Source organism: Marinobacter sp. AL4B (assembly GCF_019916045.1).
Lineage (GTDB): Bacteria > Pseudomonadota > Gammaproteobacteria > Pseudomonadales > Oleiphilaceae > Marinobacter.
The window spans coordinates 55,679-111,363 of the sequence record NZ_JAILWZ010000013.1; the positions used below are offsets into that span (position 1 = coordinate 55,679).

Below are 55,685 nucleotides of genomic sequence, written 5' to 3' on the forward strand. Positions count from 1 at the left end.
AACAGCCATATGAAGCACCCGCTCCAATAGCACCGCCCACCATCGAGCCCACAAGCTTTCCACCTTCCGAATAAGAAACAACTTGGCACGCCTGATCATCTCCCGCAGTACATGCCTCACGAATTTTCAGCGCGGACATGGAGACATCCAGAGTAATCCCGAGATACCCCACATTACGAACATACTTCGCCCCCTTAGCCACCCTGTCATAATGCGTGGCGTACCCGGGTATGTCGCCAATCCCAGCCGACTTCCAGCTATTCACAATACTTTTCGCCGACAACCCCAGCGCTCGCTTCAACTTGGCATCGTCATCCAGCGACATACCCTTTCGGGCCACGCTTCCCAAAGCAAAATCCAACTCTTTGAAGAGTGCCCGCCGTTTTTCGAAGAACTCGGGATGGTTGAGGTGGCCGTGTTTGCGGTAACTATCTTGGTGGAGCCCTTCAATGTTCTTCAACGTCTTCTCAATACTGCCAATCTGCTTAGAAACCATCACCGCGCCCGCACCCATCCCCGCCGAACCGGTTGAGGTAATCGCCTCCAACAAGTCGTAATACTTAACGAGAAACTCCGCCTCGCCCTGCTCCAGCGACCTTACCTGAGCGTTTACCCGCGCAGCCACCTCCATCAACTCCGCTTCTTTTTGAGTGCATTCCGTGCCGTCAGGGTCACCCAAAACAATCATCTCACCGGGCAGCACCTGCGCGCCAAGATCCGGATTCAGCCAGTCAAAACTGTTCGGTTTTGCTGAGGCATCGCCGTACAAGGCACTTAACAATTCTGTTTTGCTTACGGGTGTCTGCACGACATGAAAGCCTGGCTCTATCTCGGGCTTGGTCTGAACATTAGCGGGAGCGGCAGTCTGGGTTGACCCGTCCACACTGGATGCCGCCGGCCCACCTGCGACAGGTTTACCCACGCTACTCCCCGTACCATTGGCCTTTGGTGATTGAGAGATAGCACTGCCAGAGTTACTAGCAGGAGATGCAGCCAGCGAAACAGCCTTTGACGGCGTTGGGGAAACCCCTGAAAACGACGCAGGTGAATGGGTATCACCAATAACAACACTGCCACTGCCGATGGTGACACCACCACAAGAGATTGCACCACCAGTCACCGCAGCAGGCATGCCATTAACCAGTACCGTTGCTGAACCTGCAGCAACAGCACGTGGATGAGGAGGGTGTTTTGGTTTGGAATGCGGTGCGAGAGGGTCACCAACACGGGCGACAGGTTTGCCATCAATTAAGACATCTGGAGAGCCAGCAATCACCGGCGTGGGTGGAAACCCTTGGTGGTCTGATCCCAGATCACCCAATAATACAACTTGCTTGCTCATTCTCGGTTCCTTCTGTCCTTGAAGAATCATTCAGCTTTGTTTGCGTCGCCGTCACTGGCAATCGAGCAAGACATGGTAAACAAAGCCCTATGAATCCCCAATACGAACCGGACACTTAATAACAATAATGTGACCTCAATTCACCGACGCTGCGATGCACTTTACCCACAAAAGCTGTGGATAACTGTGTTGGGAAGCTAGGGTTAACCGTGCATAAGCCCCGTGTCACAGGAGCTCTGGGAAATTGATGCTAAAACAGGCAAGTCTACTTGCAATGGATTTTCGGCTATCTCACGGAGAGGGCTGAAGAATTAGCTGACCTGTCGCATTTCAGCAGTTGCCCTTCTTCGCCTGGCCTGGTGGGCAGAAATGGCCACGAGACTTCCGGTGAGACCCGCGATCGTCGTAGTCATAACGACGGCGATCATAATCACGATCGTGTTCACTGTGGTCTTTGGTGGTAATGGCTGCTCCCGTTGCCGCACCTACAGCGCCGCCGAGAATAGCGCCATCTCTGCCACTTACCTCGTTGCCGATGGCAGCCCCAATTGCTCCTCCAATACCGCCACCCAGCGCGGCATCGGCGGTGTCATCGGCAACGGCTCCCAATGAGGCCGCGCTCAGAGACAAAAAAACGAGCAGTGATTTCATGTTCATGATGTAAACCCCATGGTTCAGGTGGTCTGACACGCCCGATACGACAGGCTGGAGAACCGTTTCTCCAGCGCCTCATCAGGCACTTGTCAGTTTTTGAACCATTCGAGATTATCAAACATACACGAGAGGTCGAACTTACCTTTTGTTTATATTTCAATGGGTTACGAATATTTAACAGATGCCTTTCGATTGCAGCCACTGATTAATCTGCGCCTGATTCATGGCACCACTTTGGCGGGCGACTTCCCGGCCGTTCTGAAACAGAATCAGAGTGGGTATGCTGCGAATCGCAAACTGACCGGCCGGCCCAGGCGCTTGTTCGGTGTTCAGCTTGGCAAAGCGCACTTTGCCGTTCCAGTCTTTCGCGGCCTGCTCGAACTGGGGAGCCATCGCTTTACACGGGCCACACCAGCTGGCCCAGAAGTCCACCAGCACGGGCACATCGCTGCGTTTTGTATGGGCAGCAAAGCTCTGTTCCGCCAACTCCAGAACTTGGTCCGGCCACAGCGGTTGTTTGCAGGCTCCACAATTGCCGCCGGATGACAACTTCTCGGCCGGTACACGGTTCACTTTGTGGCAATGGGGGCATACCAAGTGTCGAACGTTCGTCATGATGCATCTGCCTCTGATGGGTTAGTTAAAGGAATAATCAGGGCATAAGAAGAGAAATCAAGCAACGCGATAAGCGGCGAACGCGAACTGGACGAACGCACTGGAATAGTTACATCGCAGCGTCCAGCTCATCGATTGCTTTACTAAGCACCTTTACAGACTCACCGTGCTTACCCTGGTTGTGCAGCGACTGCCCCCTATCCCGGAGTTCCTTGATTCGGGTTTCCGTTGCACTGTCCAGTTGAACCATCTTAAGTTGTTCATCAATCCTGTGCATCAGCGTAGGACAATGGCTGGCGAAAACGCTGCTTGCAAAAAACACCGTGAATAACAGAATCGCAAGATAACGCATCATAGCTCCCCCTTTATTCACACGCCCTTGTTGAGTATAGACGACCAAACCTAGCCGGGTGGCTTGGTAACGTCATCAATAGTTGGCCGCAGTTCGACACGATAAATTGGCCGCTCCGGTCGCAAAGCGGACATTCTAATTAGGGCATAACGAATTTTAAGCGGCGCCTGCGGAGCGCAGCTTAGTAGGGGTACGGCCACCTCTTTGATTCCACGCATACGCCGATCAGCAAGGCGGAAGCCGAGGTCTGGGCTACCGCAGCAATGGAGCTGTGGCGCTGGGTCTATGGCGGCGGAAAAGTGCTGCCGGGGCTGGTTTTCAAACGTGTTGCAGAGGCAAAACTGCTCGATCAATGAACTGCTAAATTTCTCCCGAGTCACGCAACATCTTACTGGCTCAGGCACCATAGCGCGTGTACAAATTAAATCATTTGCAGGAAATCAAGGCTGCTGTCCCTGGCAATCAATGTCGCCCGTATTTTCATCAGATCGGCTCGGAGTGAGCGCATCCCCTCGCTCCGCGTAGCGCTTGGCCATCACCGCGCACACGAACAGCTGAAGCTGGTGATAGAACATGATGGGCAGTACCAGCACGCCCATGGCGGGGTTGCCTGCAAATAGCAGCTTGGCCATGGGCACACCCGAGGCTAGCGTCTTCTTGGAGCCGCAGAACACGGCCACGATCTCGTCCTCGACCGGAAAGTTCAGGGTCTTGGCAATGCGCTTGGTCAGCCACAGGAATGGGAACAAGAACAGGCATACGCCCACGGTCGTCATCACTATCAGGCTAAGGCCATGCTGGCTCCAAAAGCCATCGGCCACCGAGTCGCTGAACGCGCTCAGCACCAGCAGCAGGATCACGGTGCGGTCGACCTTGGTCGTCCACGCTTTGATCTTCTGGAACCACGCGCCCACCACCGGGCGCAACAACTGACCCAGCACGAAGGGCAGCAGCAGCATCTGTGCCACCCTGAGCATGGTATCGCCCACGTCCATGGCTTGGCCGTCGGCCGCACCACTGAACACCAGACTGGCCAGCAGCGGGGTCAGCACCACGCCCAGCAAGGTCGACAAACTGGCGTTGAGCACGGCCGCCGCCACGTTGCCGCGCGCCAGCGCTGTCATCGCCACAGACGATGACACCGTGGATGGCAGCACCGCCAGGTAGAAGAAGCCCAGCAGCAAGTCATGCGGTATGAAGCGGCCCACCAGCGCATTGAGCAACAGCCACCACAGCGGAAAGAGCGCAAAGGTGCTGAGCTGCACCATCAGGTGCAGCTTCCAGCGCGATGCCCCATGCTTGAGGCTGTCGGTGCTCAGGCCCATGCCGTGCAGGAAGAAGATCAGGAAGATGCCGATGTTGCCCACCACGTCCAGGCGCAGCAGACCACCTGTGCGGCCTAGGTCCGGGGCGATGGAGGCCAGCGCCACCGCTCCCACCATGCCGATCAAGAACCAGTCGGCTGCGCCGCCCTGGTGCTTGCGGCTCGCCATGCGCGCGCCTGCCATTTGTTTCAACGATTTCAACACCTTCACCATCTCGATCTCATCAAATCATCCAATCAAATGGAACGGTCGCACCCGCAGTGCAGGCGCGACCGTTCACATTCACATGATGGCCCTCGGACGGGGCCCGCGCTCACCTCGATGCCAAGCGCTCCTTGGCCAGCTTCGTGCCTTCGGCCAGGGCTTGCAGCTTGCGCTCCGCCACCTCACGCGGCATGGGCGCCATGCCACAGTTCGTGCAGGGAAACAGTCGCTCTTTGGGCACGAACTGCAATGCCTGGGCGATGGCGTCAGCCACTTCCGCGGGCGTCTCGACCACATCGCTGGCCACATCGATCACGCCGACCAGGACGTCCTTGCCCTTCAGCAACTTGAGTAGCTCAAGCGGCACATGCGAATGCATGCACTCCAGGCTTACCTGGTCGATGCGGCTCTTGGCCAGCGCGGGAAACACCAGTTCGTACTGACGCCATTCTTCGCCTAAGGTGCTCTTCCAGTCAGTGTTGGCCCGGATCCCGTAGCCATAGCAGATGTGCACCGCACTCCTGCAGGTCAGGCCCTGCGCCGCACGCTCGAGCGCCTTCACACCCCAGTCGTCGGCATCCTTCATGTAGACATTGAAGGCGGGCTCGTCGAACTGGATGACGTCCACGCCATCAGCCTGCAGCGCCAGCGCCTCCTGGTTGAGCAACTCGGCAAAAGCAAATGCCAGCTTGACCTTATCCCCGTAGAAGCGGTCAGCCACCGTGTCGACGATGGTCATCGGGCCAGGCAGGGTGAACTTGAGTTTCTTCTTCGTGTGTGCGCGCGCCAGTTGCGCCTCGAAGGCGTGCACGCGGCCCTTCATGCGCAGCTTTGATACCACCTGCGGCACCATCGCGTCGTAGCGGTTGTCGCGGATGCCCATCTTCACTTTATTGTCGAAGTCGATGCCCTCGACCTGCTCCAGAAAACCGTGCACGAAGTGCTGCCGAGATTGTTCGCCGTCGCAAACGATGTCCAGACCGGCGTCTTCCTGGGCCTTGATCCACAACAGGGTCGCGTCGGCCTTGGCCTGGATGAGTGCGTCGCCTTCAGCCGCCCATTTTGGCCAGAGCTTGTTGGTTTCAGCCAGCCAGGCGGGCTTGGGCAGGCTGCCGACGATGGAAGTCTCAAACATGGAGGATTCCTTATAAGGTAAATAGTGGTCAGATCAATGCGCGGCTTCGGCGGCCCATTGCTCAAGTATGTGCTGGTGCGGCTTGATGAACTGCTCTTGCGTAAATTTGCCCTGCTTGACGGCCAACTGGCTGCGCTCCGCCCGGTCATAGACGATCTGCGTCAACGAGCAATCGTCACGATTCAGGCTTGGGTGATAAACCTGCCCTGCCACGGAGTTGGCGTTGTAGATCTCGGGACGGTAGATGCGCTGGAAAGCTTCCATCGTGCTGATGGTACCGATCAGCTCGAGATCCGTGTAATCGCTCAGCAAGTCGCCAAAGAAATAAAAGGCCAAGGGGGCCACGCTCTTGGGCGGCATGAAAAAGCGAACCTGCATCCCCATTTTCGCGAAGTATTGATCGGTCAAGGACAGCTCGTTTTGCTGGTACTCCACGCCCAGGATGGGGTGATGATTGACCGTGCGCCGGTAGGTTTTGCTGGTCGACACGCTCAGACAAACGACTGGAAGCTTGCTGAAGCGTTCTTGGTAGGCACTGGAGTTAACGAAGTGCTTGAAAAGCGTGCCATGCAGGACGCCAAAGTTGTCGGGGAGGCTGAACTCGGCCCGGTCGGCGTTGTGCTCGGGCAGCACGACGCTGAAGTCGTAATCACGCACATACGACGAGAAGTTATTGCCCACGATGCCGTCGATACGCCGGTTCAACTTCTTATCGACGATGTGGGTCTTCAAGATCTCGAAAGAGGGAAATGCCGCGTCGGTCTGCACACCAATATCCAGCTCGACGGAGATGATCTCCAGCTCAACGGCGTAGCGATCACCGGCGGGGTTGTCCCAATGCGCCAGGTCGTTGAAACGGTTGTCGATCATCTTCAGCGTTCTGCGCAGGTTTTGCTGCCGACTCTCTCCACGGGCTAGGTTGGCAAAATTAGTCGTCAGGCGAGTATTGTCCGACGGGACATAGTGCTCATCGAAACGGATGCTCTTGAGGCTATAAGTAAAATCTGTATTCATGACTATTCTCAAAACGGATTAACTGAATAAATGACGATGGATGTTTCAGACAGCCAGTGGGCGTTCAGCGTTGGAGGAAATGCTGTGTTGCGTCAGTTCTAACAGGGGCAATGCCCGTTGAACCGCCAACCTGGCTCGCGCGATCACGGACTCGTCGCTCAGGCGGCGACCCACGAAATCCTTGTCGGTGGCGTAGACGCCCAGGGGCAACGTGCGTGCTTGGAAAAAGCTGAACAGCGGCCGCAGTTGGTGGTCGATTACCAGGGCGTGGCGCTCGCTACCGCCATTGGAGGCCAGCAACACCGGCGTGTCGAACAGGGCCTCTTGCTCAATGAGGTCGAAGAAGTGTTTGAACAGGCCCGTGTACGAACCACGGAAAACCGGGCTGACGACGACCAGTACATCGGCCTGCTCGGCCGATGCCAACGCCTGTTCCACAGAGGCAGGTACCTGAGTGCGCCAGACCGAGCCGGTGAGTTGTGGCGCTATCAACCCCAAATCGACCAAGTGCGGTAGGCACGACACCTGGTCAGCAATTAAGTCAAGCAGGTGCTGGGCCAGGCCTGCCGATTTGGAGGGGCTTTGAAGTCCGCCGGAAACCGCCACGACGCGAAGTGGACGTGTCATTTTGGCGTCCAGGTCAGCCGGCCAGGTCGACGCAGCTTGGTGAGCCAGCCCCTCAGCCTCCGGTAAATTCGAGTTTTTAGACAGTGTCATAGCCGCTCCGATGCATTCAAAAAAACAATGGAGGCCATTCTTCCGACCTGAATCAATGAAGTAAAATGGTATTAATTCAGCAATCCATGAATAGGATTCATCGAATGCTTGAGCGCTTTGGGCACCATCTACGCGTTGTCTACCGTCGGCAACGACACGGCAGGTGCGTTCACGCGATTGATCGCCCAGAGCTTGAACAGTTAGTCCATCTGATCGAGTAGCCAAACTGGCCAACTTATATTTCCCATAACACGGCTGAACTCAAAGCTGCCACGAACTTTACTCACAAAAGCTGTGGATAACTGTGTTGGGAACCTAGGGTTAACCATTCATAAGCCACGTACCCCAAGGGCTCGGGAAAGTTGATGCAAAAATGGACGATGCACAGCCAAATAGAAATAAAGGCCTACCTACAGCGGCGAATTACGGCCCTATCCACAAAGCAGCACTGGACACGTAAACTGACCCATCAACTGCAGTAAAAGCCGAGGGTCACATGACAACACCAAAACGCATCTACCTCGCCGGCCCCGAAGTGTTCTTCCCCGCCGAAGAACACAAGGCCATCGTGGCCGAGAAAAAACGTATTCTTCAGGGAGCCGGGTATGAAGGCGTAGACCCGCTGGACACCGCCCTGGCGTTTTCAGAAAACGACGCCAAACCCGAACGCGGCCAACGAATCTACCAGGCCAACCGCGAACTGATGAACAGCTGCGATGCCATCATTGCCAACCTCACCCCCTTTCGGGGCATCAGCGCAGACCCGGGCACCGTGTTTGAAGTCGGCTACATGATTGGCCAGGGCAAACCCGCTTTCGGGTTTACTCTAGACAGCCGGAACTATCGCGACCGCACCGGCGCGACCGACCAAGACGAACATGGCCACGCCATTGAGGACTTCGAAATGGGCGATAACCTGATGATCGAGGGCGGCATCCGCGAATCCGGTGGCCAACTGTTCGTGGCGCAGCAGCCAAGCGAACACCGGTATTTCTCGGCGGAGCTGTTTCGCAACTGCGTGCGAGCACTGGCCCATGCCTGAACCAACTCCCCTTCAAACCCTGCTAGACACCCTCCCCCAACGCGGCCGCGTGGAGTGGATTGGCATCCGCCCCGCACGTGGAGAGCCCATGCAGGCAATCGAGCGCGTGTCGATCACCCCGGGCACGGGCCTGGAAGGTGACCGATTCGCTGGGCGCGAAACCAGCAAACGCCAAGTCACCCTGATACAGCAAGAACACCTCCACACCATTGGCTCCTTCCTACAGCGAGAAGCCATCGAACCCGGGGTGTTCCGGCGCAACATCGTAGTCTCTGGCCTGAACCTGCTGGCGCTGAAGGGCAAAACGTTCCGGATAGGCGGCGTGGTGCTGGAATACACCGGCCAATGCCACCCCTGCAGCAAGATGGAGACAACGTTTGGACCCGGTGGCTATAACGCCATGCGCGGGCACGGCGGCATTACCGCGAGAGTGGTTAAAGGGGGCAAGGTATCACTGGGCGACGAGGTGAAGGCATTGCTCTCTGCTTAACTAGCCTCAACAACGACCTAGCGAACGAGAGGGTAAGCCGCCCTCACCTGCCCCATCACAATCCTAGCATCTTCCGGTTTTAAGCCATTTTTGCGTAACTGCGGCATGACCATAGCGCCCACGTTCTGGCAGCGCGACGGATCAATTCCGTGTTTCGTGAAGATATCGGCAAGAGCCTGCGGCTTAGCATCTGGATTGGCTTTGATCAGGTTGCCGATTTCGATGGCACAGGCTTGCTCGGTGGGGTCGGTGTTTTGTTTGCTGCGCCAGATTAGGAAGGCGGTGATGGCGACGAAAATGGCGAGGATTAGGAATTTCATAGAAAATTCATTATTGGGCTTTTTTATTGGGGGGGCTCGGTCCGTAAAGGTCCTATGTCCGCTTCTCGACCTTGCGCGCTCCTAGTCGCACTTCCCCTTAATATTGCCAACGAACAAGTTGGCGCCATTGAAAGGCCCCAAACCATTCATTGACTTGGTATAAATAACCTTCCCTTTTTCTGGGTAGACAGCCCAAGTTTCAATCGTCGATGCCCCCTTATCTTCCGCGTCCACACAGAGTACTGTATATTTTCCAGTTTGAGTACAGCTCATGTTGTTCGGCGTAATACTACTTCCCCGACCGTCAATTTCTACAACAAACTTTCTCGAACTAACCCCATCATCTGAGAACTCGTACTCATAGGCTTCCCGAGTAGAAAACCCTTTTAAATCACCAACCACATAACAGTCGGAAAATGCGATGGTGGGCACGAAAAAAAAGAACAAAATGGCCAGCCCCACGTGATCTCCTCTCAGTTAACGCCGCGCTCTGCGGCAAAATTGGAGCGAAGCGGAAATTTGTCCGACAGCAGCACCTTGTTATAAGCAGCACCATCCCATTCATAGCCTCTATCTATTCTTGAATAGGATGAATCAAGCCGCGCGCTCGCCACCTATTACCATTTACCAAAGACTCGAACAACACTCCATTGGACAGCTCCAAATTATCCGCATGGTCTGTCACGACAATTTGTGGGCTAAAGCCGTTATCCAACTCAAGTTCATTACAGTAGATCGAAAGCCTGCTAAATAGGTTTTCAACAGCTTTTATATCTTCATCGATGGGTCTTTCTATCTTTGTTCGCTGTTTTTCTTCCTGACTCTTTTGCTCATCAAAGCTCTCAGCAGTATCACGGTTAAAGTTGGGAAAATACACTTGCGTCGGCTGATCTAAAAACAATATCGATGGGATGGAACATTCATCAGCGAGCTCAGCAAAATACTTATGCAATGCTAAAAACAACGTAATATGGCAGTATAGCCAATTTGCGCCGCTGCCCATTGACCTCAAATAGACTTTCTCTTCTTCCTGTAAGTGATATAAATCGAATGTTTCAAAAGAGAAACGTAGGTTAATGGGCAGGTAGCTTTTTTCAAACTCAAAGTGTTTTCCGATCTCAGCCATATATCTATTTACTTTAGCCGATGCTTCTTCTAACCCTTTTTGTACATTGTATGCTTTAAGGGATTCACTAATACCATAGAGTTGTTTGCTTGTCTCTTTGATGCTCTTCTCAAGCTCCGCATCGTCAGCCATATCGAGGGTATCAAGAAGCGCAAAAAGTTTTGCCTTCTGCATAACAATACTTTCATATAGGCTCTTTTGTTCTGTTAGGTTCTTCTCTGTTTTCTCAATCTCTGATATTTGCTGATTTAGCTCTGCAAGTGTTTTACTTAAAACCTCAGTAGAACGCTGTACATCGACTAAAGACGACTCAAACTTTGCTTTCATCGGGCGAGCTTGAGCAAGATTTCCAGATACTTTAGTGATAGCTTGGTGAAGGTTTTCAGCGCTTTGGCGCAAGCTATCTTTTTCAGTATGACAAAAAGGACAAACAGCAGCAGCGATATGCACATCCTTTGGTGATTTAAACTGCTTTACGTTAACAACGAACCGTTCTTCTTCTTGAATATGCTTTTTAATCGACGAAGCTTGCCGCTGCAGCTTCCTTAATTCTGCCGCTTGTTGATTACGCGCAAGTTTCAGCTGATCGTAGCGACGTGTCATAGCATCAGAATTATAGTCAATTTTCTCAGAAACTATGATGCCATCAAGTTGCTCTTTAGCATCTTGAGGGTGGCGAAGCACCTTATCCAATGATAAAGGGTCATCTTTAAACCCCATCAAAGCGTAGAGTTGTCTTAAAACTGGTCCGACTTTTTGTTTGTAACTTTCGGACGCACGTTTATTAGTTTCCTTTTGGCGCTCTAAGCGTCGAATTTCTGCATTAAGTCGTTCTTGATCTTGTTTTAGATGAAAAAACTTTTGATCCACAAGCCCTAAAAAAATCTTAGTATGCTCAATAGCTTGGTCTCGCTTCTCTTTCTCGTCAAACCGATAAAATAACGCATGCTTATTGGCTACAAGGTTCTGATGTTGAAGCATAAACGATGAAAAGCTACGGACAGAGGGTGTAGGTGCTTTCTGGTTAAATCTACGATTGGCTCTCGCTGCCAAAGATTCATCAACATCATCTATATCTAAGAAAAAGCCCCGTAAGTGCTTTTTAAATTCGTCCAATGGGCGAAAATAGCTGGAACTGAAGTAGTCTCGGTCAATTTCTGTCGTATTGAATGCCTCAACACGACGAAAAAAAGCTTTTGTCGCAATATCAGGATCACGAGCAATCACCATATCTTGTTCATTAACAGCGAGCGCTACATAGTAAATGGCGGCGCTGGTGGTAATAACGCCTTTAGGGATGGTGTTTTCACCACTGCCAAAGCAGTAATCAAAAATTTCAATTAAGGCACTTTTACCTGTTGATGACTTACCAGTAACAACATTAAGTCCAGCTTTAAAATTAACAGGGTGTTTGTTCCCTTTTTTATCAATCACACCAATTTCATGTATAAGTGTTTTCATCGTGGCTTCACTCCTAAAAACGCATATATTTCAACCACTGTGTGACCACCAAATAATCGACCTAATTTTTCTGCGCTTTTTTTATGGACAAAGACAGCATCAGCCCCGTCACCTTTACCAAGGGACAGCTGTTGCTCATTAATCGATACCCAGTCATTGATTAAGCAATATTGAATGCATTGCTCTGTCAAGGCTTGAAACCCGTCAATTCGCTCTTGAAGATCATAAAGTTTTGCACGGTCGTCAAAAACTGTCCATATTGAGCTTCGCTTGTTTGAGTTCAAGAGCTTTTGACTGTAAATAGGGTGACTACACAGCGGGATTACCAACTGAGCTAGCAACAAACTATTTTCAGAGTCATCCAAATGTGTGTAAAACGAGGCCAGATATGGCCCATACTCAAACGGGTTGTACTTTAATTCGTATAGGGCGTCGACAATACTGCTCATGGCTCTACCTTCCACTTCAAATCTTGCTCGTCATCGTCCATAGCGTCGTGAATCAAGCCATTTCTAAAAACAGGGTCTGGGTTTGGGTAACCTTCAATGCCGAATGGTGTTTCGCTGGTTACTTGGTCATATAAATCTTGCGCTAGCTCCACTGGGCTACCTTTTTTTCGGCAAGCGCTACGATATTTTGCGGAAAATGTTCTAATCCACCTTTCTCGATATTGCCCAACCGCTTCCCTGAATTGCGGGTAGCCATTCAATTCTTCAATTAACGCATTTCTTAACTCTAACCAGCTACCTGTTGCCTCGGGCAGCACATCTTCATACTCTATTTCAATAATTTTTTTAGCGAATAATTCAGTAATATAGGCATCAACTTCGTCTTCAGTTGCATCTCTTGCGTCAAAATCTGGAATAGTAAATAACGTAGGCCCCCATTTTGCTGTTAGGGCTTCTCGCTTTTGGTCAAATGCTGTCTTATCGATAACCCATCTTGCGTAACTTGCTTGCTCGTAGATAAAGCCTATTAAACCTTCAGCAAATGCCTGTCTATTTGTATGCGGAATATAACCACTGAGCTTATTGAGGTAGGATTTTCTCAATGCATCTAAATCTGCCGATTCAACGTGCAGTACAGTTTTCTCTAGTACAGCTATCAAATTTTCATCATCAGCATTTAACATCAAAGCTTTCTGAAGTTTTATGATTTCCGATGGTTGTTCTGCGTCAAGCTGCTTATCACTACGATCGGAAAAAATATCCTTAAGCACTGACAAACGTTGCTCGGCTGTTTGTGTATTCCAATCCTTTAGCCGGGTGGTTGCCCCAAAAGGCTGAGTTGTATGCAGCACTAAAACGCCATATTGAGTATGGTCAAACTCTTGCGCCAACCAGTTCTTGAGTGTTTTCCAAAGATTCTCATGGTGGTCGGTAAGCGGTGCGGCATAATCTTTCACTTCAGTTTGAGTCGACGCCAAAGCATCTGGCGAAATCAGACTAACGTCACCGTCTTTTTCAAACCAAACCGACTGGCCTTCGTCAAGCGAGAAGCATTTATCCAAGCCGATTAGCACCTGGTAATGAAAGGCTAAGGCAGTTGTTAGCGCGGCATTTTTGCTTTGTCCTCCGCTCATACCTTTCAGCTCCTTATATCTTTTTATGAAAACTCATGGGTGACAAAACCAACAAAATTCGCTTCGATACATATTCGTACAATAGGCTCATCGACTTATAACGCTTGGCTTTGCTGCGTGCCGGAGCGCAGCGTAGGTGCGTCCGACAACAGCCACTTGTTATATTTCGCCTAAATCGAAGGGCAGTTCAAATTTTGCATGCTCTTCTATATCGGCGATGAATTGATCCCAGTCAGCTCTGACAACACGCTTTGCCACGTAGTGCGCTGCCATTAGCGAGAATGCGCCTGCTACGGTGGCTAGGTCGGAGACAAATTGCCGTAACCTCTCCGGGTCATCCCGCCCATAAGACAAATAGATTGCGTCGCGGTAATTGGCTTTTCCCCGGTAGCGGAACGCTTGGACCAAGTAATTTACATTAGCTGGATTAAGCTTCGCATCACGTAACGCTTTAGCAGCGTTAGAACGGAAACTATTGAATCCGCCTTGTCTGTATTCGCGACTACTCTTAACCATTTCTTCAAGGCGCCACTGCTCGTACTCGGCAGTTCCTTTCAAGTAGGAGAAAAGCGCACCGCGAGCCATATCTTCATCCGTTGGTTCTGTATTTAAGTCGTGAGTATTACCAGCCCGAAGGGTGCCCATGACTTGACGAACATTATTTGGCGTAATGCCGGTGATGCTCAGATCGAAGGGTGACTTAACTAAACCTGCACTTACAATTTCGGCTTGCCACACTTTTCCGGCTGAGGCGTGAGTTTGAGGATCGGTGCCAGACGATGCCGCCAGCATGGCTTTTGCTGCGTAGTAGGTTGCGTAATACCACGCAACAATCGCTGACCTGACAATTGGGTACGGGTCTTCAATCGCCTCCATCGAATCAATGGCACTGACATTATGCATCGACATCGTGAGGCACTCGTACGCTAATGAATCTGCTTGCTCATTGGCTTGGCGCCGCTGAGTGCGCTGATAGAACTGCTGGAGTTGCTGATGGGAGAACTGACCATCTACAAGGATGGCCAAACCCCTCATCCAATTCACTGTACCCTGAAAAGCAAACCGAGGCTTCGGCTGATCAGCATGCGTGAAAAGTTTGCTCAGAAGCCACATTGTAAGCACCTGGAAATATAACAGTGATTAGATAGAGCGCTTCGTTATTGAATAAAAGTGACTTCCACTATCCGCGCCTACCCTTAGATTATTCTGTATCATTTATGCATCAGAATCAGAAGCTTGCAAGCATTTCCACTTCACCCCTGATGTAATCGCGTGACCTCCGCATTATTGCAATAACGAAGCACTGGCAATGATCTTGTCGCAGAGCATCTGCAAGGCCGCCAAAATACAAAGGCGTGCGAAAACCACCTTCAGCCAAAAGATCTGATCAAGGCACTAGGAAAAACCAGCGGTAAAAGGGGCGAGAGAGATTCAAAAAAAGCTAAAGCAGTAAACTGAAATCCATCTGTCGTCCCTAACAGCGGCAAGTTCCTTTGTGTGTAAACATACACTACCTAATTTTCAGGAAACTTCCTATATAGTCAATCTGAAATTCAGCAAATTCGCGACGAACGCACGAATTTGCTGTTGAGGTTTCGGGAGGGATTTGTGGTGCAGTTAGGTATGACGGGCCTTTTTCTGAGTTAGCAGTGGGCTCAAGCCGCCGCCAAATAAGCCCCCGCAACCGCCAGCACACCGCCAACTCCCCGGCTAAAGCGGCTGTCCGCTTTCAGCATCAGGCTACCCAGCCCACGCCCAACCAGGGTGATAGCAAGGGTGGCGATAGAGAAGCCAGCTAGGTACGCAGCCAATGTTGCGCCTTCGGGCATTTCTGCGCCATGGGCAAAGCCGTGGAACAGCATGAAGGCACCAACCAGGGTGCCACCCACAGCGGTGGGCAGTTTCGCCAGTGTGGCAATGAGGATGCCGGCTACCAGTACCGAGAAGGTGATGCCGGTTTCAACGCCGGGCACGGTTAGGCCAGCCCAGGCCAAGGCTGCGCCACCAACCATGCCGCCGATCACGAAGGCCGGGGTGGCGTTTTTCATGAGTTTGCTCTGGCGCACGCTCCAGAAGCCAATGGCGGCCATCGCCAGCAGGTGGTCTAGGCCCAGCATGGGGTGCAGAAAGCCGCTGGTGAAGCCGCCTTCGGTGTGGCCGGGGTGGGCCATCGCGGATGCAGAGGCGGTTAGCAACGCGGCGGCCGTGAGTAGTTTTGAAGTCAGTTTCATGATGTTGCTCCTGGGGGTTCTAAAATCGTTTTGGTTCGGTTGCTCAGGCCGGTTCAGCCAGTTTTTCGGGGCGCCTTTCCGGCAGCATGCCGCGCTCAAGGATGAAGCTGATGATGGTTTCCAGCCCTACCCCGTCGTACAGGTTGGTGAACACGAAGGGCCGTTCGCCGCGCATTTTTTTGCTGTCCCGTTCCATTACGTCTAGGGAGGCGTGTACCTGTTCGGCGATGTCGATTTTGTTGATGATCAGCAGGTCGGATTTGGTGATGCCGGGGCCGCCTTTACGGGGAATCTTGTCGCCAGCGGACACGTCGATCACGTACAGGGTGAGGTCGCTCAGTTCGGGGCTGAAGGTGGCGGAGAGGTTATCGCCGCCGGATTCCACCAACACCAGTTCCAGATCCGGGTGACGGCTTTGCAGATCGTCAATCGCCGCCAGGTTCATGGAGGCATCTTCGCGGATGGCGGTGTGCGGGCAACCGCCGGTTTCCACGCCGAGGATGCGGTCTGCGTCCAGCGCTTCGTGGCGCAGCAGGAAGTCGGCGTCTTCCCGGGTGTAAATGTCGTTGGTGACCACAGCGATGTTGTAGTGGTTGCGCAGGGCTTTGCACAACTGGCGCAGCAAGGCGGTTTTACCAGAGCCTACCGGGCCGCCGACTCCAATTCTCAAACAATGTGTCATGGCAATGTCTCCTCAATGGGTCTTCAGCTTCTGAAAAGCCGTGAATACTGTGTTTCGTGTAAGGCACTTCCGAGCGCCAATCCCGGCAGGATGGGCCCGAGTTCGTGATCGTTTCGTTCCAGCGCGTTGTCCACTGCGATTGCCAGTTGCGGCCGCAGCTGTTCGATGATTCGCTGGGCAGCGGTGTGGCCGAGTGGCAGCGCTTTACAGGCTACGGCGAGCTGGTTTTCCAGCCAGGCCCAGGCGAAGCCGAGCAGCGCTTGGCGCACCGGTACACACCGTTTACGGGCAACCCAGGCGAACATGGTGATGTAGCCGGGGTCTTCCGGAATCAGGTGTGGCTCGGGCAGCAGCTCTAGGTTGCGCAACAGCGTCACGAGGGCCGCGCCAAGGCGGGTGTCCTCGTCGCTCAGTTCGGCGGTTTCACGGGTGGCGTGCAACCAGTCGTTCCACTGCGCCAGTGCTTCGGCATCACTGCTGGCCCAGGCGTTTTGCAAACGCACCAGCAAAGGCAATTCGCAGCGGCTGAGGCCGTCTTCCAGTACGCCTTCAATCCACTGGGCCAGTTCGGCTTCATTGTTCACCCAGCCCAACTCAAAAGCGCTTTCCAAACCTTGAGACCACGCAAAGGCACCGATGGGCAAGGCCGGGCTGACCAGTTGCATCAGGCCCAGCAATGCCAGATCGCTCCCCTGCGGGGTGGCGGCCTCAGTGGGCATGTTCGTGGCTGTGACCATGCCCGTGGGAATACCCAGCTTGGGTGTAGGCACCGGGTTCCGGGTCGAACGGGGCGGTGTGGTGGGTCAGGGTTGCGCCCAAACGTTCCGCCAGTTCTTCCAGTACGTGGTCTGGGGTGATGCGCACGTATGCACCCTGCTCGTCCACGCCAATGGCCAGCGTAACGTGGCGGTTGCCTAGGTGGTAGCACAGGCGCGCCAATGGCTGGCCGTTTTCGATACGAGCGGTAACTACCTGTTCTTCGGCCGCGCGGATGCGGACGATCTCGCCGGTTTTGGCTTGCAATAGGTCGCCGTCCCGCAGCACCGGGCCGCGGTCCAGAAACAGGCCCACGTCCACGTTGGTTTCGGTGGTGGCCCGCAAACGGCCGCGAATGCGCAGCTCGTAGGGCAAAATCAGGTTGTCCAGAATCTCACTCTTGTCGATTCCGGCGTGGTTCACATCGCCAAAGCGTTTTGTTAGTTCCAACATAATCGGTTCTCCAATTCCCGGCTTAAAACAAGTGGTAGCGCTGGGCCAGGGGCAGTTCGGTGGCGGGCTCACAGGTGAGCAGTTCGCCGTCTGCGTGTACTTCGTAGGTTTGCGGGTCCACGGTGATGTGCGGGCACGCGTCGTTCAGTTTCATGTCTTTCTTGCGCACGCCCCGCACGCCTTTGCAGGCAGACAACGGGCTGTCCAGCCCCAACTCTTCGCCTATGTTGGCGTCCAGCGCGGCCTGGCTGACGAAGGTCAGGCGGGTGGCACTGGCGGCTTTGCCGAAGGCGCCGAACATGGGGCGGTAATGCACCGGTTGGGGCGTGGGAATAGAGGCGTTCGGGTCGCCCATGGGGGCGGCCGCAATCATGCCGCCCTTGAGGATGCAGGCGGGTTTTACGCCAAAGAAGGCCGGGCTCCAGAGCACCAAGTCCGCCAGCTTGCCCACTTCCACCGAGCCGACTTCGTGGGCGATGCCGTGGGTGATGGCAGAGTTGATGGTGTATTTGGCGATGTAGCGTTTGGCGCGGAAGTTGTCGGCACCCCGCTCTTGGTCTTCCGGCAGCAGGCCGCGCTGCACTTTCATTTTGTGGGCGGTTTGCCAGGTGCGGCACACCACTTCGCCTACCCGGCCCATGGCCTGGGAGTCGGAGGAGATCATGGAGATCACACCGATATCGTGCAGGATGTCTTCGGCGGCGATGGTTTCCCGGCGAATGCGGGAGTCGGCGAAGGCCACGTCTTCGGGGATGTTCGGGTCCAGGTGGTGGCACACCATCAGCATGTCGAGGTGTTCGTCCACGGTGTTCACAGTGTAGGGCCGGGTCGGGTTGGTGGACGACGGCAGTACGTAATCCTTGGAGCAAGCGGTGATGATGTCCGGCGCGTGGCCGCCGCCCGCGCCTTCGGTATGGAAGGTGTGGATGCAGCGGCCTTTGAATGCTGCGAGGGTATCTTCCACAAAACCGGATTCGTTCAGGGTGTCGGTGTGGATGGCCACCTGGATGTCGTATTGGTCTGCCACGGTCAGGCAGTTGTCGATGCTGGCCGGGCTGGTGCCCCAGTCTTCGTGCAGTTTGAGGCCGATGGCCCCGGCTTTGATTTGCACTTCGAGCCCTTCGGGCAGGCTGGCGTTGCCTTTGCCCAAAAAGCCGATGTTCATGGGCAGGCTATCAACGGCTTGCAGCATTTTACCCATGTGCCAGGCACCAGGTGTGCAGGTGGTGGCGTTGGTGCCGGTGGCCGGGCCGGTGCCGCCGCCAAGCATGGTCGTGATGCCGCTCATCAGGGCTTCTTCTACCTGCTGGGGGCAGATGAAGTGGATGTGGGGGTCGATGCCACCGGCAGTGAGGATTTTGCCTTCGCCGGCGATGATTTCGGTGCCGGGGCCAATGACGATGGTGACGTCTGGCTGGGTGTCCGGGTTGCCTGCTTTGCCGATGGCGGCAATGCGGCCTTTTTGAATGCCTACATCGGCTTTGACGATGCCCCACCAGTCCAGTATCAGGGCGTTGGTGATGACGGTATCCATCACGGCATCATCGACCCGCTGGCTTTGGCCCATGCCGTCTCGGATGACTTTGCCGCCACCGAATTTTACTTCGTCGCCGTAGTGGGTGTGGTCTTGTTCGACTTCGATCCACAGTTCTGTATCACCGAGGCGCACGCGGTCCCCTACGGTGGGGCCGTACATGTCGGCGTAGGCTTGTCTGCTTATTTTCATTTCGTATCCTCCAGCGGGCCCATCACTTCACCTCGGAACCCGTAGATTTCCCGCTTGCCGACGAAGGGGATCAGGGTGACGGAGCGGGTTTGGCCGGGTTCGAAGCGGATGGCGGTGCCGGCGGCGACGTCGAGCCGAAATCCGCGGGCTTTGGCTCGGTCGAAGTTGAGTGCAGGATTGGCTTCGGCGAAGTGATAGTGGGAGCCGATTTGTACCGGGCGGTCGCCGGTGTTGGCGACGTCTAGCGTAATGCGTTCGCGGCCGGCGCAGAGTTCGATGTCGCCGTCTCGGATTTGGTATTCACCGGGGGTCATATCGAGCTCCTTACACGATCGGATTGTGAACGGTGACCAGCTTGGTGCCGTCCGGGAAGGTGGCCTCTACCTGCACTTCGTGGATCATGTCGGCGATGCCGTCCATGACGTCTTCACGGGTGAGGATTTCGGTGCCGGCGCTCATGAGTTCGGCCACGGTGCGGCCTTCGCGGGCGCCTTCCATAATTTCGGCGCTGATCAAAGCGATGGCTTCGGGGTAGTTCAGTTTCAGGCCTTTGGCTTTGCGCCGTTCGGCCAGTAAAGCGGCGGTGAACAGCAGCAGTTTGTCTTTGTCTCTGGGGGTCAGTTCCATAACGTGTTCCGTTGTTATTTATTGGGCTTCAAGTGAGCCAGATTCTGGGTGTATGAGCAGGCAAGCCGGTGAGCATTGGCCGCAGCAGGTGCCAGGCTTGTTCGCACAGGGCCCAGGCTTCGTTACGCTCGGTGCCGAGGTAGCGCAGCAACAGCACGCCCCGGCGGCGGGTAACGGCCCAGCGGTGGTTGTCTGGGAGTTGTTCTCTGAGGGCTTCGATGGCGGCCGCTTCGTCGCTCAGGCCCACGGCCCAGAGTGTTGCTTGCACGGTGGCACCGCCCTGACCCCAGTGGCCGGTAAACCGGCGATGGGTGGGGTCCAGTAGCTGGCGTTCCAGCCATAGAGGTTTGCCATCAAGGCTGAGGTGAAAGCGTTGCTCCAGCGCGCCGGTGGCGAAGGGCAGTTCGCTGGCCGGGCGACCTAGGGCGAGCACCTCCCAGCCGAGGGTTTTGGCCCCGCTTTCCAGTTCAATGGTGGTGGTTTGTTCGCCCCGGGAGCCGTCAAAGGCGATGGTTTCTTGGGGCAGGTATTCCAGCGTTGCGTCTTTGGCCACTTGCAATCGGGTGTGCTGCGCCCAGGCCACGCCGTGACTGTCGGCTTTGTAGAGTTTGGCGGCGGCCGGGGTGGTCAGCAGGGTGTGACCGCCTTCAGCCACGGTGGCTTCGATGCGCAGTTCGTCGCCGCTCACCAAGCCACCAGGCGGGTGCAGCAGGTACACGTGGCAGCAGCCGTGTTTGCCTTCCGGATAGAACGGGCGCTGAACCCGCAATGGGCCCGTGTGACTACGGCGCACCATGCGGGTGATCGGTTCTGCTCCGCCCTCGCTTCGGGATTCGAAGCCGAGGGACAGTGAGGCCGCCCAGCGCCGTTCGGTGTCAAATCGATGGCCGGAGCTATGGGTCGCGATCGGTTGGTACGCGGTCATACGCTCAGGTGCTTTCCGCCAGCACGCTGCCTTGGTGCAGCACGGTGACTTTGCGAGCTCATGGTGCACGTCCTTTTCGTTGGGTATTGGGTCGTTTAGCGGCCCCAACCTTTGCACCGAACGTTCCAACTCACACAAAAACCCCTAAAAAACATAATGTTAAACAAAAAATGGCTCGCACACTCGGCATTTAAGCCCTGCTATTTCGGATTCGAAGCCTGATTTTGGTGCTCGTACCGGTAGCGCGCGCCACTCTGGTGCGCGCCAAACAATGAATATTGATTCACCGCGAAACGCACGCGCTTGTGAGAGATATCGCACACGACAGAGGGATTCTGTCTGATTCTTAATATACCGACCCTGCGTAGACTGATTTTTGTCAGGGATGACAAGCCAGCACGGATGTTGGCTCAGGGACGGAAACTCAAGGATTTGAGAGTTGCCCGAAGGAATAGGGCGTACAGGGATGAACCAAGGATGATGTGCTCAGGATGGTGCACAGCCTGATGGATCAGGCAGGGGTCAGCCACGGAATCTCAGGGGGCACACGGATTGTGTCCTCTTCCGTGCATTAGCCCGTCTGCTTTTCTCGCTTTCTGATTCCACGAAATGCCAGCCGCTTTGCAGTTCCAGCAACCTGTGGGTTGTCTCACCTGATTGATCGATAAAAATAACCTCTATAATCAGGAATCACCCATGAAACACACCTCTTTTTTTGCTGCCCTTGTTCTGCTGTTCAGCCTGGCAACCGGCTTTGTTCACGCCAATGAGCCAAGCGAGATCAACATCAATGCGGCGGATGTGGCTACGCTATCTGCCTTAAGCGGGATTGGCCAAAGCAAAGCCGAAGCCATTGTGGCGTACCGTGAAGCCAACGGCCCGTTTGCGTCCGTTGAGGATCTGGCCAATGTAAAAGGTATTGGTGCCCGCACCGTTGAGAAGAACGTTCCGCGTCTTGCTGTAAAATAGCCTTCCTGGGGGGCGTTCTGCCCCCTTCTATCCGCCTATGGCGAAGTCCTTCTGCCACTGTTAGTCTGCTCGGTTAACTCTCCGTGGCTTGGCAAGCTTTATGATTCAAGGCGTTCTGTTAATTGCACTGGCAGCCCTGCTTTGGGCGACTACCAGCATTGTTGCGAAGTTTCTGTTCGGCGGCTCTGATCTCGCGCCCATTACCCTTGCCTTCTTGCGCTTGGCTGTAGCGCTGCCGTTCTTCTGGATTTTAATGTACCGGGAGCAGCGCCAGCTTCGCCGAGACAATCCTGACGGGAATGCGGTGGGCAGTTCGTTACGCTCGCTCAACTGGAAAGCGCTTTTGCCGTTAACGGCGCTTGGGTTGTTTCAAGCCCTTTATCAAGGCAGCTATCTGGTTGCCGTCGATTTGTCCGGAGCGGGCATTGCCACGTTAATTTCACTCTGTCTGCCACCCGTCTTTGTCGCCATTCTGGCCGCCCCCATGTTGGGTGAACGGCCAACCCTCACGACCTGGATTGCGGCATTGGGCGCGGTTATCGGCACCGGCATGCTGGTGCTGGGCGACATCGATACAACCGGCACTCTTCGGCTTGCCGGCATTTTAATGTCGCTGTTGGCGGCTGCGGTGTACACCGGGTTCACGCTGACCAGCCGTTATAACTCGGTGGGCACGCCCGCTTTCACTACAGCCTTTATCTGTTTTTTCACCGCCGCTCTTTTGCTGTTGCCCGTTGTGTTTCTTTCCGGTGGATTCGCTGCTCTGGAATCCATGGCTCTGAAGCATTGGTTGATGGTGTGTTACATCGGGGTGGTGCCCACGGGCATCGGCTACCTGATGTTTTTTACCGGCATAAAAAGCACTCCGGCAACCCTGTCTAGCATTGTCGTTACGCTGGAACCTTTGTTTGTGGCACTGTTGGCGTGGCTTATTCTGGGGGAAATGCTAGGGACAGTGGGCGTGGCAGGAGCCATTGTGTTGGTGGTGGCGGTGATTGTTGCGTCGCGCAGCAACACCGCGGCCGGAGCCAACCAGAACGGTTGATTCCGGCACTGGACGCGAGGTGAGGCTTAGCTGTCCTTACGCTGCTTTTCCAGCATGTTTGGCTGCAGGATCTCAATCCAGTAGCCATCCGGGTCTTTGACAAACGCCAAGCCCTTCATTTTGCCGTCGTCCGGGCGCTTCACAAACTCGACACCGAGTTGCTCGAAGCGTTCACAAGCACTGTAAACATCCGGTACGGCAACGCCGATGTGGCCAAAGCCCTGCGGCTGGTCGTTACCGTTGTGGTAGCTGAAGTCGGGGTCGTCTTCGGTGCCCCAGTTGTGGGTCAGTTCCAACATGGCTTCGCGACCAAAGGTGTATGTCGTCCGGTGACCATTGTCCGCCGGCACTCGCTCGGCTTCGGCATCGTCCAGATACGCCAGAAAATACAGCGTGAACTTCATTTCGGGAAAGTCCAGTTTACGCACCAAGCGCATGCCCATCACTCGGGAATAAAAATCCAGAGAACGCTCTGGGTCTTTAATCCGCAGCATGGTTTGGTTGAACACGTAACCTTCGGTTTCAGGAACCGGCGCGTCATGCAGGCCAACGGCCTGTTCGAAATGCTTTGGCATAATAGGTCATCCCAATCTGGTTCAGACTTGAACCATGGTATATGCGTGCAACCGGCACTCTTTTCAAGCCCCGCGTACAGTTACGCAGCCTATGTTAGACTGTAGGGTCGTTAGCCACAGCAGGCTTAGCTACCCGATTCAAAGAGTTATCAACCATGGATTTTCAAGCGCCAAACACTCTGGCCGAACAAATTGCCAGCTATCTGGCCGAGCGCATCATGACGGGGCAGATTCAGCCGGGCCAGCGTATTCAGGAAGCCAACCTGGCAACCGAACTCAAGGTAAGCCGTGCCTCGGTGAAGGAAGCGTTGTATACCCTCGAACGCTGGCACCTGGTAGAAATTACGCCTCGAAAGGGCGCGTCTGCCACTCAGATCAACGCGGAATATGCAGCCGAGCTTTACGATGTCTACATGCACTTGCTGATCATGCTTGCCACCCGTTTGTGCGAACGCTGGCAAGAAGAAGACAAGCCCGTTGTGATGGAGGCTGTGAGTAAGGTTGTTGCCCAGATCCAAAACAATCGAGCCGACCTCACGGCGATTGTTGAGACCAGTTTTGGCGTCATGGAAGCCTGCTGCGAGGTGGTCGGCAACCCCTACCTCACCGAATCTCTGTCCAACTTCAAACCGGCGGTCAGCCGAGCTTATTACCTCAGCGCCAAACGGTATCAGCAGGGGCTCGCCGAAACTCGCCGCTTCTTCAGTGAATTGCAGCCCGCCGTGTTGGCCCGTGACACCGTTAAGGTTCGCAAGCTGATCGAAATGTTCGTAGAGCACCAGAAACAGCTGATCCAACAGGCGTTGGCTTAACGCCTTCTGCCACATTGGGACAAGCGTCACGGTTTGATGGCGCTACTCGCCCTACAGTATGACTGTTCAAATAACGTTCACCGCAGCTTTGGTCTCGTTGTCCCTGCGGGCAATCAGTTGGCGTTTTCGCCGCTGTTATAACAAAAACAATCTGTCTGAGTCGGGGCCAACATGTTCACTCGTATCCGTCTTTGTAAATCGTTTGCCAGCTTATGCTTTGCGGGGGGAGCCGCGCTCGCGCTTCCTGCCTTCGCTGATTTCACACCATTAACGGACTCCACCTTGTCCTCCGTTACCGGGCAAGCGGGCGTGACCATTGAGCTGGAAACCAAACTCAACATCGATAGCATCACCTGGACCGACGAAGGCTCGCTCAGCGTTAACGGGTTTCGTTTATCGGGTCACAACGATACCACCCTGGACAACTTAAAGCTGACGGTTGATATCGCTGGCGACGGCGAAGTGCTGGAACATGGCTTTTCGGAGATAGCCCGTCGTGCCGCCGCTGGCCAGCTGGATACATCTAACCCCGATGTTGCCGACGCTCTTGCCAAATACTCGGTGGGTGGCCGTTACGGAAAAGCCTTCAACAGCGGAGACATGGTGATTCATCTGGGTGCCACCGACTACGGTGACCCAACCAACCTGAACGATTATCTGAGAGCGGTCGATTTTGAATTGGGTATAGACAGCCTGACCACATCCGGCTCGGAAGGCAGCGCCAACCTGTTTTCAAACATTTTGCTTCAAGGCTACGTTGGCCCTACCGATCTGATCATTCGAAATGGCGGCACCTCTACCCGAACGCTGGGCAATGGCAATACGGTATCGGGCTCTGAGTTGCAATTGGATACGCACTTTGAAATCACCAACGGAAGCCTGGATTGGGATGCCGCTGACCTGATCTTCATTTTCAACTTTGCCGCGGTGGGCATAGAAGGTTTGCAGATTCATAACCGCCGGGGTAACGACACCCTCGGCCACTTCGGCATGGCCAGCGCCACCGCGAAGCTGTCGCAGGGAACCAGTGCCGGCTCCGGCAAAAGCGGCTTATCCATCCACGATGTTGAGTTCCGTGCCGACATTGATATGCCCGTTTTCAAAGTCGGTGGAACCAGCATCGGCTCTGTTCAGTTCACGGACTTTGCTATAAAAAACACAACGATGATGGTTTACGGCCACTAACCGCTGGCAGTTCTTATTGATCGGTTTACACTGTAATGACGTACTTTCTACGCCCGTTTCTTCGGCGCAGCATAAGGAGCATTCAGTGACTCATATTCCCGTTGGCATAAGCACTTGCCTGCTCGGCAAGGAAGTTCGCTACGATGGCGGCCATAAACATTCCCGTTATTGCACCCAGGTACTCGCGCAGCACTTTGATTTCCGCTCGATCTGCCCTGAGCTGGAAGCCGGTCTGGGCGTGCCCCGCCCCGCTATTCATTTACGCGAACAAGACGGCGAATTGCGCCTGACAGACAACAAGGGTACCGCAGACCATACCGACGCTATGGCGGACTTCATTCAACAGGTTATGCCATCACTGAGAGATCTACGTGGCTACATTCTGATGGCTAAGTCGCCCAGTTGCGGTATGGAGCGCATTAAAATTCACGACGCCGATGGCAACGTCATGAATCGGGATGGCCGGGGCCTGTTCGCCGAGGCGCTGATGAAGGCTTACCCGTTGATGCCGGTTGAAGAAGAGGGCCGTTTAAACGACAACGTGCTGCGGGAAAACTTCATCGAGCGGGTGTTTGCTTACGATGATTGGATGCTGAACGTCGCCGGTGACAATCTCACCAAACAATCCTTGCAGGATTTCCACAGGCGCTACAAGTTTGCGCTGCTGGCCCATTCCGAGAAAATCTACCGCCAGCTTGGCCCCATGCTGGCCGATATGAAATCCGAACCGTTGGAAGACATCGCCGACCGCTATATCCGCGGCTTTATGGAAGCCATGACTCAGCGCGTCAGTAGGGGCGCTCATGTAAACGCCATGAACCATCTACTGGGTTACCTGAAAAATGATATGAGTGCGGCAGACAAAACCGTACTGTTAGAGCAGATTGACGCGTATCACCGCGGCGAAGTGCCGTTGGTGGTGCCGATGACGCTGTTGCGGCTGGCGCAACGCCGGGAGCCTGTGGATTATTTGAGCACCCAGAAGTACCTCACACCCTACCCGGACGAGCTGGGTTTGAGAAACAACGTATAACAGCAGCGCTGAAAGCAAAAAGGGGCAGATGGTTAAAACCACCTGCCCCTTTTTTATGCTCGAATCGGATTACTTAGAACCCATAAAGCAATGACACGGCCAGTTCGGTGTCTGTTTTTTCAGAATCTTCCGGTGCATCCGATACGTGTTTGACCCGGTAAGCAACCTTCATCGACAAGTTGTTCATGATGGAGCTTTGCAACGAGGTTTCTGATTTGGAGATTGTATTGTTGTCATCCAGACCAATCTCAGTGCTCAGCTTCTGACGGAACAGGGAGTTTTCAGACAACCCGTAGTCGAACTGCGCGGCGAGGCGGGCAATCGCGTCTTCTTCCACATCTCGCCCGGTATCCGGGTCAACGTCCATACGCTTGTTGTAGCGATAACCAGTACCCGCCGAAAGATCCAGGAACGAACGCTCACCGGCTCGCCATACACGGTTTCCATAACCCGTGGTGACAGACGATTCGAACTCGTAACCCGAGAAGCGATCGTCTTCCCAGTTTCCGCGCAAGAACCAGTACTGCTGTTCGTCGAACTTGTAGTTGGTTTCCAGCGCAGCTCTGTACTCTTCGGCGGTGGTTTCGTCTTCAGCCTCGGTGTACTTCGTGCTGAACTCGCCGCTGTTGCGCCAAGCTTCCCGGTCGTTGATCAGGCCCAGGCGGCCGTTCACTTTTGTTTCGTCGGTGTTGCCTGACGTCATCAACACGCCCAGCTCTGCCTCGCCTTCCCAGTTTTCACTTTCTTGAGCGTGCACAATGGGTGCTACAGCCAAGCAAGCGATAACGAGTGGCTTCCTGATCAACATAACGTCTCCTTAGTTCGGTTTGGTCTTACGATGACGCCGGCTTACGGGCGCGCTCGCCTTCCAGACTTTTCTGCGCCTGACGTTCACGCTCAGCCTGTTTGCGTGCTTTCCGTTCGGCAATCATTCGGGCTGCTTCGCCACCTACGTGAGCTTCACCACGCTGCTCGGCCAAGCGCATTTGGTGTTCCCGCTCTTTGAAGCGGGCTTTCTGTTCTTCCGTCAATGACTCGATGCACTGATGGCAGCTCACCCCTTGTTCATACTCCGGGCGCAGCTTGTCGTCTTCGGTAATCGGACGACGGCACGCGTGGCACTGGTCATAATCTCCGCGCTCAAGATTGTGATTAACTGTGACCCGATCATCAAATACAAAACATTCACCTTTCCACAAGCTTTGCTCTTGGGGCACTTCTTCCAGGTACTTCAGGATGCCGCCTTTGAGGTGGTAAACCTCGTCGAAGCCTTGCTCTTTGAGGTAGGCGGTGGACTTTTCACAGCGGATGCCACCGGTGCAGAACATGGCGACTTTTTTGTGTTTGGCTGGGTCCAGGTTTTGTTTCACGTAGTCCGGAAACTCCCGGAAGGTGTCTGTGGCGGGGTTCAGCGCGTTTTGGAAGGTGCCGATCTCGACTTCGTATTGGTTGCGAGTATCAACCAACAGGACTTCAGGATCGGAAATCAGGTCGTTCCATTCTTTGGGATCAACGTAGGTGCCCACCACTCGTTTGGGGTCGATGCCTTCTACACCCATGGTGACAATTTCTTTCTTAAGTTTAACCTTGGTGCGTTTGAAGGGCTGAAATTCTACGAAGGATTCTTTGTAATCGATGCCGTCGAATCGGTCGTCGCTGCCAATCCAGGCTTTGACGGCGTCGATGCCTTCACGGCTGCCGGCGATGGTGCCGTTGATACCTTCACGGGCCAACAGCAGTGTGCCGTGCACGTCTTTTTCCAGCATCAGGTTTAGCAGTGGGTCGCGTAGGTCTTTGTAATCATTTACGACTGCGAACTTATAGAGTGCGCAGACAACTACGTTGTTGCTCATATTTTTCTCCTGCGGGCCGGATCGTAAATCCGGAGCATGATTGATGGTTATCGCGGGCTTTGTGCCAGCTTGGGCGCGATTTTAACGCACTCCGGGGTGGGTGCAAGTTGGGGGTTACCGTGAACGCTCGGCTCCGCCATCCATGGCTGCGCACGATTTTGGAAAGGATTCCCTCGCACAGGGCTATTTAGGTGCGGGGTTCAAGAAGCCTTTAATCTTCGGCTTTATTTATTTAGTTCGCGCTCGACGACTGCGGATAACTGGCCCCAGCCGGGACGGGTCAGCTGGATGTTATCGACTAGAACCGTTGGCGTGCTGGCTACGCGCAGTTGCATGGCAATTTGCAGACTTTGCTCGACGGCTTCTTTGTGCAGCTCGGTGGTCATGCAGCGGCGGAAGCGGCGTTCTTCAAGGCCAAGATCGTTTGCGTAGCGGGTAAAGGTCGAGACCGGATCGTTTGAGCCGCTCCAAGAGGATTGCGAGCCGTAAAGTTTGTCGTGCATGGCCCAATATTCTCCCTGGTCACCGGCACAACGTGCCGCTTGGGCGGCAGGCATAGCGTTGGCGTGTTGACGCAGCGGCAGGTCAAAGTAAACGAAACGCACTTTGCCGGATTCAACGTATTCTTTTTTCAGACGCTGGCTGGCTTCTGAGAAGCGGGCGCAGGCCGGGCACTGGTAGTCAGCGAACTCGCGCACCACCACCGGGGCATCTTCTGCGCCGACTGAAGTGCCGTATTGATCGAAAATAGCCGGAAACTCATCTGCGTTCTCAGCGGCCACCGGCAGATTGCTGGAGGTAGGCGCCGGAGGCGTTGTCATGAAGTAGACTGCAGCAATCACGGCGACTACGACCACCGCGGCTATTGCGATATAGGCCGGTTTTTTGTTGCCTTGGTTACGCGGCGCAGGGGCGCCTGTTTGTTTGCGTCGCTTTGCTTCACCCATCTTGGGCTCCTTGTCAGGTGTCCGGATACTGGCGGGCGAAGGTTTGGAGTTCCGGAAAGAACTTCAAGAAATTCGCCTCTAACTCGCCTTCATTCTCCCGAATTTCATCAATTATTCCAGTAAATTGATTAGGGAAACGGATGCGCTCGGCTACCCGATCCAGGGCGAATCCGATGTTGTCCAGTTCCAGATAGGCACTGAACCAGTCGTGTTCCACCATACGTCGGGTAACCTTGATCATTGCGGGTGGCATGACCGGCTCATGGGCGCTAAGTTCCCGATATACGGTGTGAATGAACGCGGTTTGTTCGAAATCGCTATAACGATGCCAATGCCGCAGTAGGAAATGGTCGTAGAGGATGTCCAGTGCGACACCGGCGAACCGACGGCGTTGTTTGGAAAAGAGCTGTTTACTGGCCAGAACCTGTGGGTGCTGATCGGTGAAGGTATCTACCGCCAAATGGTGCCGCACTCCCTCCAATACCGGTGCAGGCAACGCAGACCAATCAACACCCCGGGAGAAGTCCCCGAGGATGCTGCCCACCCGTGCCTCGGCGGAATCCGGTGCGAGGAAGGTATGGGCAAGATGGTTCATACGTTAACCTGCGTTGAGACTTGGATGCGACAACTTTACCCTAATCATCGCACTCAATTTCCAATACCTGAAATACGCCTCCAACCTGCCGGTATTCAACACTCACACTATCGCAATCGCGCCATTCATCATCACTGGCGGTCTCGTCATACAACATAGATACGCCTAGTACCGTCAACTCACCCACAAGAGGGTAGGTTTTAGCCGGTAGCCGGCCGGTCAACTCGTACTCACCGGTATCATCGGATTCAATTTCGATGTTGAGCGCTTCCAGATAGATTTTTCCATTCTCATCTTCGAGTTCGTTTCCTTCCACTTCAAGAAACTCTGCATCGTAAACGGATGTTTGGGCGTCATCGTCCTGGTCAATCAGAGTTTTGTTGCTAATTAAAACCCGAACGCCACCCACGTTTAGTTCGTTCTCTGAGGCACCTTCAAAAGGAGTTAAGACCTCTGCCTCCACTTCAGCGTTGCCCTCAAACAACTCAATTTCTTCCGCATAGAGCCGACCCGACCTTATTTCACCCTCGACCTGAACCAGCAGGCCGTCGGCAATGCGGGAGCGCGCAACGTCATCGAACTCGGTTTCGTCGTCATAAACCACCGGAACTCCGTTCAGTGCAAACGACGAATCGGCAACATTCAAAAACTGCACCGGGCCCGTCAGCTCTATATCGCCGCCCTCCTCACCGAGGAATCGACGATCGTCTGAAAAACGAATTTCAGCGGCGGTGACATCGCCTCCCGGAGAGAGGAAGCGCCCTTCCACTTCAACCAAAGCACCTTCCACGATGTCATTAATCGTGAGTTCGCCGGGATAACTTACATTCTGGCCACCACGAACCCACTGGTCACCCATTCGGAACGCGTCCAACTTAACTTCGTCGATACGGCCTTCCAGCTCCAATGGAAAATCAGTTTCTGTCGTGACACTTCCAATATAGCTGGCGCGGTATCCGTCACCAGTCCGCCATGCGCTGACTCGAACCTCCATGCCCTCAGTAAGCTGGTCATTATCAACACGCAACACCGTGCGGCGGTCGTAGCTGATCGTTTGCCCCAAAACCCGGAAGCTACCAGGTTCACCAGTGCTTTCGTCAAGCAACACAAGATCAGTCACCGGCCCGCGGAATGTGTCGTCATAGCTCAGCGCATTGGCGGTGCCGGAGCCGTCCGAACTCCACTCCCCCTCTACCCGGAGAATCATGCCCTTTTCGAGGTCACCTTCGGTCGTAATGTCATCATTGCTCTGAACACGCTGATTAACGATACCGCGCGTCTCAAACTTCACCCCGTTCACAAACACACTGCCAAATCCGGACACCGGCCCAACACTTGACCCCGTGCCGCGAATTCCGCCGTCGGCAATGCTCGTGCCGCCACCGCTACCGCCACAGGCGGCCAGAATGCCGAGAGCGATCGGAGTGAGTACTAGCGTCAGGCGTTTCTTAATGGATTCCGGGGGCATTATGGTCTCCTGTCAGCGGTTCAAGCTGGTCATGATCGTCAGATGAGGTGGGAACGACAGCGCTGGCCGTCTGAATCGGATCTTCAAAATAAAAAACACTCACGCCGGTGCGTACCCGCTCCCCTGTATTCTTGATGGGGTTTTGAGACAGGTCTTGATCGTAGGGCGCCAGCCATTGGTCCAGCTCTTCCAGCAATCGCTGTGACTGCTCTGCGGCGTACTGCCGCCAACGCTCGATCACTTCCGGGGGAATGTTGTCGTAGGTCAGGGTTCTCTGAAACAGCGGTGATCGGCCGGGTTTACGGTCGGTCAGGTTATGGTCAATCGTTGCCAACAGATCCGACACATCTTCACCGAAGATCTGAAGCATTTCTTCGTTGTCACCTGCGGGCACATAAGCGCGTTTCTGAAGGTACAGCTTGCCGGTTTGCTCATCCGCTGAAACCACACCCACGCGAAACAATTCATCCAAGACGGCTCGTGGCGGCATATCGCCACTGTGCTTGCGCACCAGTTCGGTGAAGCTGCCAGCCCCCTCAAAAGGCAGCATGGCGGGCTGGCCATCGGCCGCCTGAAACGCGACATCCCGGACCCAACCAGAGACCACACGGGAAGCGCGGTTAGCGTGAGAACGGCCTTCACGGCCCGAGTGCTCACCGGCCAAAAGATCTCGCTGGCGCTTCACCTCTTTGCGCGTGAGCCCTGTCATGACAGCGGCTCTGGAATCGGTCGGTTTGCGTCGTCCATCGGCAAAATCTTCGAAGGCGGCCTCCACATAGGCACGCTTCACCAGATCAGAAAATTCACTGAACGGGATACCGTTGCGCAACAGCAATCGGGCCAGAGGCCGGAGTATGCGGTACAGCGCTTTATGCAGAGGGTTCGTCTTGGTTGTCGTCATGTTTGGGATTGTATTCCCATAGCCATCCTGAAAGCCAGAAGGGCTGCACTGAGGCAGCCCTTCCGATGACCGTGCTTAGTCACTTACATTACTGGTAAGCACAAACTCACCACCGGCGTTCTGCGTGTATTCCACTTCCACTTCATCACCGGTACGCACTCCAGCCGCGCTGTAGCCGTTGAACAGGATTTCCAGGTTCATAATGGTCAGAGAGCCTGACCCTATCGCATCCACTCGCCCTTCAATCTCGGCAATACCGTTGTCGTCATCATCTTCACGTTCGATGACGAAGGCTTCCAGATAACCGCCATCGGTGTTGCGCTGACGACCTTCCACCTCCAGATAATCACCAACCTGTAGAGCGTTCAGATCGTCTTCCCGACTTCGGCGCTGGTCTGAATCCGTCTCAATAAGTGTGTTGTCGGTCAACCAGACCTTCACACCACCGACAGTCAGAATTTCGTTAGCACGATCAAAATCCTGAATCTCACCGCTCAGCTCGGCATCGCCTTCCTGGCCTTCAATCTCCTCGGCGATAAGGACGCCGTTACGAAACTCGCCTTCTACCTTCACGTAAGTGCCGTCCTGAAGGTTACCGCTGTCCATGTCGTCGAATTCGGTGCCGCCAGAATACTGTACCTGCACGCCGTTGATCGTAAAGGTGCGGGCAGATTCATCGAACGCGAAGATATCACCCGAGATTTCGACTTCGTCATCGTCTTCGAACAGATCGTCTTCTTGGTCGATCTCTTTGGCCATCAAAACGTCACCCTGCAGGTAACCTTCGACTTCTACCGCCATGCCGTTTTCAAGATCGGCCAGATCAAAATCGTCATCGCCGATGGCCAGCTCGTAGTTCACGCTGTAACCAGCGATGGTGAAGGTGCGAGCTGTCGCATCCAGATCCGCCACGATGCCTTCAAGTTCTGCTTCATTACCATCGTCGTCAAATTGAACCCCGATTTTCTTCGCGCCTACGTAACTGGCACGGAACTCACCTTGAGCTGTGCGCCAGCCACTGATTCGTACCCGGTAACCCATCGGATTCGCGACTAGATCATCTGCCGAAGCTCCCCGAAACACGGTTTTACCATCGAGCGTCACTTTTTGGCCCAGCAAGGTCAGCTCGCCCGTGTTGGCAGCGTTGTCCCAGCTTGCGGCGGTCAACGGGCCGCGGAGCGTATCATCGTAGGCAACTTCACTGGCCTGCCCTTCGCCTTGACCATTCCAGCTGCCACTAACCTTGAGAACCATGCCTTTGTGCAACTGATTTTCCCGCTCGAGGCCATCGTTGCTGGCGACACTGCCATCTGTTTTGAATCGCGTACCGTTGACATAAACACTGCCAAAGCCAGTGACAGCGCCCACGCTGCGCCCATCCTGGCCAGTGCTCGCAGTAGAGCTGTCGCCGTCGCTGGAGCCAGAGCCACCACACGCGATCAACGAGCCGGCCAAGGCACCCATCACGACCATCTTCACTGCTACGGAAAGTCCATTACGCTTCATCTCGATTCCCCTGATTGCTCAGTTTTTGTCCAACCCCACTTAATTGGGATTATTTTCCCAAACTCATGAATGGGAATTTAATCCCAAATTGAAAATTTATCAAGTTCCTTCAGCTTACGTTTTGTAAATGTATTGAGCGCACGCTATTGATGCAGCAATGACTATGCGGAAAAACCGTGGTAACACGCATAACTAAAAGCAATTATCATTAGCAATCAAACTATTGCTCACGCTCATCCGGGCTCCTTTGAATCGGCCCATAAGCTGGCTCGCTAAGGCCACCGATTTGCCCTTGATTGTAAAAATTGCATATTTGCTAAACACCAACCTTTCCAGGAGGTCAGATTGCGTTCCCCAGCCCATACCCCACCATCCGGTTTTTCTACCTTCTTGATCGTTTTTGCGCTGGCAATGGGTGGGTTTGGTATTGGTACCGGAGAATTCGCCATCATGGGCCTGATGCCCAACGTAGCGGCAGATCTTGGCATCTCAGAACCGCAGGTGGGGCACCTGATCTCCATCTATGCGTTAGGGGTTGTCGTGGGTGCACCCATACTGGCGATCCTTGGAGCCCGACTATTCCGGCGCCAACTGTTGATTCTTCTGATGATCTTCTACGCCTTGGGCAATGTTGCCAGTGCACTGGCCAGCAATTACCAGTCGCTCCTGTTCTTCCGTTTCATCGCCGGACTTCCTCATGGTGCCTATTTTGGGGTTGCCGCCCTGGTGGCTGCGTCATTGGTATCACCAGACCAGCGGGCAAAAGCCGTCAGCCAAGTGATGATGGGCCTCACCCTGGCGTTGCTGATAGGTAACCCCCTGGCAACGGTTCTGGGACAATCCATGGACTGGCGCTATGCGTTCGGGTTCGTTGGTGCCGTTTCACTGTTGACGGTCGCTCTGATCGCCTTACTACTACCTAAAGACCCAAGCGAGCAACGGCACAGCGCTTTGAGCGAACTTCGTGCCTTCAACAAGCCAGACATCTGGCTGGCGCTTGCCATTGGCGCAATCGGATTCGCAGGCATGTTCGCCGTATTCAGTTACCTGGCGCCCACGTTGTTGGAGGTAACCCGGGTTGATCAAGGCTGGATACCGGTTGCCCTGGTGGTGTTCGGGCTGGGCGGTTTTGTTGGCAATCTGCTCGGAGGCTGGTTATTCGATCGCCTGCAATTCCGCGCCGTGGGCGTGATACTGATTTTCAGCGCCTCTATCCTGGGTCTGTTTCCATCAACCACAAGTTATCTGCCGGCATTATTGATTGCCTGTTTTCTGACGGCGTTGATGGTTGCGCTGGGGCCTGCGTTACAGACTCACCTAATGGATGTCGCCACCGGCGCTCAGACACTGGCCGCGGCTTCTCATCATGCAGCTTTCAATCTGGCCAATGCCTTGGGCCCCTGGCTGGCAGGGCTGGCCATCACAGCAGGATTCGGCTGGCAATCCACCGGATACGTCGGCGTTGCCACCGCGCTGACCGGGTTGTGTATCTTTCTCGTAGCCTGGCGCCGATCGACGCCGGAGTCCGTAGCTGAACCACAAGCCGATGCGGCTCGTTAGATCACCAAAAGCATCAGTTTGCGCGCCGAAACTGGAATCCAGCTCAAGCAGGTGGTCAAAAAACCACTGTTTTCTCTCGTTTCAGTCATTATGATTCCGTCAGGTTAGGCAGTAGAATGTCGAGCGTTAATCAATATTCGTTCGTTATCTATCCGATACCCTGACCCGGTGCGCCACCCATGAACCCAATGGCCTCTGTACAATCCGGCAGTACTCAGGCCCAGCTGCTGCAGCTTCTGGCCACCGGCGATGCACCTCAAAAACCTGGCAACCTCCCCTGCTTCGCCGAGCGTCTGAGCCGTTTATTCGGGCTTGGGGACACCCTGTCGCTGGATGCGGCGACCGCGTTTCGAAGCCGCCAGCCCGGCATGGACCAAGGGCCAGTTTTCGAGCAACTGACCAAAGAGTTGAGCAATACCCGCCGGGCATTGCGGCGGAAGGTCAGCCGCTACGGTGAAGAAGTGGAGCCCGGCGGCGACCCCACAGCCGAGCCCTATCTAAATGCATGGCTGGTGCTTCAGCGCAAAGTCGCCGCCTCCAGCCGTCAGCTCCGGGACAAAGTGCGCAAGGCAATGAAAGAGCACAACCAAAACCTTGCTCGTCTGTCTGAATTGGATGCCGTTTTCGACCACACCATGGCCAGCTTCACCAGCCAGTGTTTCTCTCATACTTCAAAGGTTCTGGAACAACGATTCCACAGCCTGCAAACACCCTCTGATTCATCCCCGGACACCGGCCCTACGCCGGACGACTGGCTCCACCGTTACTGCGAAGACGCGCAGAATCTTTTACTCGCTGAACTGGATGTTCGGCTGGAGCCGGTGCTGGGGTTGCTGGAGGCCTGCCACAACGAGGTAAATGACTCTCCATGAGCAGACTTTTCTTTTTTCTCACATTTGTTTTAGGTTTGGCGGTAACGGGCTGGATTGGCCAGCGTTTCATCGATTCAGACCTGCTGGCACTCTCCGTCACGGTCATCATTGCCGTGGTGTATTCCCTGGGTTTTGTGGAATTGATGGGGTTTCGCAGCACAACCCGAGAGCTGTCCGACAAGCTCAACACCACTCCGGAAACCCGCGAGCAACTGTCAGGCTGGCTAGCAGGCCTACCGGAGCAAGTGCAGTTTGCCGTGCAACGGCGCATTGACGGTCATTTTGCCGCCCTGCCCAGCCCACAATTCACACCTTATCTGGTTGGTCTTTTGGTTATGCTCGGCCTGCTGGGCACATTTGCTGGCATGATTGTGACCCTGAGCGGTGCAGCCTCTGCACTGGATGGCAGCACCGAACTCAGCGCCATTCGCAGCGCATTGGCTGCGCCCATCGCCGGGCTGAGTCTGGCCTTTGGCACGTCCATTGCCGGTGTTGCGGCTTCCGCCATGCTGGGACTGGCCTCTACGCTGAGCCGACGCGAACGGTTACAGGTTTCCCGCCAACTGGACAAAATACTGCGCCAGCGGTTGTACCACCTGTCCGCAGATCACCAACGGCAACAAGCATTCAACGCGCTGGAATCGCAAGCGGAAGCCTTACCGCAAATGGCCTCTGCCATGGAGAGCATGACCGCCCGTATGGAGCAGTTGGGCCAGCAATTGGAGCAATCTCTGACCCAGAATCAGCAGGAATTCCACAGTACGGTGGGCAACCACTATCAAACTTTGGCCGACTCCGTGGCTGAATCGCTGGAAAAAGCCCTGGAATCCAGCACTCGCCTCACAGCGGAACGGATTGAACCGATTGTCAGCAATGCAATGACCAACCTGCAGTCCAGCGCTGGCAAGCTCCATGAAAACTGGGCGAGCACCACGCAGCAGCAACTGGCCGATCTGACCGACGCTTTCCAGAAAACCACCAGAGAGGCAAGCGAGTACTGGCAGCAGAATCTTCAGGCGCAACAGCAAGCCTCCGCTGAACATCAGCAAGCCTTGCAACAGAGCTCGGAGCAAGCGCAGAAGCAGCTGTTGGATCAAGTTCAAAATGCTACAGAACAAACTGCCCAGCACTGGCAAACCGGTGTTGCACAACAACAGCGAACCGCCGAAAAGTTGGTAACCGATCTGCAGAACACCCTGCAGGAATACCAAACCCAGTTCCGAAACGAGACTGCCGGGATTGCAAGCCAACAGCAGCAAGGTTTGGATGCACTGATTACCCGCATCAGCGAGCAGCTTACAACGCTGCATGAACAAGAAGTGGCCCGCGGCGAAGCCGCTAACAAACAGTTGGCGCAGCTGGAAGCAACCGTGACCAATCACCTGACAGAGCTCGGCGCTGGGCTGGAAGTGCCCATGACCCGCCTGATCGAAACTGCCTCGGAAACACCGAAAGCAGCGGCGCAGGTGATTTCACAGCTGCAATCCGAGATGGCCCGCAACAGCGAGCGTGAAAACCAGTTACTGGAAGAACGCCAGCGCTTGGTTCAGGAGTTGGACAGCCTTCTAGAATCTCAGCGCAACAACGCCGATAGCCAACGCCAAGCGGTGGATTCTCTGATCAGCGGCGCCGGCGAGACCCTGACCGGCATCAGCGAACGCTTCAACGTACTCATACAAGAGCAGAGCCAGCAGCTTGGTAAATTGGGGGCAGATCTCACCGGCAGCAGCCAGGAAGTGGGTGCGCTCAGCGAAGCTTTCCTCAAGGCGGTCGAACTGTTCAGCGCATCCAATGCGCAACTTCAGGACAGCCTTTCTAACATCCAGAAAGCTCTGGACACCGCCGGCAACCGCCACGACGAGCAGTTGGCCTACTATGTTGCGCAAGCCCGTGAAGTGATCGACCTGTCTGTCAGCTCCCAGAAGGATGTTATTGATGCTGCGGCGGCACTGCGCTGCGGCGAGCTTGAGGCCAGCGGAGCGAATTGATGGAATATTTGGAGGACAGCGAACAGCAGTCCACGCCGATCTGGGCGATTTTCTCTGACTTGATGGCCGCTTTGGTGGGCATTCTGGTGTTGATACTGGTGTGGGTGATCGGTGTTCAGCTGGAACTCAGCCAGTCTCTGGCCGATGAAAAAGCCAAACGGGAAGCCGAACAAGAACGACGTATTGCGCTGGAACAAGCACTGGAAGACCCGCTGACCAAAGGCTTGGTGACCTTCAGCAATGGTCGCATTGGCATCAGCGGCAACGTGCTGTTCCAGTTGAATTCGGATCAACTACAAGCGGATGGCGTCGAGGTGTTGGAATCGCTGGTGACCCCGTTGAGAACCTATCTGACCCAGCACGATGAATTGTTGATGGTCAGCGGCTTCACCGATGATCTGCCGATGCACCGGGGCAACCGGTATCAGGACAACTGGGGACTGTCTGCGCAGCGAGCGCTCACCGTCACGCGCACTTTGATGGAACTAGGCTTGCCAAACGATCGGGTTTTCGCAGCCGCGTTTGGCCCGCATCACCCTGCTGTTCCCAATGTGGATGCGGAATCTCGCGCCCAGAACCGGCGTGTGGAGATCAGCACCGTGCCGCGTGCACCCAGCGATACCGCTGCCGACACTCACGCGGACGCCGGAAGCTGATGTCTGATCTGGCGGAATCGTCTATGCTTGCTTCGCTGCAAGCGGTCGGCGCGGACCAAAGGGATCCAGTGCGCTTTCACTATTTGGCGACGCTGGAGCGTCGCCTGCGTACGAAGGGGCTCAAGGGCACTACTCATTGGCACAAACTGGAGCGGGCCGTCGCCGAGTTACAGGCCAGAGAGCCTGAAAATGCCAAGCAGCCTTCGACGACTGAGCCCTGTCGTCGTTCCCCTCTGATCGAGTTGATCGAAACACTCAATCAGGCTCCAGGCAGCGCTCCGGCACAAGCACCCCGCTCTGAAATCGAGCAATTGATTTTCGGGGTAACGGACGATGAAGAGATTGGGCGCTCACAAACCACATCAAACAGCCCACAGCCTTTGAAAGCCATGGCTCGTGCAACGGCGGACCACGGTGTTCAAGCCCTTCAAGACCGCATTCGGCACGCCATCGTCGATATCCCCGAAGATGCCGGCCCGATGAATGCCCATCGGCTGGTCAGCCGGGCCATTGCCGAGATGCAGCGGCTGTCACCGGAGTATCTCAACCGGATGGCGAATTACACCGACACGCTGATGGCGCTCGAGAAGCTGGGTCGAAAAATCGAAATTACCAAGCCGAAATAAAATCCGTTCAAATGTGTTCTACACTATCTCGGTGTTCAAGCCGATAAGGAGAGCCATAGTGAACGTGTTCGAAGCCTTGAGACAAGATCACGACGTACAACGGGAACTGCTGGAGCAACTGGCCGATACTTCTGGCGATGAGCAAGTTCGCCGACAAGGATTTTCGAAGCTGAAAACCGAATTGACCGAACACGCAGCAGCGGAAGAAAAGCATTTCTACGCCCACCTGATGCAACATGAGCAAACCCAGGACAAAGCCCGCCACAGCGTTGCTGAACATCACGACATTGATGAATGCATAGAGCAGCTTGAGAAAACCGACTATTCCAGCCCCCAATGGCTTCAAGTGTTCAAAGAGCTCCAGCACCTCGTCAGCCATCATCTGGAAGAAGAAGAGCAGGAAGTTTTCCAGATGGGCGGCAAAGTACTGACCGATAAGCAAAAAGAAGATCTGGGCAGTCAGTACCACAACGAGATGGAAAAGCGCAGAAGTGCTTGAGCGTTACCAAGCACTTCAAAGCACACAGCCAGACACCACCCCTGAGCGTCAGCGATCGCCTTGCCCGTGAGGGTCTGAAAGCTACGCTCAGCTCTCGTTCATTGCTCGCTCAATGCGCTTATCCGGCACCAACCACAACAATGCCAGCCTGAAGATGAAAATCATGGTCAGTGCGAACATCGAAAAGGCCGGGTACAAAATTGCTTTCGACTTCATGCACTCACCGGCTCGCGCTTCGCGTGCTGAATCAGCTCTTCCAGTGACCACTGGTCATCCGCATGGACGCCGTATTTCAGGGCGATAATTTTCCCGTTTTCGTCAATCAGGAAATCCGCCGGTAGCCCCAGTTCCGCTTCCAGGCTTTCCGGTTTTTTCATACCGAACTTCCTTACACCTTTCAGAGCACCTCTCATCATCTTAAAGTTGAGAATGGCTTTCCAGGAACTCTCTACCCCAAAATCCCTATAGAGCTTCCTTGTTGGATCAGCGATCAGATCAAACGGCACATCAACCACGTTTTCCAGCATTCGCTCTTTGCTGGCATGGAACACCACGACCTCGTGGATGCCGTTTTCCTGCAGGGCGCTCGAATTCTTGAAGAAGGACTGCAAATGGAGGTTACAGATCGGACAACCGGCAAAGCGTCTGAACTGCAGATGAACCAGTTTTCCTGGTTGGGGAACCTGTACCGGCAGACCTTTAATGTTGCTTAAGTCTGCCAATGCGACCGTATCGCCTATGGTTTTGCGTTTCACTCGTTCTCTCCGGTGATTGTTGGATTGTTTTGGCACCTTTCACAACCGCGGCCGTGCGATGGCCCAATCCAACACCTGCTTGCTGATGTCTTCATGACCGGAGTCTAACCCACTTTTCTCGACTCCCGCCGTTCAATGCCGCTTATAGCCACCGTTTGGCCTCATCAACCACCGTTTTCATTCTCCTCTGGAGCGGACGGTAAAGACTGGCGTTTGTTTTGGGGGATCAGTCTTGGCATCGGGATGGTTGGTTCGCTCATAGCCAACAGGTTCTGGAAATGAGGGCTTACGCCTGAAAAGCTCAGTATTCCTGATGCGCTTCGTTTTTTCCTAATCACTACCCCATCCAAAGACTGGTTTCCTAACCGACGCGACGATGTGAAGCTGATCCGCAACTACCTATTACCAATGAGCTACAAGACTATGCCCACTCATACACGTATCCGCATGTTCAACACCAAAGACACCTACCCCAACCAGTCTCTGGATAATGATCTTTGCCAAGCTGTCCGTGCCGGCAATACCGTTTATGTTCGCGGTCAGGTCGGCACCGACTTTGAGGGCAATCTGGTGGGCCTCGGCGACCCTCGCGCGCAGACCGAGCAGGCAATGAAGAACCTCAAGCAACTGCTGGAAGAGGCCGGCTCCGATCTATCCCACATTGTCAAAACTACCACCTATCTCACCGACGCCCGCTTTCGCGAACCGGTTTACAAAGAGGTCGGTAAATGGCTCAAGGGCGTGTTCCCGATCTCGACCGGGCTCGTGGTATCAGCCCTGGGCCAGCCGCATTGGTTGATGGAAATCGACGTGATCGCCGTAATCCCTGATGACGAATCCACCGTTTAACAATACCGGAGCTACCATGTCCACTGCACAGGCACACGACTTCGCGACTGCGGCTACGCCATTGTCCGAACCACGCCCCGAAATTGCCGTCCGACTGGATGGCGTACTGAAACGTTTTGGTGATTCCATTGCTCTGCAAAAGGTCTCTCTGAAAATTCATGAGGGCGAATTCATCACATTACTGGGGCCATCCGGCTGCGGCAAAACCACGCTGCTTAACCTGATTGCAGGCTTTGCTGAAGCTGATACCGGCGAAATTTTTATCGACAACCAGCTGGTCACTGATACACCGCCCTATCAGCGCGAGATCGGCATAGTGTTTCAGAATTATGCGTTGTTCCCACATATGAGCGTCACCAAGAACGTGGGATATGGACTGCGCATGCGCGGCGTGCCTAAAGCCGAGATCAACGAGCGGGTAGCCCAGGCCCTGGAACTGGTCAAACTCCATGGATATGGCGAACGCAAACCCAGCGAGCTATCCGGTGGCCAGCAGCAACGGGTGGCTCTGGCCCGAGCTCTGGTGATCCGGCCCAAGGTGCTGCTGCTTGACGAGCCCTTCTCAGCTCTGGACAAAAATCTGCGGCTATCGATGCAGATCGAGCTGAAGGAGATACAACGAAAGCTCGGCGTAACCACCGTATTCGTGACCCACGACCAGAGTGAAGCCCTGAGCATGAGCGACCGGGTTGTGGTCATGTCTGCCGGGCATATTCGCCAGATCGGCGACCCCGATACCATCTACCGTCGCCCAGAGGATCCGTTCGTGGCCAGCTTCGTTGGCGACGTCAATATCTTGCCCGGGCGTTACATGAGCCATGACGATCAGGCCACTCTGGAAATCAGCGGCAACTCTCTGCGTCTTCCGAAGGAAAGGGTACAGGCCAAGGTGGGTGACCGTCTCGACATCCATGTACGTCCGGAAAACATCCAGCTAGACAACCTCGGCCCTCACTCTCTCTTGAGCGCAACGGTAGTGGCCCATGCTTTTCAGGGTGACCATGTGGATATCCATCTGCATGTGCCCTCGCTGGGGGACTCTCGTCTGTTTGTACGTCAGTCTGGCCTTAACTCGCTACGCCGCTGGCCGGTCGGAGCTGTCGCCGGATTAACTTTTGATGACGAAGGCGTCTGCGCCTTCACCGCCGCCGATCAAACCTGAAACGGAACCGTCCCATGCGACCTAGCTTAAAAATGCAAACCGGATCCAACACGGAGCCTTATCAGCCATGAGCCAACGCCCCGCAACCATGAATGCTGTCATTGCCCGTGAGCCCGGCGGGCCAGAGGTTCTGCATTCGGTTGAACGCCCTCTACCAAAACCGCTGGCTGATGAAGTGCTGATTCAGGTCGCCAGTGCCGGAGTCAATCGTCCGGACCTGATGCAACGCGCAGGCATGCCGACGCCCCCCGGCGTGACCGATATTCTTGGTCTGGAAGCAGCCGGTATCGTCGCCGCAGTCGGTGCGGATGTCACTGACTTCGAACCGGGCGATGCGGTAATGGCACTTCTCAGCGGTGGCGGCTACGCCGACTTTTGCATCGCCAAAGCGGCACATTGCCTGCCAGTACCGAAAAATCTTCCACTAGAGGTCGCAGCTGGCGTACCGGAAGCCGCGTTCACCGTCTGGCACAACCTGTTTGAGCTTGGCCGTCTTAACGCCGGCGAGACGCTGCTGATCCACGGCGCCGCGAGCGGTGTTGGCAGCTTCGCAATTCAGTGTGCGCACGCCGCCGGCGCCAGGGTGATTGCCAGCGCTGGTGGTGATCAGAAGATCGCCGCGCTTAAGGAGCTGGGCGTCTGGCGAACGGTTGACCGCTATCAGGAAGACTTCGTCGCAGCGGTGGCTGAATGTACCGAAGGCCGCGGTGTCAATGTGGTGCTGGATAACGTTGGCGGCAGCTACGTAGCCCGTAACCTCGCCTCGATGGCAGCAGGCGGTCGCCACGTCAGCCTGTCCTTTCTGCTGGGCGCTAATGTCGAGGTAGACCTGTTGCAGGTAATGCAAAAGGGGCTGACGCTCACGTCCTCAACATTGCGCCCCAAAAGCGATCAGGAAAAAGCCCGGCTGGCCGCCGCTATTCGTGAGCAGCTTCTGCCTTGGCTGGCATCGGGTCAGGTCAGCCCGCTGATTCATGCTCAACTGCCACTGAATCAGGCCGCCGAAGCCCACCAGATACTGGAAGACAACGCCAATATCGGCAAAGTGCTACTGACAATGTAACCTCACTAGCACACCCACAGACCGCCCGTAATGGAGTTTTCATGTTTCAATTGTATTACGCATCGACATCCCCGTATGTTCGCAAAGTGATGGCTACAGCCCATTATCTGGGACTTACCGATCAGATCGAAAAACTCGAATCTGCGGCCCATCCGGTCAATCGTGATGACCGTATCGCCCGTTTCAATCCGCTGGCCAAAGTGCCCGCCATGCGCACGGACGATGGCATCCTACTCTACGACAGCCGCGTAATCTGTGAATATCTCGATGCTCAGGGTGGTCACAAACTGATCCCGGCCGATGGAAATGCTCGCTGGATTTGTCTGGCCCAACAGGCGCTGGGCGATGGCCTTCTGGATGCAGCAATTCTGGCCCGCTATGAGCTGATCGTGCGCCCGGAGGAAAAGCAGTGGGAAGTCTGGCGTCAGGCTCAGTTCTCCAAGATCGATGCAGCGCTGACCGAGATCAACACCCAGGCACCGCAACTCAGCCGTACACCCGATGATCTAGGACTGGTCACGCTCGGCTGTGCTTTGGGCTACCTGGACTTCCGCTTTCCCGAATTGGACTGGCGCGCCCTCCATCCGCAAGCGGCTGACTGGTTCGCCGAATTTGATGAGCATCCTGCCATGCTCGAAACCCGTCCATTTACCTGATTGATGGAGCCTCAATGAGCCCTACCGTATTCTTTCTCAATGGCCCCAATGCCAACCTCTATGGTCTGGACAAGAATGGTACTTATGGCAGCGAAAGCTTTGCCAGCATCGAAACCGGATGCCAGCACCATGCCGAGAATCTTGGTCTGGAGCTGAAGTTTCGCCAGAGCAATCACGAGGGCGTGCTGGTGGACTGGATTCAGGAAGCGCGACAGTCGGCAGATGCCATCATCATCAATGCGGCCGGCCTGACCTACAGCTCGGTCCCCATACTGGATGCCCTGCTTGCGTTTGAAGGCCCCATTATCGAGGTCCACATGAGTAATATCTGGAAACGCGAGAGCTTTCGCCACCACTCCTATATATCCAAAGCGGCCACCGGCGTGATCGCCGGGCTGGGAGCACGCGGTTACCGTATGGCTTTGAGTGCTGTCGCCGAGCTACTGGACGAGGCTTCGTCATGACTCCGACACTGGTATTCTACAGTCAGGTTGATAGTTTCGATGACTGGAAAGCGCTGCTGGAACCGCGGTTACCGCAGTTGCGCATCTGCCGCCCGGAGCAAGTAGAAGATCCAGACAGCGTGCATTATGTCTTGGCCTGGAAGCCGCCACACGGCTTCTTTGTCCAGTACCCGAACCTGAAACTGCTAATCAATCTCGGCGCCGGTGTTGACTCCCTGGTCAACCGCGACGACTTGCCAGCCGTACCAATCACACGCATATCCGATCCCGACATGAGTCGAATGATGGCCAGCTATGTGCTGTTTGCCGTGCTGCGCCATGCTCGCGACATACCCGCCTTCGAGCGCGCGCAGCGCGAATGCCGCTGGCACTACCTGCATCCACGCCTTCCGGAAAGCGTGCGTGTTGGCGTACTGGGGCTTGGCGAGCTCGGCACCTTCGCAGCGAAAGAACTGTGCCGTCAGGGGTTTGATGTACGCGGGTGGTCACGCTCACCCAAACAACTGGAGAATGTCACCTGCGTAAACGGAATGGAGCGTCTGGACGAGTTTCTCGCCAACAGCGACATTCTGGTGGTGATGCTACCGCTGACCGCACAAACCCGAGGGCTACTCAACGCAGACCGGCTGGCGCTCCTTCCAAGGGGTTGCTGCTTTATCAACGTCGCGCGCGGCGCACTGGTCGATCAACAGGCGTTGACCTCGGCACTCGCCAGCGGTCAGATCGGCGAAGCCACACTGGACGTCTTCGATCGTGAGCCGCTTCCACCGAAAGATCCGCTTTGGGCCATGGAGAATGTGCTGATCACGCCGCACCTCGCATCCGTTGCCATTCCGGCTTCAGCGGCACAACAGATCGCTGACAATATTCAGCGACTGGATCGTGGTGAATCCGTGTTGCACCAGATCGATCCAGCCCGCGGTTATTAATCGAATCAGGCCACGCCCTTCAGCGATCGCACCGTATGTGGATCAAAGAAACTGGACGCGGCCATTCCGGGAATATACTGCTCAGAAACAAACATACGGCAGCGTTCGGCAAAGGCATTCACCACCCGTGAGTGCTGCACATTTTTCAACGTTACATAGCCCAATCGCAGTGACTGATAATCACCAGCCAGACGCAGGCGGATCAGCCGTTTGCCATCCAGGGACAGGTTGGCCTTGGGGCGAACATTGGCAATGCTGTAGCCCACACCGTTGGCTACCATCGAGCGAATCACCTCCAGGTTGCTCGATCTCATGACGATATTCGGCGTCACGCCAGCCGGGCGAAACAGACTGAGGAAATAGTCCCGGCTGCTGGGAATATCCAGCAGTACCATCGGGTGCGTCTCAAGATCGTTTATCGTCACCGCCGACAGGTTTGCCAGTGGATGATTCTCTCCGACCATGACATACGGCGGTAGTCGGGCCAATGGATGGAACTCAGTATCGTCACTGGAGACAAGGTCATAGGTCAGAACGATGTCCACCTCTGCATTACGCAATTTTGATAACAGCTCCTCGTGATCACCTTCAGCCTGGCTGATACGAACGCCAGGGAACGCACGTCCGAAACCGACTACCAACTCCGGCGTCAACATGGGTGCCAGTGATGCCATACAGCCAACTCGTAGCGGACCGCGCACCGTGTTCAGCGACTCCGACGCAATGGTGTAGAGACTGCTCATCTGATCAAGAATCGTCTTGGCTTCTTTCACGATCTCCCTTCCGATCGGCGTCAGTGAAATGCCTTGGGCATGGTGACGGACGAACAACTGCACACCCAGCTCTGATTCGATATGGGTGATGGCTGCCGAAATAGACGGCGAAGAAACATGGATGCGTTCAGACGCACCCTGAATACTTCCCGCTTCACCTGAAGCGACAAAGTATTCGAGCTGTCTCTGAGTTATTCGACTGAGCATAGCGGAACTCCAGAAATAGGCGATGTAATACATACACACGAGCATATATTTTCAAAAGTCTTAAGCAAGGATCGAGCCATTACTTAAGCCTTCTGACCACCACCCGCTCGTTGCCTATAAGGATTAACAGAAACACCGTCAAACAGCAGTAAATGGCTACATCAGGAATTCTGACGCAGAAGAACGGCAAAGCCTGTTTTACCCATCGCCCCCGCCATTACATTATTGATCCGCATCAAGACACTTTGAACCATGCCCCATAACAGGGCAACGAACATCAGTAGAGAGCATGAACTGCCCAGACAAACAGTCTTCTCTTTGCAGCAGACCTAAACGCTAAACGTTGTACCACCCATTAGGAGTAACAACATGCTACGTAAAACCATTGCACTGTCACTGTTGAGCGCCAGCCTGATAGCAACAAACGCCAATGCAGCCGACAAGCTCGTCGTCAGCACATGGGGAGGAAGCTTCAAGGAGCTGATCGACAAAGCCATTGGTCAGGAATTCACAAAGCAGACCGGTGTTGAAGTCGAATATGTGACCGGCGGCACCATCGACCGATTGAACAAAGCTAAGCTGGCAGGCACCGCCGAGAGCGATGTTACATTCACCACCTCCCATGTGGGCTGGCTCTACACCAATGACGGCCTGTTTGAAGAACTCGATATGAGCAAGATCCCCAACGCCAGCCACCTGGTGGATCAGGCTAAGCTCAGCCCGAGCCACGTCGGTGTCTGGGGTTACGTCTACACCATCGGCTACCGCCCGGACATGATGCCTGAAGGCATCACCTTCGACAGCTGGAACGACCTGTGGAGCCCGGAACTGGAAGGTATGATCGCCTTCCCGGACTGGGATCCAAGCCACATCATTGCCGTATCCGCCAAGCTGTCAGGTACAGATGCCGAGCATTGGGAACAGGGGCAGGACAAGCTCAAGGCACTGGTTCCCAATATCAAAGCTTTCTACACCAATGATGCCAACAGCCAGCAATTGATCGCCACCGGCGAAACTTCTGTCCAGCTACTGCTGACGATGAACGCCTACCACATGATGGACGAAGGAGTGAACATCAAGCTGGCAATACCCAAGGAAGGCGCGGTACTTGGTGTCGATGCCATGGGCATCAACAAGGGCACAGAACAGGCCGACCTCGCCTATCAGTTCATGAACATCGCACTGTCCCCGGAAGTTCAGGCCAACATTGCCAGAATTAACCGCGGCAGCCCGGTTGTTGACAATGCACAAGTGGATCCTGAGATCGCCAAACTACCGGGCATGCTGACCACCCCAGACCAGTGGGCAGCCACCCTGGACACCGATGCCAGACTGCGAGCCGAAAAAACCGCCGAATGGCGCAAGTGGTTTTCAGAAAACATTATGGCGCACTAAGCACCGGACTCGGCGCGGGGCCTGGCCTCGCGCTCTTTCCACAGTATACCCATACACCAGCAGCCATACCTGATGGCCTTTGTTCTTACGGAAGCCCCCATGACTCAAAGACCCGCTTTTGTCCCCTGGTTCGTGCTACCTTCGGTTCTGACAGCACTCGGCCTGATGGTCGCGATGCTGACCGTGTTTCAGTTCAGCATACGCGCACATATCCCCGGTTCACTCGACGTTGGTGGCTACACCCTCGACAATTTTCAGGATCTGCACAAAAGCATCTATATCAACGCCTTTGTCACTACGGTCTGGCTCAGTATCAAAACCGCATTTTTCGGGCTTCTGCTCAGTTACCCACTGGCCTATGCCCTGGTACGGACACGCTCCGGCTGGATGAAATCCGCTATCCTGATTATCGCCATCACCCCGCTATTTCTGGGTGAGGTAGTACGCACATACTCCTGGATCATCGTGCTGGGCAATAGCGGATTCATCAATAGCGCTTTGCTTGCCATTGGCCTGATCGATAAACCTCTACAACTTATGTTTACCCAGACCGGCGTGGTATTGGCCCTGGTTCACGTCACCATGCCCATAATGGTGCTGATGCTGGCGACCGGACTTTCCCACATAGATCCAGCCTACCGGCGGGCTGCCACCAGTCTGGGAGCCGGCCCCGTTCGCGCCTTTCTGACCATCACCCTGCCGCTGTCACTCCCCGGCATTGTCGCCAGTCTTACCACTGCCTTCGCCTGGACCTTCAGCGCCTTTGCCACACCACAGCTGATCGGTGGCGGAAAAGTCAGCACCGTTGCCACACTGGTGTACCAGCTCGGCTTTTCATCTCTGAATTTCCCGTTTGCCGCTGCACTGAGCATCGTCGGCCTGATACTAACGGTTCTGTTGCTGGCCGTATTCAAATGGATGACCCACTCACTGCAACGTGTAGGAGCCCAATGATATGACCGGTTCACAATACGAAAAATGGCTGGGAGTTTCTGGCCGCGTGCTCGTGGCACTGATTCTGGTGTTCGTGTTACTTCCCACGGTGGTCGTAACACTCTCCTCGTTCAGCAGCACATCCGTACTCTTCTTCCCGCCCAAGGGTTGGTCTCTGCGCTGGTTCGAGCGGGCAGTGAATTACAACGACTTCAAACAGGGATTTTACGCGGGACTGATCGTCACCGCCTGGGCATCGACTCTTGCGGTGGTGATAGGCACCACCCTGGCCATTGCCATTACCCGCTATGAATTCCGATTCAAACGCACGCTCGAAGCAGTACTGCTGTCACCGCTGTTCATACCTCATTTCACTATTGGTCTGGGACTACTGATGCTGGTCGCTCAGCTCGATCTGGGACGCGGATACCCACTAGTGATCTTCTGTCATATCGTGCTGGTACTGCCGTTTGTACTGCGCAGCCTGTTTGTGTCGCTACACAATCTGGAGCTACGCCTTGAGCATGCCGCAGCCAGCCTGGGCGCATCGCCGTTGCGAGTGGTATGGACGGTGACCCTACCACTAATGATTCCCGGACTCTTCGGTGGCTGGCTCTTTGCTGCAATCCTGTCATTCAACGAATTCACCGCGTCGATGTTCGTAACGACACAGGCAACACAGACCCTGCCGGTAGCCATGTACAACTACGTGCGCGAATTTGCCGACCCGACCCTGGCCGCGATTTCAGTTATCTACATTGCCGTTACTGCCACCCTGTTAATCCTGGCCAATCGCTTTTTGGGCCTGGGACGGGTGCTGAATGTGGAGGCATCACGCTGAGGCAGAGGAGCAGCTGCACTTAGGTCAATTGTTTTAATCCACCCCGCGCCATAGCCATACCCGTGGCGCTCAAACGAAATAGAAAAGGATAGACAGATATGACTTTTTCAATCGTCGGGCGATGCGCACAGACAGGTCAAATCGGCATTGCTATCAGCTCATCCAGCATTGCCGTGGGTGCTCGGTGCCCCTGGCTCAGCTCCGGAGTCGGTGCCGTTTCCACACAGAATATCACTCTGCCGTCGCTGGGTACGGATGTGCTCAAGCTGCTGGAACAAGGTCTGTCGCCCGAACAAGCTCTGAGTAAAGCAATTTCCGGCGATGCATACAGCGCCTATCGGCAGGTGACGGTACTTGATCATCAAGGTAATACCGCTCACTTCAGCGGCAGCGAAACACTGGGATGCCACGCTGCGCTTGAAGGGACTCAATGCGTTGGTGCCGGCAACATACTGGCGAACGAAAACGTCATCCCTACGCTGGTAGAAACCTTTGAGAACAGCGAAGGTGACCTGGCCGACCGACTGATCGCGGCCATGCAGGCAGCGGCTTCAGCCGGGGGCGAAGCCGGTCCCGTGCACTCCGCCGCAATGATGATCGTCGACAAGGTCGAATGGCCTGTGGTCAATCTGCGTGTGGATTGGGCAGACGAGAACCCAATTGATGTGCTGGCCCAGCTCTGGGACAACTACAAACCGCAGATGCAAGACTATATCACTCGTGCTCTGGATCCCACCGAGGCCCCCGGCTACGGTGTTCCAGGAGCGGTATAAATGAACAGCAAAGATATTTTGTCGAAGCTTATCGCATTCGATACCACCAGCCGCGAGTCCAATCTGAAACTGATCGAGTTTGTCCAGGACTACCTTGATCAGCTCGGCGTATCCTGCGAGCTGATCTTCAACGAAGAGCGAAGCAAGGCAAACCTGTTTGCGACGCTGGGGCCGGACGACCGACCGGGAATCGTGCTATCCGGTCACACCGATGTGGTGCCGGTAGATGGGCAAAACTGGTCTTTCGAACCCTTCAGGCTCAGAGAACACGAAGGCAGGCTTTACGGCCGTGGCACAGCCGACATGAAAAGCTATATTGCATGCGTGCTCGCCGCCGTCCCCAGAATGCTTGATGAAGGCCCGCTCAAAGTGCCCGTACATATCGCTTTATCCTACGACGAAGAAGTGGGATGTCTGGGGGTCCGAAGTTTGCTGGAGACACTTGAGCAGCGCACCCATCGACCGAAACTGTGCATTATCGGCGAACCCACCGAACTAAAACCGGTACTCGGCCATAAGGGCAAGTTGGCAATGCGTTGTGACGTCCATGGTGCGGCCTGTCACTCGGCCTACGCACCCGAAGGCGTCAATGCGATTGAGAATGCTGCCGACCTCATCGGCGAGCTAAAACGCATTGGCACTGAACTTCGTAATCCAGAGCTGTGCGATTCCCGCTTTGATCCGCCATTCACGACAGTACAGACCGGAGTCATCAACGGTGGTAAAGCACTGAACATCGTCCCCGACAATTGTCGTTTCGACTTCGAGATACGCGCTCTGCCTGCGCAAAACCCCAAAGAGGTTGCGCAAAAGTTAGAGCAATACGCCCTTGAACAGGTGTTGCCGAAAATGCAGGCCGTGGATGCCAGCACCGATATTCAGTTTTCGGAACTGTCATCCTATCCAGGACTGGTCACCAGTGCCGAAAGCGATGCGGCCAGCCTGGTTGCCGAACTCTGTGAATCCGAAGAGTTTTCCACCGTTGCCTTCGGTACCGAGGGTGGACTCTATGATGCGATCGGCATCCCCACGGTAATTTGCGGCCCGGGTAGTATGGATCAAGGGCATAAACCAAACGAATTCATCACCATTGAACAACTTGAAGCCTGTGACGCGATGCTGGCACGCCTGACCAAACTGCTGCGTGCCTGATCTGTCCCAATCAAATATTCACCCTCCGCTGAACGGACAAAATGAACGGCGCCTTTAAGGCTGTCGACCTTTCGGACCGCCACAGAAACCGGGAAAACACGGTTTGTTTTTTCCTAAGCTCTGGCTTCGAATTGCATGATGTTCAACAGCGGCGGCTTTGCTCAAACTTTACCTGTCGATGCGAGATGTACTCTGACTGTCCAGGCCTTTCCGAACGGCTGGCGATACAGAGCACATCGGCCAAATAGTCAGGAGCAACCACCTTTAGGATATTCACATGTCAGTGGAAAAAATTAATACCTTAGTGATCGGTGCGGGACAAGCGGGAATTGCCATGAGCGAACACCTGTCCCAGATGGACGTTCCCCACGTGGTACTTGAGCGCAGCCGGATCGCGGAACGCTGGCGCTCAGAGCGTTGGGATTCACTGGTAGCTAATGGCCCCGCCTGGCATGACCGTTTTCCCGGCCTGAAATTTGAAGGAGTGGATCCGGAGGCATTTCCCCCGAAAGAGCGTGTAGCGGATTACTTTGAAGACTATGCGAAAATGCTGAACGCTCCTGTTCGCACCGGCGTAAATGTCACAAAGGTTGTGCACAACGAGGGTCGCCCCGGCTTCACCGTAACCACCTCAGAGGGCATCTTCGAAGCCGACAATGTCGTGGCCGCTACCGGCCCGTTCCAGCGCCCCAGATATCCGAACATCATTCCCGAGAGCAGCGGCATCCATCAGCTGCACTCCTCCAGCTACAAAAACCCGGGACAACTGCCCGAAGGTGCTGTGCTGGTTGTGGGAGCGGGTGCCTCCGGCACTCAGATCGCTGAAGAGTTGCGGCAGTCCGGCAAGAAAGTTTACCTCTCGGTCGGTGAGCATTACCGCCCGCCCCGCTCTTACCGCGGCCGTGACTATGTCTGGTGGCTCGGAGCTCTGGGCCTGTGGGATGAAGTCAAGATCACACCGAAAAAACAGCATGTGGCGTTTGCAGTCAGTGGCTACGAAGGTGGTCGTACCGTGGACTTCCGCCGACTGGCTCATATGGGTGTCAATCTTGTAGGAATCACCAAATCCTGGAACGAGGGCGTGCTCGAATTCCGAGAGGGTCTGACTAAAAATATCGCCGACGGTGACGAGGCTTATTTTGATGTTCTGCGTGAGGCCGACGCCTACATCGAACAGAACGGGCTGTCCTTCCCGACAGAACCTGAAGCCTGGGAACTGCTGCCAGACCCAGACTGTCTCAAACAGCCGATCCTTAGCCTGAACGCCGAAGAAGCTGGTATCACCACCGTTTTGTGGGCAACAGGCTTCGAGCTTGATTACAGCTGGCTGCAGGTGAATGCGTTCGATGAAAACGGTCAGCCATTCCACAAACGAGGCATCAGCGCCGAAAGTGGCATCTACTTTCTCGGCCTGCCGAACCTGGTCAACCGTGCTTCCTCATTTATTTACGGGGTCTGGCATGACGCAAAATACATCGCCGACCACATCGTCATTCAAAACGGTTACATGAATTACAAGAAGCCTTGAACTCCCACTAAAGGCGATTGCACCAGCCCGTCAAACACAAGCCGCTGTATCCGCATGATTTAGCGGCTTGTTTTTATCCACGCTTCAAAAGGTAGCGCCAATCTATGGCTGAGATCACCTGCATTGAAGACCTGCGAGTGCTGGCGAAAAAGCGCGTGCCACGCATGTTCTACGACTATGTCGATGGTGGCTCCTGGACCGAATCCACTTACCGTGCCAACGAGACGGATTTTCAACACATCAGATTTCGGCAACGCGTAGCCTGCGACATCACCCGGCGCACGACCGAAACCACTATGCTTGGCCAGCCAGTCTCCATGCCGGTTGCCATTGCACCAACCGGCCTGACCGGAATGCAGCATGCCGACGGCGAAATCCTCGCTGCACGGGCAGCAAAGTCATTCGGTATCCCCTTCACCCTCTCGACCATGAGCATCTGCTCCATCGAAGCAGTGGCAGCAGCAACGGGGCAACACCCCTTCTGGTTTCAGGTATACGTCACCCGGGATCGCAGCTTTACCGCCGACCTGATTGAACGCGCACGCCGCGCCAAGTGCTCGGCACTGGTTATCACCATGGACTTGCAGGTGTTCGGGCAACGGCACAAGGATACAAAAAACGGGCTGTCCATCCCGCCAAAACCGACCCTGAGCAACATCCTGAACATTGCCTCCAAACCCAGTTGGTGCATGGGCATGCTCACGACCAAAAACCGGCAGTTCGGCAACATCGTTGGTCATGCCAAGGGGGTCGACAATATCGCATCACTGGTGGAGTGGACTGAAGAGCAATTTGATCCAACCTTGTCCTGGAAAGATGTCGAATGGATCAAAAAACGTTGGGGCGGCAAGCTGATCGTCAAAGGCATTCTCGACCCAGAAGATGCCCGGCGTGCAGTTGAAGCCGGTGCGGATGCCATCGTTGTCTCTAACCATGGCGGCCGACAACTGGACGGCGCCCCCTCTTCCATCTCCGCGCTACCCGCCATTGTCGACGCCGTTGGTCAGCAAGTTGAGATCCACCTCGACGGTGGCATTCGCTCCGGCCAAGATATTCTCAAAGCAACGGCACTAGGCGCAAAAGGAACCTACATCGGCCGCGCCATGCTCTATGGATTGGGAGCCCTTGGCGAAAAAGGAGTGACGACAGCACTGCAGATCATCAGAAACGAACTCGACCTTTCGATGGCGTTTTGCGGTAAAACCGATATACAAAACGTCGATCAAACAATTCTTTTCAAGGATAATCGGATATCCAATTGTTAAGCGTACCGCTGCAACTTGTCGCGGGCACTGGAATTGAAAATGCGTTTCGGAGAGGGTATTCAAGGCGGGAAATCACAGCCCCGGACAAAACACCCGGGGCTGTTGTACAGCAGGCTTACTTAACCTTAGGGTCCAGTTCGCCAGCCTCATAACGCTCGAACATTTGTTCAAGGTTAAACGGCTTGATTTTGCTGGCCTGGCCGGCACAGCCGAAAGCTTCGTAGCGAGCAACGCAGATGTCGGTCATCGCTACCATAGTGGCCTTCAGGAATTTACGCGGGTCAAACTCGGCCGGGTTCTGCGCCATGAAGCGACGAACCGCACCGGTGCTTGCCAAGCGCAAGTCAGTGTCGATGTTTACTTTCCGTACGCCGTGCTTGATGCCTTCAACGATTTCTTCAACCGGTACACCGTAGGTTTCCGGAATCTCACCACCGAACTCGTTGATCACTTTCAGCCATTCCTGGGGTACGGAGCTGGAGCCGTGCATGACCAGGTGGGTGTCCGGGATGCGCTTGTGGATCGCTTTGATCTGCTCGATCGCCAGAATGTCGCCCGTCGGCGGACGGGTGAACTTGTAAGCACCGTGGCTGGTACCGATGGCGATGGCCAGCGCGTCTACGTGGGTTTTCGCCACGAAGTCTGCGGCTTCTTCCGGGTCGGTCAGCATCTGCTCCATGTCCAGAGTGCCTTCGGCGCCAATGCCGTCTTCTTCACCGGCCTGGCCGGTTTCGAGAGAACCCAGGCAACCCAGTTCGCCTTCTACAGAAACACCACAAGCGTGCGCCATTTCTACAGTACGGCGAGTCACGTCTACGTTGTATTCGTAACTGGTCGGGGTCTTGCCATCTTCACCCAGTGAGCCGTCCATCATGACGGAGCTGAAGCCTAGCTGGATGGAGCGCTGGCATACGGCCGGGCTGGTGCCGTGGTCCTGGTGCATAACGACCGGGATGTGCGGCCATTCTTCGATGGCGGCCAGGATCAGGTGACGCAGGAAAGGCGCACCGGCGTATTTACGAGCACCAGCGGAAGCCTGAACAATAACCGGGGAATCGGTTTTGTCGGCGG

The 55,685-nt window shown here is 54.8% G+C and carries 61 protein-coding genes (2 of these 61 running past the window's edge); 27 read left to right on the top strand and 34 right to left on the bottom strand.

The genetic code is table 11. The features are described 5' to 3' along the window. The 4 genes from K5L82_RS10545 to K5L82_RS10560 form a co-directional block, all read right to left on the bottom strand. A protein-coding gene (locus K5L82_RS10545; protein ID WP_223134121.1) for a type VI secretion system PAAR protein crosses the window boundary here: on the bottom strand, window positions 1-1,342 show its 5' portion. 146 nt of this gene lie to the left of the window's left edge; the window shows 1,342 of its 1,488 coding nt (coding positions 1-1,342); it begins with the start codon at window positions 1,340-1,342; the stop codon falls past the left edge of the window. Window positions 1,343-1,672: 330 nt separating this feature from the next. Beyond that, entirely contained in the window at window positions 1,673-1,999 is a 327-nt protein-coding gene (locus K5L82_RS10550) for a hypothetical protein (protein ID WP_223134122.1), read from the bottom strand. A 171-nt stretch (window positions 2,000-2,170) separates the two neighbouring features. Continuing rightward, window positions 2,171-2,611 (bottom strand): thioredoxin TrxC, encoded by a 441-nt coding sequence (gene trxC, locus K5L82_RS10555; RefSeq protein WP_223134123.1) that lies wholly within the window; start codon window positions 2,609-2,611, stop codon window positions 2,171-2,173. Window positions 2,612-2,720: 109 nt separating this feature from the next. Continuing rightward, window positions 2,721-2,966 (bottom strand): hypothetical protein, encoded by a 246-nt coding sequence (locus tag K5L82_RS10560; RefSeq protein ID WP_223134124.1) that lies wholly within the window; start codon window positions 2,964-2,966, stop codon window positions 2,721-2,723. A 221-nt stretch (window positions 2,967-3,187) separates the two neighbouring features. On the opposite strand from K5L82_RS10560, the gene K5L82_RS16810 reads away from it, so the two are divergent. Further along, entirely contained in the window at window positions 3,188-3,319 is a 132-nt protein-coding gene (locus tag K5L82_RS16810) for a glycoside hydrolase family protein (RefSeq protein ID WP_410505864.1), read from the top strand. An 84-nt stretch (window positions 3,320-3,403) separates the two neighbouring features. Here K5L82_RS16810 and K5L82_RS10565 read toward each other — a convergent pair whose 3' ends face one another. The 4 genes from K5L82_RS10565 to msuE form a co-directional block, all read right to left on the bottom strand. Then, window positions 3,404-4,498 (bottom strand): bile acid:sodium symporter family protein, encoded by a 1,095-nt coding sequence (locus K5L82_RS10565; protein WP_410505865.1) that lies wholly within the window; start codon window positions 4,496-4,498, stop codon window positions 3,404-3,406. A 103-nt stretch (window positions 4,499-4,601) separates the two neighbouring features. Beyond that, window positions 4,602-5,627 carry a methionine synthase gene (locus K5L82_RS10570; RefSeq protein ID WP_223134126.1) on the bottom strand — a complete coding sequence of 342 codons (1,026 nt, stop codon included), beginning with the start codon at window positions 5,625-5,627 and terminating at the stop codon, window positions 4,602-4,604. 33 nt (window positions 5,628-5,660) lie between these two features. Continuing rightward, window positions 5,661-6,641 (bottom strand): DUF1852 domain-containing protein, encoded by a 981-nt coding sequence (locus K5L82_RS10575; RefSeq protein WP_223134127.1) that lies wholly within the window; start codon window positions 6,639-6,641, stop codon window positions 5,661-5,663. Between the two features lie 45 nt (window positions 6,642-6,686). Then, complete coding sequence (gene msuE, locus K5L82_RS10580; RefSeq protein ID WP_262492687.1) at window positions 6,687-7,268, bottom strand: FMN reductase; 582 nt, start codon at window positions 7,266-7,268, stop codon at window positions 6,687-6,689. Window positions 7,269-7,854: 586 nt separating this feature from the next. Here msuE and K5L82_RS10585 point away from each other — a divergent pair. Both K5L82_RS10585 and K5L82_RS10590 read left to right on the top strand, forming a co-directional pair. Then, complete coding sequence (locus tag K5L82_RS10585; RefSeq protein ID WP_223134129.1) at window positions 7,855-8,400, top strand: nucleoside 2-deoxyribosyltransferase; 546 nt, start codon at window positions 7,855-7,857, stop codon at window positions 8,398-8,400. Beyond that, on the top strand, window positions 8,393-8,890 hold the full coding sequence (locus K5L82_RS10590; RefSeq protein ID WP_223134130.1) for an MOSC domain-containing protein: 498 nt from the start codon (window positions 8,393-8,395) through the stop codon (window positions 8,888-8,890). The genes K5L82_RS10585 and K5L82_RS10590 overlap by 8 nt, the downstream gene beginning before the upstream one ends. A 17-nt stretch (window positions 8,891-8,907) precedes the next feature. Here the strand turns inward: K5L82_RS10590 and K5L82_RS10595 are convergent, their stop codons facing one another. From K5L82_RS10595 to K5L82_RS10660, 14 genes are all read right to left on the bottom strand, one after another. Then, window positions 8,908-9,210 (bottom strand): hypothetical protein, encoded by a 303-nt coding sequence (locus tag K5L82_RS10595; RefSeq protein ID WP_223134131.1) that lies wholly within the window; start codon window positions 9,208-9,210, stop codon window positions 8,908-8,910. Window positions 9,211-9,291: 81 nt separating this feature from the next. Then, window positions 9,292-9,672 carry a hypothetical protein gene (locus K5L82_RS10600; protein ID WP_223134132.1) on the bottom strand — a complete coding sequence of 127 codons (381 nt, stop codon included), beginning with the start codon at window positions 9,670-9,672 and terminating at the stop codon, window positions 9,292-9,294. A 112-nt stretch (window positions 9,673-9,784) separates the two neighbouring features. Further along, the gene (locus K5L82_RS10605; protein WP_223134133.1) at window positions 9,785-11,797 is read right to left on the bottom strand and encodes a DUF3732 domain-containing protein; all 2,013 of its coding nucleotides are present in this window, start codon (window positions 11,795-11,797) and stop codon (window positions 9,785-9,787) included. Beyond that, window positions 11,794-12,246: a three component ABC system middle component gene (locus tag K5L82_RS10610; protein WP_223134134.1), complete on the bottom strand. Its 453-nt coding sequence runs from the start codon at window positions 12,244-12,246 to the stop codon at window positions 11,794-11,796. The genes K5L82_RS10605 and K5L82_RS10610 overlap by 4 nt, the downstream gene beginning before the upstream one ends. Then, a complete protein-coding gene (locus tag K5L82_RS10615; RefSeq protein WP_223134135.1) occupies window positions 12,243-13,379 on the bottom strand; it encodes an adenylate cyclase in 1,137 nt (378 codons plus the stop codon). The genes K5L82_RS10610 and K5L82_RS10615 overlap by 4 nt, the downstream gene beginning before the upstream one ends. A gap of 159 nt (window positions 13,380-13,538) precedes the next feature. Then, entirely contained in the window at window positions 13,539-14,492 is a 954-nt protein-coding gene (locus tag K5L82_RS10620) for a hypothetical protein (RefSeq protein ID WP_223134136.1), read from the bottom strand. A 542-nt stretch (window positions 14,493-15,034) separates the two neighbouring features. Then, window positions 15,035-15,610 (bottom strand): HupE/UreJ family protein, encoded by a 576-nt coding sequence (locus K5L82_RS10625; protein WP_223134137.1) that lies wholly within the window; start codon window positions 15,608-15,610, stop codon window positions 15,035-15,037. Window positions 15,611-15,653: 43 nt separating this feature from the next. After that, window positions 15,654-16,292 carry an urease accessory protein UreG gene (gene ureG, locus K5L82_RS10630; RefSeq protein WP_223134138.1) on the bottom strand — a complete coding sequence of 213 codons (639 nt, stop codon included), beginning with the start codon at window positions 16,290-16,292 and terminating at the stop codon, window positions 15,654-15,656. Between the two features lie 23 nt (window positions 16,293-16,315). Next, a complete protein-coding gene (locus K5L82_RS10635; protein WP_410505866.1) occupies window positions 16,316-17,029 on the bottom strand; it encodes an urease accessory protein UreF in 714 nt (237 codons plus the stop codon). Then, complete coding sequence (gene ureE / locus K5L82_RS10640; RefSeq protein ID WP_223134139.1) at window positions 17,001-17,501, bottom strand: urease accessory protein UreE; 501 nt, start codon at window positions 17,499-17,501, stop codon at window positions 17,001-17,003. Before ureE ends, K5L82_RS10635 begins: the two co-directional genes overlap by 29 nt. Before the next feature lie 22 nt (window positions 17,502-17,523). Next, window positions 17,524-19,227 carry an urease subunit alpha gene (ureC, locus tag K5L82_RS10645; protein ID WP_223134140.1) on the bottom strand — a complete coding sequence of 568 codons (1,704 nt, stop codon included), beginning with the start codon at window positions 19,225-19,227 and terminating at the stop codon, window positions 17,524-17,526. After that, entirely contained in the window at window positions 19,224-19,541 is a 318-nt protein-coding gene (locus K5L82_RS10650; RefSeq protein ID WP_223134141.1) for an urease subunit beta, read from the bottom strand. Before K5L82_RS10650 ends, ureC begins: the two co-directional genes overlap by 4 nt. Before the next feature lie 10 nt (window positions 19,542-19,551). Then, window positions 19,552-19,854 (bottom strand): urease subunit gamma, encoded by a 303-nt coding sequence (gene ureA, locus K5L82_RS10655; protein WP_114334330.1) that lies wholly within the window; start codon window positions 19,852-19,854, stop codon window positions 19,552-19,554. A gap of 28 nt (window positions 19,855-19,882) precedes the next feature. After that, window positions 19,883-20,779, bottom strand: coding sequence for an urease accessory protein UreD (locus K5L82_RS10660; protein WP_223134142.1), 897 nt, complete (start codon window positions 20,777-20,779; stop codon window positions 19,883-19,885). Window positions 20,780-21,475: 696 nt separating this feature from the next. Here K5L82_RS10660 and K5L82_RS10665 point away from each other — a divergent pair. Together K5L82_RS10665 and K5L82_RS10670 are read left to right on the top strand one after the other, a co-directional pair. Then, window positions 21,476-21,748, top strand: coding sequence for a ComEA family DNA-binding protein (locus K5L82_RS10665; RefSeq protein WP_223134143.1), 273 nt, complete (start codon window positions 21,476-21,478; stop codon window positions 21,746-21,748). A 100-nt stretch (window positions 21,749-21,848) separates the two neighbouring features. After that, window positions 21,849-22,793, top strand: coding sequence for a DMT family transporter (locus tag K5L82_RS10670; protein ID WP_223134144.1), 945 nt, complete (start codon window positions 21,849-21,851; stop codon window positions 22,791-22,793). Between the two features lie 26 nt (window positions 22,794-22,819). Here K5L82_RS10670 and gloA read toward each other — a convergent pair whose 3' ends face one another. Beyond that, complete coding sequence (gloA, locus tag K5L82_RS10675) at window positions 22,820-23,368, bottom strand: lactoylglutathione lyase (protein ID WP_223134145.1); 549 nt, start codon at window positions 23,366-23,368, stop codon at window positions 22,820-22,822. A gap of 155 nt (window positions 23,369-23,523) precedes the next feature. Here gloA and K5L82_RS10680 point away from each other — a divergent pair, with 155 nt between their 5' ends. From K5L82_RS10680 to K5L82_RS10690, 3 genes are all read left to right on the top strand, one after another. Then, entirely contained in the window at window positions 23,524-24,180 is a 657-nt protein-coding gene (locus tag K5L82_RS10680; protein WP_223134146.1) for a GntR family transcriptional regulator, read from the top strand. Window positions 24,181-24,351: 171 nt separating this feature from the next. Next, window positions 24,352-25,365: a DUF6160 family protein gene (locus tag K5L82_RS10685; RefSeq protein WP_223134147.1), complete on the top strand. Its 1,014-nt coding sequence runs from the start codon at window positions 24,352-24,354 to the stop codon at window positions 25,363-25,365. 85 nt (window positions 25,366-25,450) lie between these two features. Next, window positions 25,451-26,398 (top strand): YbgA family protein, encoded by a 948-nt coding sequence (locus K5L82_RS10690; protein ID WP_223134148.1) that lies wholly within the window; start codon window positions 25,451-25,453, stop codon window positions 26,396-26,398. A 73-nt stretch (window positions 26,399-26,471) separates the two neighbouring features. On the opposite strand, the gene K5L82_RS10695 is transcribed toward K5L82_RS10690, so the two are convergent. From K5L82_RS10695 to K5L82_RS10725, 7 genes are all read right to left on the bottom strand, one after another. Further along, window positions 26,472-27,206, bottom strand: a complete 735-nt coding sequence (locus K5L82_RS10695) for a YdiY family protein (RefSeq protein ID WP_223134149.1) — start codon at window positions 27,204-27,206, stop codon at window positions 26,472-26,474. A 25-nt stretch (window positions 27,207-27,231) separates the two neighbouring features. Beyond that, window positions 27,232-28,251, bottom strand: a complete 1,020-nt coding sequence (locus K5L82_RS10700) for a rhodanese-related sulfurtransferase (RefSeq protein ID WP_223134150.1) — start codon at window positions 28,249-28,251, stop codon at window positions 27,232-27,234. 224 nt (window positions 28,252-28,475) lie between these two features. Then, window positions 28,476-29,198: a DsbA family protein gene (locus tag K5L82_RS10705; RefSeq protein WP_223134151.1), complete on the bottom strand. Its 723-nt coding sequence runs from the start codon at window positions 29,196-29,198 to the stop codon at window positions 28,476-28,478. Window positions 29,199-29,211: 13 nt separating this feature from the next. Next, window positions 29,212-29,793 (bottom strand): ACP phosphodiesterase, encoded by a 582-nt coding sequence (locus tag K5L82_RS10710; RefSeq protein WP_223134152.1) that lies wholly within the window; start codon window positions 29,791-29,793, stop codon window positions 29,212-29,214. A gap of 40 nt (window positions 29,794-29,833) precedes the next feature. Then, entirely contained in the window at window positions 29,834-31,261 is a 1,428-nt protein-coding gene (locus K5L82_RS10715; RefSeq protein ID WP_223134153.1) for a DUF5666 domain-containing protein, read from the bottom strand. Continuing rightward, complete coding sequence (locus K5L82_RS10720) at window positions 31,242-32,162, bottom strand: DUF6502 family protein (RefSeq protein ID WP_223134154.1); 921 nt, start codon at window positions 32,160-32,162, stop codon at window positions 31,242-31,244. Before K5L82_RS10720 ends, K5L82_RS10715 begins: the two co-directional genes overlap by 20 nt. A gap of 75 nt (window positions 32,163-32,237) precedes the next feature. After that, window positions 32,238-33,668 carry a DUF5666 domain-containing protein gene (locus K5L82_RS10725; RefSeq protein ID WP_223134155.1) on the bottom strand — a complete coding sequence of 477 codons (1,431 nt, stop codon included), beginning with the start codon at window positions 33,666-33,668 and terminating at the stop codon, window positions 32,238-32,240. A gap of 411 nt (window positions 33,669-34,079) precedes the next feature. On the opposite strand from K5L82_RS10725, the gene K5L82_RS10730 reads away from it, so the two are divergent. The 6 genes from K5L82_RS10730 to K5L82_RS10755 all read left to right on the top strand — a co-directional run bounded on the left by K5L82_RS10730 (window position 34,080) and on the right by K5L82_RS10755 (window position 39,869). Further along, window positions 34,080-35,228, top strand: a complete 1,149-nt coding sequence (locus K5L82_RS10730; protein ID WP_410505867.1) for an MFS transporter — start codon at window positions 34,080-34,082, stop codon at window positions 35,226-35,228. Window positions 35,229-35,407: 179 nt separating this feature from the next. Further along, the gene (locus K5L82_RS10735) at window positions 35,408-36,100 is read left to right on the top strand and encodes a DUF3348 domain-containing protein (RefSeq protein WP_262492639.1); all 693 of its coding nucleotides are present in this window, start codon (window positions 35,408-35,410) and stop codon (window positions 36,098-36,100) included. After that, a complete protein-coding gene (locus tag K5L82_RS10740) occupies window positions 36,097-38,088 on the top strand; it encodes a DUF802 domain-containing protein (RefSeq protein ID WP_223134157.1) in 1,992 nt (663 codons plus the stop codon). Before K5L82_RS10735 ends, K5L82_RS10740 begins: the two co-directional genes overlap by 4 nt. After that, window positions 38,088-38,744 carry an OmpA family protein gene (locus K5L82_RS10745; protein ID WP_133004677.1) on the top strand — a complete coding sequence of 219 codons (657 nt, stop codon included), beginning with the start codon at window positions 38,088-38,090 and terminating at the stop codon, window positions 38,742-38,744. The genes K5L82_RS10740 and K5L82_RS10745 overlap by 1 nt, the downstream gene beginning before the upstream one ends. After that, complete coding sequence (locus K5L82_RS10750) at window positions 38,744-39,370, top strand: DUF2894 domain-containing protein (protein ID WP_223134158.1); 627 nt, start codon at window positions 38,744-38,746, stop codon at window positions 39,368-39,370. The genes K5L82_RS10745 and K5L82_RS10750 overlap by 1 nt, the downstream gene beginning before the upstream one ends. A gap of 58 nt (window positions 39,371-39,428) precedes the next feature. Further along, the gene (locus K5L82_RS10755; RefSeq protein ID WP_223134159.1) at window positions 39,429-39,869 is read left to right on the top strand and encodes a hemerythrin domain-containing protein; all 441 of its coding nucleotides are present in this window, start codon (window positions 39,429-39,431) and stop codon (window positions 39,867-39,869) included. An 87-nt stretch (window positions 39,870-39,956) separates the two neighbouring features. Here the strand turns inward: K5L82_RS10755 and K5L82_RS16650 are convergent, their stop codons facing one another. Beyond that, on the bottom strand, window positions 39,957-40,085 hold the full coding sequence (locus K5L82_RS16650; protein ID WP_262492640.1) for a hypothetical protein: 129 nt from the start codon (window positions 40,083-40,085) through the stop codon (window positions 39,957-39,959). Then, window positions 40,082-40,624 (bottom strand): peroxiredoxin-like family protein, encoded by a 543-nt coding sequence (locus K5L82_RS10760; protein ID WP_223134160.1) that lies wholly within the window; start codon window positions 40,622-40,624, stop codon window positions 40,082-40,084. Before K5L82_RS10760 ends, K5L82_RS16650 begins: the two co-directional genes overlap by 4 nt. Window positions 40,625-41,047: 423 nt before the next feature. Between K5L82_RS10760 and K5L82_RS10765 the strand changes: the two genes are divergently transcribed. The 6 genes from K5L82_RS10765 (at window position 41,048) to K5L82_RS10790 (ending at window position 45,747) form a co-directional block, all read left to right on the top strand. Further along, a complete protein-coding gene (locus tag K5L82_RS10765; RefSeq protein ID WP_223134908.1) occupies window positions 41,048-41,473 on the top strand; it encodes a RidA family protein in 426 nt (141 codons plus the stop codon). A gap of 16 nt (window positions 41,474-41,489) precedes the next feature. Continuing rightward, on the top strand, window positions 41,490-42,635 hold the full coding sequence (locus K5L82_RS10770; protein ID WP_223134161.1) for an ABC transporter ATP-binding protein: 1,146 nt from the start codon (window positions 41,490-41,492) through the stop codon (window positions 42,633-42,635). Between the two features lie 67 nt (window positions 42,636-42,702). Continuing rightward, window positions 42,703-43,698: an NAD(P)H-quinone oxidoreductase gene (locus tag K5L82_RS10775; RefSeq protein WP_223134162.1), complete on the top strand. Its 996-nt coding sequence runs from the start codon at window positions 42,703-42,705 to the stop codon at window positions 43,696-43,698. A gap of 41 nt (window positions 43,699-43,739) precedes the next feature. Beyond that, on the top strand, window positions 43,740-44,354 hold the full coding sequence (locus tag K5L82_RS10780) for a glutathione S-transferase (RefSeq protein WP_223134163.1): 615 nt from the start codon (window positions 43,740-43,742) through the stop codon (window positions 44,352-44,354). A 14-nt stretch (window positions 44,355-44,368) separates the two neighbouring features. Next, the gene (locus tag K5L82_RS10785) at window positions 44,369-44,818 is read left to right on the top strand and encodes a type II 3-dehydroquinate dehydratase (RefSeq protein ID WP_223134164.1); all 450 of its coding nucleotides are present in this window, start codon (window positions 44,369-44,371) and stop codon (window positions 44,816-44,818) included. Beyond that, window positions 44,815-45,747 (top strand): 2-hydroxyacid dehydrogenase, encoded by a 933-nt coding sequence (locus tag K5L82_RS10790; RefSeq protein ID WP_223134165.1) that lies wholly within the window; start codon window positions 44,815-44,817, stop codon window positions 45,745-45,747. The genes K5L82_RS10785 and K5L82_RS10790 overlap by 4 nt, the downstream gene beginning before the upstream one ends. Before the next feature lie 5 nt (window positions 45,748-45,752). Here the strand turns inward: K5L82_RS10790 and K5L82_RS10795 are convergent, their stop codons facing one another. After that, window positions 45,753-46,727, bottom strand: a complete 975-nt coding sequence (locus K5L82_RS10795) for a LysR substrate-binding domain-containing protein (protein ID WP_223134166.1) — start codon at window positions 46,725-46,727, stop codon at window positions 45,753-45,755. 369 nt (window positions 46,728-47,096) lie between these two features. On the opposite strand from K5L82_RS10795, the gene K5L82_RS10800 reads away from it, so the two are divergent. From K5L82_RS10800 to K5L82_RS10830, 7 genes are all read left to right on the top strand, one after another. Next, complete coding sequence (locus tag K5L82_RS10800) at window positions 47,097-48,122, top strand: PotD/PotF family extracellular solute-binding protein (RefSeq protein WP_223134167.1); 1,026 nt, start codon at window positions 47,097-47,099, stop codon at window positions 48,120-48,122. A 99-nt stretch (window positions 48,123-48,221) separates the two neighbouring features. Then, window positions 48,222-49,076: an ABC transporter permease gene (locus tag K5L82_RS10805; RefSeq protein WP_223134168.1), complete on the top strand. Its 855-nt coding sequence runs from the start codon at window positions 48,222-48,224 to the stop codon at window positions 49,074-49,076. Window position 49,077: 1 nt separating this feature from the next. After that, a complete protein-coding gene (locus K5L82_RS10810) occupies window positions 49,078-49,896 on the top strand; it encodes an ABC transporter permease (RefSeq protein ID WP_223134169.1) in 819 nt (272 codons plus the stop codon). Window positions 49,897-49,994: 98 nt separating this feature from the next. Next, entirely contained in the window at window positions 49,995-50,669 is a 675-nt protein-coding gene (locus tag K5L82_RS10815; RefSeq protein WP_223134170.1) for a DUF1028 domain-containing protein, read from the top strand. Next, a complete protein-coding gene (gene argE / locus K5L82_RS10820) occupies window positions 50,670-51,821 on the top strand; it encodes an acetylornithine deacetylase (RefSeq protein ID WP_223134171.1) in 1,152 nt (383 codons plus the stop codon). Window positions 51,822-52,098: 277 nt separating this feature from the next. Beyond that, complete coding sequence (locus tag K5L82_RS10825; protein WP_223134172.1) at window positions 52,099-53,349, top strand: flavin-containing monooxygenase; 1,251 nt, start codon at window positions 52,099-52,101, stop codon at window positions 53,347-53,349. 104 nt (window positions 53,350-53,453) lie between these two features. Then, window positions 53,454-54,614, top strand: a complete 1,161-nt coding sequence (locus K5L82_RS10830) for an alpha-hydroxy acid oxidase (RefSeq protein ID WP_223134173.1) — start codon at window positions 53,454-53,456, stop codon at window positions 54,612-54,614. Window positions 54,615-54,729: 115 nt separating this feature from the next. On the opposite strand, the gene fba is transcribed toward K5L82_RS10830, so the two are convergent. Continuing rightward, window positions 54,730-55,685 carry the 3' portion of a class II fructose-bisphosphate aldolase gene (gene fba, locus K5L82_RS10835; protein ID WP_133004668.1) on the bottom strand. Its footprint extends 109 nt past the window's final position, so only the last 956 of its 1,065 coding nucleotides appear in the window; its start codon lies off the right edge, out of view — the gene reads right to left on this strand; the stop codon is at window positions 54,730-54,732.

Excerpts from the sequence above, each read along its gene's own strand:
- K5L82_RS10550 (WP_223134122.1), bottom strand. The coding sequence starts at position 1,999 with ATGAACATGAAATCACTGCTCGTTTTTTTGTCTCTGAGCGCGGCCTCA.
- trxC (WP_223134123.1), bottom strand. The coding sequence starts at position 2,611 with ATGACGAACGTTCGACACTTGGTATGCCCCCATTGCCACAAAGTGAAC.
- K5L82_RS10560 (WP_223134124.1), bottom strand. The coding sequence starts at position 2,966 with ATGATGCGTTATCTTGCGATTCTGTTATTCACGGTGTTTTTTGCAAGC.
- K5L82_RS10570 (WP_223134126.1), bottom strand. The coding sequence starts at position 5,627 with ATGTTTGAGACTTCCATCGTCGGCAGCCTGCCCAAGCCCGCCTGGCTG.
- K5L82_RS10575 (WP_223134127.1), bottom strand. The coding sequence starts at position 6,641 with ATGAATACAGATTTTACTTATAGCCTCAAGAGCATCCGTTTCGATGAG.
- msuE (WP_262492687.1), bottom strand. The coding sequence starts at position 7,268 with ATGACACGTCCACTTCGCGTCGTGGCGGTTTCCGGCGGACTTCAAAGC.
- K5L82_RS10585 (WP_223134129.1), top strand. The coding sequence starts at position 7,855 with ATGACAACACCAAAACGCATCTACCTCGCCGGCCCCGAAGTGTTCTTC.
- K5L82_RS10590 (WP_223134130.1), top strand. The coding sequence starts at position 8,393 with ATGCCTGAACCAACTCCCCTTCAAACCCTGCTAGACACCCTCCCCCAA.
- K5L82_RS10595 (WP_223134131.1), bottom strand. The coding sequence starts at position 9,210 with ATGAAATTCCTAATCCTCGCCATTTTCGTCGCCATCACCGCCTTCCTA.
- K5L82_RS10605 (WP_223134133.1), bottom strand. The coding sequence starts at position 11,797 with ATGAAAACACTTATACATGAAATTGGTGTGATTGATAAAAAAGGGAAC.
- K5L82_RS10610 (WP_223134134.1), bottom strand. The coding sequence starts at position 12,246 with ATGAGCAGTATTGTCGACGCCCTATACGAATTAAAGTACAACCCGTTT.
- K5L82_RS10615 (WP_223134135.1), bottom strand. The coding sequence starts at position 13,379 with ATGAGCGGAGGACAAAGCAAAAATGCCGCGCTAACAACTGCCTTAGCC.
- K5L82_RS10620 (WP_223134136.1), bottom strand. The coding sequence starts at position 14,492 with ATGTGGCTTCTGAGCAAACTTTTCACGCATGCTGATCAGCCGAAGCCT.
- K5L82_RS10625 (WP_223134137.1), bottom strand. The coding sequence starts at position 15,610 with ATGAAACTGACTTCAAAACTACTCACGGCCGCCGCGTTGCTAACCGCC.
- ureG (WP_223134138.1), bottom strand. The coding sequence starts at position 16,292 with ATGACACATTGTTTGAGAATTGGAGTCGGCGGCCCGGTAGGCTCTGGT.
- K5L82_RS10635 (WP_410505866.1), bottom strand. The coding sequence starts at position 17,029 with ATGGTCACAGCCACGAACATGCCCACTGAGGCCGCCACCCCGCAGGGG.
- ureE (WP_223134139.1), bottom strand. The coding sequence starts at position 17,501 with ATGTTGGAACTAACAAAACGCTTTGGCGATGTGAACCACGCCGGAATC.
- ureC (WP_223134140.1), bottom strand. The coding sequence starts at position 19,227 with ATGAAAATAAGCAGACAAGCCTACGCCGACATGTACGGCCCCACCGTA.
- K5L82_RS10650 (WP_223134141.1), bottom strand. The coding sequence starts at position 19,541 with ATGACCCCCGGTGAATACCAAATCCGAGACGGCGACATCGAACTCTGC.
- ureA (WP_114334330.1), bottom strand. The coding sequence starts at position 19,854 with ATGGAACTGACCCCCAGAGACAAAGACAAACTGCTGCTGTTCACCGCC.
- K5L82_RS10660 (WP_223134142.1), bottom strand. The coding sequence starts at position 20,779 with ATGACCGCGTACCAACCGATCGCGACCCATAGCTCCGGCCATCGATTT.
- K5L82_RS10665 (WP_223134143.1), top strand. The coding sequence starts at position 21,476 with ATGAAACACACCTCTTTTTTTGCTGCCCTTGTTCTGCTGTTCAGCCTG.
- K5L82_RS10670 (WP_223134144.1), top strand. The coding sequence starts at position 21,849 with ATGATTCAAGGCGTTCTGTTAATTGCACTGGCAGCCCTGCTTTGGGCG.
- gloA (WP_223134145.1), bottom strand. The coding sequence starts at position 23,368 with ATGCCAAAGCATTTCGAACAGGCCGTTGGCCTGCATGACGCGCCGGTT.
- K5L82_RS10680 (WP_223134146.1), top strand. The coding sequence starts at position 23,524 with ATGGATTTTCAAGCGCCAAACACTCTGGCCGAACAAATTGCCAGCTAT.
- K5L82_RS10685 (WP_223134147.1), top strand. The coding sequence starts at position 24,352 with ATGTTCACTCGTATCCGTCTTTGTAAATCGTTTGCCAGCTTATGCTTT.
- K5L82_RS10695 (WP_223134149.1), bottom strand. The coding sequence starts at position 27,206 with ATGTTGATCAGGAAGCCACTCGTTATCGCTTGCTTGGCTGTAGCACCC.
- K5L82_RS10700 (WP_223134150.1), bottom strand. The coding sequence starts at position 28,251 with ATGAGCAACAACGTAGTTGTCTGCGCACTCTATAAGTTCGCAGTCGTA.
- K5L82_RS10705 (WP_223134151.1), bottom strand. The coding sequence starts at position 29,198 with ATGGGTGAAGCAAAGCGACGCAAACAAACAGGCGCCCCTGCGCCGCGT.
- K5L82_RS10710 (WP_223134152.1), bottom strand. The coding sequence starts at position 29,793 with ATGAACCATCTTGCCCATACCTTCCTCGCACCGGATTCCGCCGAGGCA.
- K5L82_RS10715 (WP_223134153.1), bottom strand. The coding sequence starts at position 31,261 with ATGCCCCCGGAATCCATTAAGAAACGCCTGACGCTAGTACTCACTCCG.
- K5L82_RS10720 (WP_223134154.1), bottom strand. The coding sequence starts at position 32,162 with ATGACGACAACCAAGACGAACCCTCTGCATAAAGCGCTGTACCGCATA.
- K5L82_RS10725 (WP_223134155.1), bottom strand. The coding sequence starts at position 33,668 with ATGAAGCGTAATGGACTTTCCGTAGCAGTGAAGATGGTCGTGATGGGT.
- K5L82_RS10730 (WP_410505867.1), top strand. The coding sequence starts at position 34,080 with ATGGGTGGGTTTGGTATTGGTACCGGAGAATTCGCCATCATGGGCCTG.
- K5L82_RS10735 (WP_262492639.1), top strand. The coding sequence starts at position 35,408 with ATGAACCCAATGGCCTCTGTACAATCCGGCAGTACTCAGGCCCAGCTG.
- K5L82_RS10740 (WP_223134157.1), top strand. The coding sequence starts at position 36,097 with ATGAGCAGACTTTTCTTTTTTCTCACATTTGTTTTAGGTTTGGCGGTA.
- K5L82_RS10745 (WP_133004677.1), top strand. The coding sequence starts at position 38,088 with ATGGAATATTTGGAGGACAGCGAACAGCAGTCCACGCCGATCTGGGCG.
- K5L82_RS10750 (WP_223134158.1), top strand. The coding sequence starts at position 38,744 with ATGTCTGATCTGGCGGAATCGTCTATGCTTGCTTCGCTGCAAGCGGTC.
- K5L82_RS16650 (WP_262492640.1), bottom strand. The coding sequence starts at position 40,085 with ATGAAGTCGAAAGCAATTTTGTACCCGGCCTTTTCGATGTTCGCACTG.
- K5L82_RS10765 (WP_223134908.1), top strand. The coding sequence starts at position 41,048 with ATGCCCACTCATACACGTATCCGCATGTTCAACACCAAAGACACCTAC.
- K5L82_RS10770 (WP_223134161.1), top strand. The coding sequence starts at position 41,490 with ATGTCCACTGCACAGGCACACGACTTCGCGACTGCGGCTACGCCATTG.
- K5L82_RS10775 (WP_223134162.1), top strand. The coding sequence starts at position 42,703 with ATGAGCCAACGCCCCGCAACCATGAATGCTGTCATTGCCCGTGAGCCC.
- K5L82_RS10780 (WP_223134163.1), top strand. The coding sequence starts at position 43,740 with ATGTTTCAATTGTATTACGCATCGACATCCCCGTATGTTCGCAAAGTG.
- K5L82_RS10785 (WP_223134164.1), top strand. The coding sequence starts at position 44,369 with ATGAGCCCTACCGTATTCTTTCTCAATGGCCCCAATGCCAACCTCTAT.
- K5L82_RS10790 (WP_223134165.1), top strand. The coding sequence starts at position 44,815 with ATGACTCCGACACTGGTATTCTACAGTCAGGTTGATAGTTTCGATGAC.
- K5L82_RS10795 (WP_223134166.1), bottom strand. The coding sequence starts at position 46,727 with ATGCTCAGTCGAATAACTCAGAGACAGCTCGAATACTTTGTCGCTTCA.
- K5L82_RS10800 (WP_223134167.1), top strand. The coding sequence starts at position 47,097 with ATGCTACGTAAAACCATTGCACTGTCACTGTTGAGCGCCAGCCTGATA.
- K5L82_RS10805 (WP_223134168.1), top strand. The coding sequence starts at position 48,222 with ATGACTCAAAGACCCGCTTTTGTCCCCTGGTTCGTGCTACCTTCGGTT.
- K5L82_RS10810 (WP_223134169.1), top strand. The coding sequence starts at position 49,078 with ATGACCGGTTCACAATACGAAAAATGGCTGGGAGTTTCTGGCCGCGTG.
- K5L82_RS10815 (WP_223134170.1), top strand. The coding sequence starts at position 49,995 with ATGACTTTTTCAATCGTCGGGCGATGCGCACAGACAGGTCAAATCGGC.
- argE (WP_223134171.1), top strand. The coding sequence starts at position 50,670 with ATGAACAGCAAAGATATTTTGTCGAAGCTTATCGCATTCGATACCACC.
- K5L82_RS10825 (WP_223134172.1), top strand. The coding sequence starts at position 52,099 with ATGTCAGTGGAAAAAATTAATACCTTAGTGATCGGTGCGGGACAAGCG.
- K5L82_RS10830 (WP_223134173.1), top strand. The coding sequence starts at position 53,454 with ATGGCTGAGATCACCTGCATTGAAGACCTGCGAGTGCTGGCGAAAAAG.